The sequence below is a fragment of the Pantoea folii genome (genome assembly GCF_056678875.1).
Window position 1 is genome coordinate 172,403 of the sequence record NZ_JBWXON010000007.1, and the last position, 54,779, is coordinate 227,181.

General features: G+C 54.1%; 49 protein-coding genes. 16 read left to right on the forward strand and 33 right to left on the reverse strand.

Annotation, left to right across the window (positions count from 1 at the left end; all coding sequences use genetic code 11):
- Positions 1-193: 193 nt before the first annotated feature.
- The 4 genes from gyrB to dnaA all read right to left on the reverse strand — a co-directional run bounded on the left by gyrB (position 194) and on the right by dnaA (position 6,391).
- Positions 194-2,602: a DNA topoisomerase (ATP-hydrolyzing) subunit B gene (gene gyrB, locus AC1MDE_RS10795; RefSeq protein ID WP_034830003.1), complete on the reverse strand. Its 2,409-nt coding sequence runs from the start codon at positions 2,600-2,602 to the stop codon at positions 194-196.
- 17 nt (positions 2,603-2,619) lie between these two features.
- Complete coding sequence (recF, locus tag AC1MDE_RS10800; RefSeq protein WP_480344556.1) at positions 2,620-3,705, reverse strand: DNA replication/repair protein RecF; 1,086 nt, start codon at positions 3,703-3,705, stop codon at positions 2,620-2,622.
- Positions 3,706-3,884: 179 nt separating this feature from the next.
- A complete protein-coding gene (gene dnaN / locus AC1MDE_RS10805) occupies positions 3,885-4,985 on the reverse strand; it encodes a DNA polymerase III subunit beta (RefSeq protein ID WP_034830010.1) in 1,101 nt (366 codons plus the stop codon).
- A 5-nt stretch (positions 4,986-4,990) separates the two neighbouring features.
- Positions 4,991-6,391 carry a chromosomal replication initiator protein DnaA gene (gene dnaA, locus AC1MDE_RS10810; protein ID WP_034830012.1) on the reverse strand — a complete coding sequence of 467 codons (1,401 nt, stop codon included), beginning with the start codon at positions 6,389-6,391 and terminating at the stop codon, positions 4,991-4,993.
- Positions 6,392-6,991: 600 nt separating this feature from the next.
- On the opposite strand from dnaA, the gene rpmH reads away from it, so the two are divergent.
- The 6 genes from rpmH to AC1MDE_RS10840 all read left to right on the forward strand — a co-directional run bounded on the left by rpmH (position 6,992) and on the right by AC1MDE_RS10840 (position 11,590).
- A complete protein-coding gene (gene rpmH / locus AC1MDE_RS10815) occupies positions 6,992-7,132 on the forward strand; it encodes a 50S ribosomal protein L34 (protein ID WP_000831330.1) in 141 nt (46 codons plus the stop codon).
- Positions 7,133-7,146: 14 nt separating this feature from the next.
- On the forward strand, positions 7,147-7,506 hold the full coding sequence (gene rnpA / locus AC1MDE_RS10820; protein WP_034830013.1) for a ribonuclease P protein component: 360 nt from the start codon (positions 7,147-7,149) through the stop codon (positions 7,504-7,506).
- The gene (yidD, locus tag AC1MDE_RS10825; RefSeq protein WP_007893564.1) at positions 7,470-7,727 is read left to right on the forward strand and encodes a membrane protein insertion efficiency factor YidD; all 258 of its coding nucleotides are present in this window, start codon (positions 7,470-7,472) and stop codon (positions 7,725-7,727) included. Before rnpA ends, yidD begins: the two co-directional genes overlap by 37 nt.
- A gap of 2 nt (positions 7,728-7,729) precedes the next feature.
- Positions 7,730-9,376, forward strand: coding sequence for a membrane protein insertase YidC (gene yidC, locus AC1MDE_RS10830; protein WP_038643953.1), 1,647 nt, complete (start codon positions 7,730-7,732; stop codon positions 9,374-9,376).
- Positions 9,377-9,459: 83 nt separating this feature from the next.
- A complete protein-coding gene (gene mnmE, locus AC1MDE_RS10835) occupies positions 9,460-10,824 on the forward strand; it encodes a tRNA uridine-5-carboxymethylaminomethyl(34) synthesis GTPase MnmE (protein ID WP_038643954.1) in 1,365 nt (454 codons plus the stop codon).
- 175 nt (positions 10,825-10,999) lie between these two features.
- Complete coding sequence (locus AC1MDE_RS10840) at positions 11,000-11,590, forward strand: malonic semialdehyde reductase (RefSeq protein ID WP_038643955.1); 591 nt, start codon at positions 11,000-11,002, stop codon at positions 11,588-11,590.
- A 44-nt stretch (positions 11,591-11,634) separates the two neighbouring features.
- On the opposite strand, the gene AC1MDE_RS10845 is transcribed toward AC1MDE_RS10840, so the two are convergent.
- Complete coding sequence (locus AC1MDE_RS10845) at positions 11,635-12,144, reverse strand: flavin reductase family protein (protein ID WP_034830017.1); 510 nt, start codon at positions 12,142-12,144, stop codon at positions 11,635-11,637.
- Between the two features lie 291 nt (positions 12,145-12,435).
- Between AC1MDE_RS10845 and AC1MDE_RS10850 the strand changes: the two genes are divergently transcribed.
- Positions 12,436-13,185: a 4'-phosphopantetheinyl transferase family protein gene (locus AC1MDE_RS10850; protein ID WP_479397885.1), complete on the forward strand. Its 750-nt coding sequence runs from the start codon at positions 12,436-12,438 to the stop codon at positions 13,183-13,185.
- 31 nt (positions 13,186-13,216) lie between these two features.
- Here the strand turns inward: AC1MDE_RS10850 and AC1MDE_RS10855 are convergent, their stop codons facing one another.
- Positions 13,217-14,530, reverse strand: a complete 1,314-nt coding sequence (locus AC1MDE_RS10855) for an NCS2 family permease (protein WP_058961700.1) — start codon at positions 14,528-14,530, stop codon at positions 13,217-13,219.
- Between the two features lie 150 nt (positions 14,531-14,680).
- On the opposite strand from AC1MDE_RS10855, the gene yieH reads away from it, so the two are divergent.
- Positions 14,681-15,340 carry a 6-phosphogluconate phosphatase gene (yieH, locus tag AC1MDE_RS10860; RefSeq protein WP_479401332.1) on the forward strand — a complete coding sequence of 220 codons (660 nt, stop codon included), beginning with the start codon at positions 14,681-14,683 and terminating at the stop codon, positions 15,338-15,340.
- Between the two features lie 229 nt (positions 15,341-15,569).
- Here the strand turns inward: yieH and AC1MDE_RS10865 are convergent, their stop codons facing one another.
- The 24 genes from AC1MDE_RS10865 to ravA all read right to left on the reverse strand — a co-directional run bounded on the left by AC1MDE_RS10865 (position 15,570) and on the right by ravA (position 42,386).
- Positions 15,570-16,808, reverse strand: a complete 1,239-nt coding sequence (locus AC1MDE_RS10865) for an MFS transporter (RefSeq protein WP_045815084.1) — start codon at positions 16,806-16,808, stop codon at positions 15,570-15,572.
- Positions 16,809-16,927: 119 nt separating this feature from the next.
- Positions 16,928-17,662 (reverse strand): phosphate signaling complex protein PhoU, encoded by a 735-nt coding sequence (gene phoU, locus AC1MDE_RS10870; protein ID WP_034830028.1) that lies wholly within the window; start codon positions 17,660-17,662, stop codon positions 16,928-16,930.
- 14 nt (positions 17,663-17,676) lie between these two features.
- Entirely contained in the window at positions 17,677-18,450 is a 774-nt protein-coding gene (gene pstB / locus AC1MDE_RS10875) for a phosphate ABC transporter ATP-binding protein PstB (RefSeq protein ID WP_034830029.1), read from the reverse strand.
- A 44-nt stretch (positions 18,451-18,494) separates the two neighbouring features.
- Complete coding sequence (gene pstA / locus AC1MDE_RS10880; protein ID WP_058961698.1) at positions 18,495-19,382, reverse strand: phosphate ABC transporter permease PstA; 888 nt, start codon at positions 19,380-19,382, stop codon at positions 18,495-18,497.
- The gene (gene pstC / locus AC1MDE_RS10885) at positions 19,379-20,341 is read right to left on the reverse strand and encodes a phosphate ABC transporter permease PstC (RefSeq protein ID WP_034830032.1); all 963 of its coding nucleotides are present in this window, start codon (positions 20,339-20,341) and stop codon (positions 19,379-19,381) included. The genes pstA and pstC overlap by 4 nt, the downstream gene beginning before the upstream one ends.
- Positions 20,342-20,431: 90 nt before the next feature.
- Positions 20,432-21,475 carry a phosphate ABC transporter substrate-binding protein PstS gene (pstS, locus tag AC1MDE_RS10890; protein ID WP_045815086.1) on the reverse strand — a complete coding sequence of 348 codons (1,044 nt, stop codon included), beginning with the start codon at positions 21,473-21,475 and terminating at the stop codon, positions 20,432-20,434.
- Between the two features lie 177 nt (positions 21,476-21,652).
- A complete protein-coding gene (gene glmS / locus AC1MDE_RS10895; RefSeq protein WP_058961697.1) occupies positions 21,653-23,482 on the reverse strand; it encodes a glutamine--fructose-6-phosphate transaminase (isomerizing) in 1,830 nt (609 codons plus the stop codon).
- A 244-nt stretch (positions 23,483-23,726) separates the two neighbouring features.
- Positions 23,727-25,097 (reverse strand): bifunctional UDP-N-acetylglucosamine diphosphorylase/glucosamine-1-phosphate N-acetyltransferase GlmU, encoded by a 1,371-nt coding sequence (glmU, locus tag AC1MDE_RS10900; protein WP_058961696.1) that lies wholly within the window; start codon positions 25,095-25,097, stop codon positions 23,727-23,729.
- A gap of 264 nt (positions 25,098-25,361) precedes the next feature.
- Complete coding sequence (locus tag AC1MDE_RS10905) at positions 25,362-25,781, reverse strand: F0F1 ATP synthase subunit epsilon (RefSeq protein WP_034830038.1); 420 nt, start codon at positions 25,779-25,781, stop codon at positions 25,362-25,364.
- Positions 25,782-25,805: 24 nt separating this feature from the next.
- Positions 25,806-27,203 carry a F0F1 ATP synthase subunit beta gene (gene atpD / locus AC1MDE_RS10910; protein ID WP_034830039.1) on the reverse strand — a complete coding sequence of 466 codons (1,398 nt, stop codon included), beginning with the start codon at positions 27,201-27,203 and terminating at the stop codon, positions 25,806-25,808.
- A gap of 63 nt (positions 27,204-27,266) precedes the next feature.
- Entirely contained in the window at positions 27,267-28,133 is an 867-nt protein-coding gene (atpG, locus tag AC1MDE_RS10915) for a F0F1 ATP synthase subunit gamma (protein ID WP_034830040.1), read from the reverse strand.
- 52 nt (positions 28,134-28,185) lie between these two features.
- A complete protein-coding gene (gene atpA / locus AC1MDE_RS10920; protein WP_058961695.1) occupies positions 28,186-29,727 on the reverse strand; it encodes a F0F1 ATP synthase subunit alpha in 1,542 nt (513 codons plus the stop codon).
- A gap of 14 nt (positions 29,728-29,741) precedes the next feature.
- Complete coding sequence (atpH, locus tag AC1MDE_RS10925) at positions 29,742-30,275, reverse strand: F0F1 ATP synthase subunit delta (protein ID WP_034830043.1); 534 nt, start codon at positions 30,273-30,275, stop codon at positions 29,742-29,744.
- Between the two features lie 14 nt (positions 30,276-30,289).
- Positions 30,290-30,760 (reverse strand): F0F1 ATP synthase subunit B, encoded by a 471-nt coding sequence (gene atpF / locus AC1MDE_RS10930; RefSeq protein WP_480344557.1) that lies wholly within the window; start codon positions 30,758-30,760, stop codon positions 30,290-30,292.
- A gap of 107 nt (positions 30,761-30,867) precedes the next feature.
- Complete coding sequence (gene atpE, locus AC1MDE_RS10935) at positions 30,868-31,107, reverse strand: F0F1 ATP synthase subunit C (protein WP_003849523.1); 240 nt, start codon at positions 31,105-31,107, stop codon at positions 30,868-30,870.
- Between the two features lie 50 nt (positions 31,108-31,157).
- Positions 31,158-31,976 (reverse strand): F0F1 ATP synthase subunit A, encoded by an 819-nt coding sequence (gene atpB / locus AC1MDE_RS10940; protein WP_034830046.1) that lies wholly within the window; start codon positions 31,974-31,976, stop codon positions 31,158-31,160.
- Positions 31,977-31,984: 8 nt separating this feature from the next.
- The gene (atpI, locus tag AC1MDE_RS10945) at positions 31,985-32,365 is read right to left on the reverse strand and encodes a F0F1 ATP synthase subunit I (protein ID WP_034830047.1); all 381 of its coding nucleotides are present in this window, start codon (positions 32,363-32,365) and stop codon (positions 31,985-31,987) included.
- A 713-nt stretch (positions 32,366-33,078) separates the two neighbouring features.
- Positions 33,079-33,696 carry a 16S rRNA (guanine(527)-N(7))-methyltransferase RsmG gene (rsmG, locus tag AC1MDE_RS10950; RefSeq protein WP_038643976.1) on the reverse strand — a complete coding sequence of 206 codons (618 nt, stop codon included), beginning with the start codon at positions 33,694-33,696 and terminating at the stop codon, positions 33,079-33,081.
- A 47-nt stretch (positions 33,697-33,743) separates the two neighbouring features.
- Positions 33,744-35,633: a tRNA uridine-5-carboxymethylaminomethyl(34) synthesis enzyme MnmG gene (gene mnmG / locus AC1MDE_RS10955; RefSeq protein ID WP_058961694.1), complete on the reverse strand. Its 1,890-nt coding sequence runs from the start codon at positions 35,631-35,633 to the stop codon at positions 33,744-33,746.
- A gap of 441 nt (positions 35,634-36,074) precedes the next feature.
- On the reverse strand, positions 36,075-36,515 hold the full coding sequence (gene mioC / locus AC1MDE_RS10960; protein WP_058961693.1) for an FMN-binding protein MioC: 441 nt from the start codon (positions 36,513-36,515) through the stop codon (positions 36,075-36,077).
- A gap of 155 nt (positions 36,516-36,670) precedes the next feature.
- The gene (asnC, locus tag AC1MDE_RS10965) at positions 36,671-37,132 is read right to left on the reverse strand and encodes a transcriptional regulator AsnC (protein ID WP_034830053.1); all 462 of its coding nucleotides are present in this window, start codon (positions 37,130-37,132) and stop codon (positions 36,671-36,673) included.
- A gap of 107 nt (positions 37,133-37,239) precedes the next feature.
- Positions 37,240-39,366, reverse strand: a complete 2,127-nt coding sequence (gene ovoA, locus AC1MDE_RS10970) for a 5-histidylcysteine sulfoxide synthase (protein ID WP_480344558.1) — start codon at positions 39,364-39,366, stop codon at positions 37,240-37,242.
- A 66-nt stretch (positions 39,367-39,432) separates the two neighbouring features.
- Positions 39,433-40,893 (reverse strand): ATPase RavA stimulator ViaA, encoded by a 1,461-nt coding sequence (gene viaA / locus AC1MDE_RS10975; RefSeq protein WP_058961691.1) that lies wholly within the window; start codon positions 40,891-40,893, stop codon positions 39,433-39,435.
- Positions 40,890-42,386, reverse strand: coding sequence for an ATPase RavA (ravA, locus tag AC1MDE_RS10980; protein WP_034830059.1), 1,497 nt, complete (start codon positions 42,384-42,386; stop codon positions 40,890-40,892). Before ravA ends, viaA begins: the two co-directional genes overlap by 4 nt.
- A gap of 299 nt (positions 42,387-42,685) precedes the next feature.
- Here ravA and kup point away from each other — a divergent pair, with 299 nt between their 5' ends.
- Entirely contained in the window at positions 42,686-44,554 is a 1,869-nt protein-coding gene (kup, locus tag AC1MDE_RS10985; RefSeq protein WP_034830061.1) for a low affinity potassium transporter Kup, read from the forward strand.
- Positions 44,555-44,566: 12 nt separating this feature from the next.
- On the opposite strand, the gene qseC is transcribed toward kup, so the two are convergent.
- Together qseC and qseB are read right to left on the reverse strand one after the other, a co-directional pair.
- Positions 44,567-45,898, reverse strand: coding sequence for a quorum sensing histidine kinase QseC (gene qseC, locus AC1MDE_RS10990; protein ID WP_058961690.1), 1,332 nt, complete (start codon positions 45,896-45,898; stop codon positions 44,567-44,569).
- Complete coding sequence (gene qseB / locus AC1MDE_RS10995) at positions 45,895-46,557, reverse strand: quorum sensing response regulator transcription factor QseB (RefSeq protein ID WP_058961689.1); 663 nt, start codon at positions 46,555-46,557, stop codon at positions 45,895-45,897. The genes qseC and qseB overlap by 4 nt, the downstream gene beginning before the upstream one ends.
- Before the next feature lie 171 nt (positions 46,558-46,728).
- Here qseB and AC1MDE_RS11000 point away from each other — a divergent pair, with 171 nt between their 5' ends.
- From AC1MDE_RS11000 to rbsR, 7 genes are all read left to right on the forward strand, one after another.
- Positions 46,729-47,124 carry a YgiW/YdeI family stress tolerance OB fold protein gene (locus AC1MDE_RS11000; RefSeq protein WP_034830066.1) on the forward strand — a complete coding sequence of 132 codons (396 nt, stop codon included), beginning with the start codon at positions 46,729-46,731 and terminating at the stop codon, positions 47,122-47,124.
- Positions 47,125-47,294: 170 nt separating this feature from the next.
- On the forward strand, positions 47,295-47,714 hold the full coding sequence (gene rbsD / locus AC1MDE_RS11005) for a D-ribose pyranase (RefSeq protein ID WP_034830068.1): 420 nt from the start codon (positions 47,295-47,297) through the stop codon (positions 47,712-47,714).
- A 7-nt stretch (positions 47,715-47,721) separates the two neighbouring features.
- Complete coding sequence (gene rbsA / locus AC1MDE_RS11010) at positions 47,722-49,230, forward strand: ribose ABC transporter ATP-binding protein RbsA (protein WP_034830070.1); 1,509 nt, start codon at positions 47,722-47,724, stop codon at positions 49,228-49,230.
- The gene (rbsC, locus tag AC1MDE_RS11015) at positions 49,227-50,198 is read left to right on the forward strand and encodes a ribose ABC transporter permease (protein ID WP_034830072.1); all 972 of its coding nucleotides are present in this window, start codon (positions 49,227-49,229) and stop codon (positions 50,196-50,198) included. The genes rbsA and rbsC overlap by 4 nt, the downstream gene beginning before the upstream one ends.
- 27 nt (positions 50,199-50,225) lie before the next feature.
- Positions 50,226-51,101, forward strand: a complete 876-nt coding sequence (gene rbsB, locus AC1MDE_RS11020; protein ID WP_034830075.1) for a ribose ABC transporter substrate-binding protein RbsB — start codon at positions 50,226-50,228, stop codon at positions 51,099-51,101.
- Positions 51,102-51,165: 64 nt separating this feature from the next.
- Entirely contained in the window at positions 51,166-52,095 is a 930-nt protein-coding gene (gene rbsK, locus AC1MDE_RS11025; protein ID WP_479414852.1) for a ribokinase, read from the forward strand.
- A gap of 13 nt (positions 52,096-52,108) precedes the next feature.
- Positions 52,109-53,092: a ribose operon transcriptional repressor RbsR gene (gene rbsR / locus AC1MDE_RS11030; protein ID WP_097118537.1), complete on the forward strand. Its 984-nt coding sequence runs from the start codon at positions 52,109-52,111 to the stop codon at positions 53,090-53,092.
- On the opposite strand, the gene mdtD is transcribed toward rbsR, so the two are convergent.
- Positions 53,089-54,492 carry a multidrug transporter subunit MdtD gene (mdtD, locus tag AC1MDE_RS11035; RefSeq protein WP_034830079.1) on the reverse strand — a complete coding sequence of 468 codons (1,404 nt, stop codon included), beginning with the start codon at positions 54,490-54,492 and terminating at the stop codon, positions 53,089-53,091. The genes rbsR and mdtD overlap by 4 nt on opposite strands.
- Between the last annotated feature and the right edge of the window lie 287 nt (positions 54,493-54,779).

Below are 54,779 nucleotides of genomic sequence, written 5' to 3' on the forward strand. Positions count from 1 at the left end.
CTCCGTTTCGCTCGCAAGCGTAAGGGAGACGACTGTTTATGAAAGTGATGCGGATCTCAGCACTCGGGAAAAAACGGAAGCAAACAAAAGCGAATGCAGAAGTTTTTCAAGGAAAAAGAAGATTGTCAGGCGGATAACAAAATAGGGGGGGAATAAAAAACCCTTCCCGATAGGGAAGGGTTGATGTGACAAATCAGATATCGATGTTAGCGGCTTTCAGCGCGTTCTCTTCGATGAAGGCGCGGCGCGGTTCAACCGCATCGCCCATCAGCGTGGTGAACAGCTGGTCAGCCGCGATGGCGTCTTTGATGGTGACGCGCAGCATGCGGCGGCTGTCTGGATCCATGGTAGTTTCCCACAGCTGCTCTGGGTTCATCTCGCCCAGACCTTTATAGCGCTGGACTGACAGACCACGGCGCGACTCTTTCACCAGCCACTCAATTGCCTGCTCGAAGCTGGTCACTGGCTGACGGCGATCGCCACGTTCGATAAACGCATCTTCTTCAATCAGGCCACGCAGCTGCTCGCCCAGACCACAGATTTTACGGTATTCCGGTCCATCAATGAATTCGCTGTCCATCGGATAGTCGGTATCAACGCCGTGCGTACGCACACGTAATACCGGTTCGAACACGTTCAGTTCGCTGTTGGTGCGTACGTGCGCCATATAGCTGCTGCCGTGCGCTTCGCGCTCGCTCAGGTATGCGACTAAACCTTCAATCCAGCCTTTAACTGCGGCTTCATTGCTGAGATCGCTGAGGGTCGGATGGTAGATCAGGCCACGCAGCATTGCCGTTGGGAAGCGACGTTCCATACGCTTGATCATGCGCTGGGTGCTGTTGAAATCACCCACAAGATTTTCCAGCGGCTGGCCGCCGAGCGCCGGTGCGCTGGCGTTGGTGTGCAGTGTTGCGCCATCCAGTGCGATAGCGATCTGGTACTGATCCATCGCTTCGTCATCTTTAATGTATTGTTCCTGCTTGCCTTTCTTCACTTTGTACAGTGGCGGCTGAGCAATATACACATGACCACGCTCGACGATTTCCGGCATCTGACGATAGAAGAAGGTCAACAGCAGCGTACGGATGTGCGAGCCATCGACGTCGGCATCGGTCATGATGATGATGCTGTGATAACGCAGTTTGTCCGGGTTGTATTCGTCGCGTCCGATACCACAGCCGAGTGCGGTGATCAGCGTCGCCACTTCCTGAGAGGAGAGCATCTTGTCGAAACGCGCTTTCTCCACGTTGAGGATTTTACCTTTCAGCGGCAGGATCGCCTGGTTCTTACGGTTACGTCCCTGCTTGGCAGAGCCGCCCGCTGAGTCCCCTTCCACAAGGTAAATTTCAGACAGCGCAGGGTCACGTTCCTGGCAATCAGCCAGCTTGCCCGGCAGACCAGCCAAGTCCAGCGCGCCTTTACGACGGGTCATTTCACGGGCGCGGCGCGCCGCTTCACGTGCACGCGCGGCATCGATAATTTTGCCAACCACGATTTTCGCGTCTGACGGGTTTTCCAGCAGGTATTCGCTCAGCAGTTCGTTCATCTGCTGCTCAACCGCGGATTTCACCTCAGAAGAGACCAGTTTGTCTTTGGTCTGTGAGGAGAACTTTGGATCCGGCACTTTCACCGAGACCACAGCAATCAGGCCTTCACGCGCATCATCACCGGTGGCGCTGACTTTGGCTTTTTTGCTGTAGCCTTCTTTGTCCATATAAGCGTTCAGCGTACGCGTCATTGCCGCACGGAAGCCCGCAAGGTGCGTACCGCCATCGCGCTGTGGAATGTTGTTGGTGAAGCAGTAGATGTTTTCCTGGAAACCATCGTTCCACTGCAGCGCGACTTCCACACCAATACCGTCTTTCTCGTTAGAGAAATAAAACACGGTTGGGTGAATCGGGGTTTTGTTCTTGTTGAGGTACTCAACAAACGCCTTGATGCCGCCTTCGTAGTGGAAGTGATCACTCTTGCCGTCACGCTTGTCTTCCAGACGGATAGAAACACCCGAGTTCAGGAAGGAGAGTTCACGCAGGCGTTTCGCCAAAATGTCGTACTCGAACTCCACCACATTGGTGAAGGTTTCGTAGCTCGGCCAGAAACGGACGCGTGTACCGGTGGTTTCAGTATCACCGGATACCGCCAGCGGTGCCTGCGGCACACCATGCTGATAAATCTGCTGATGCACTTTACCTTCGCGGCGAATGGTCAGTTCCAGCTTCTGCGACAGGGCGTTAACCACTGACACGCCCACGCCGTGCAGACCACCGGACACTTTATACGAGTTATCGTCGAATTTACCGCCGGCGTGTAACACGGTCATGATCACTTCTGCCGCAGACACACCCTCTTCCGGGTGAATGCCGGTCGGAATACCACGGCCATCATCCTGAACAGACACAGAATTGTCCGCATGGATGGTGACGACGATGTCACTACAGTGACCCGCGAGCGCTTCGTCGATTGCGTTATCCACGACCTCGAATACCATGTGATGCAGACCGGTGCCGTCATCGGTATCACCGATATACATACCCGGGCGTTTGCGTACCGCATCAAGCCCTTTAAGGACTTTGATACTTGAGGAGTCATAAGAATTCGACATCAACGTTTCTCGCTCATTTAATCTTCAGGTTGAACCGCTATTTTACCCTGTTCCACGCGGAACATCTTGCCCTTTTCGTCACTCATGTCGATTACATGTTCGACACCAATGGCGCTGACAAATACCTGAGCCTGCGTGGCTTTCAGGCGCTCGGCCAGCAACCGACGACGCGAATCGTCCAGCTCCGAGGCAAAGTCATCAATCAGGTACAAACAGCGACGTCCGCTGCTGCGCGTCAGATATTCGCCCTGCGCTAAACGCAGTGCACACATCAGCAGCTTTAATTGACCGCGTGAGAGTAAATCTTCCACCGGCGTGCCTTTTGCACGAATGCGAAAATCCGCTTTGTGCGGGCCGCTGGCGGTGTAGGTGAGCGCGCGATCGCGCTCAAAATTGCGTTCCAGCAGTTCTGCGTAGTCACTCTCTTTATCCCAGCCGCGCTGGAAGGAAAACGACAACTCAAACTCTGGTAAAAATTGACCACAGGTGGCGATGATCTCTTTGGAGATCGCCGCACTGTACTCGGCTCGCCACTGGCTAATCTGTTCGGCCAGCGGCACCAGTTCCTGATCCCACGGGCGGATCTGGCTGTAGCGTGAAACTTGTCGCAGCGCGGCATTACGCTGTTTCATCAATCGCCGCAAATTGTTCCACGCGTTGAAGAAGCCGGGCGCCGAGTGAAAACAGCCCCAATCCACATAGGCTCTACGGTATTTGGGGCCGCCGTTGAGTAAAGTAAACCCTTCAGGGGTGATCAGCTGCATCGGCAGCAATTGCGCCAGCTCCGCCACTTTATGACCGTCGCTGCCGTCGATGCGCACTTTGCTATCACCGGCGCGATTTTTGGTCAGCCCCACGGCCAATTCGCGCTCACTGCCTTCAATTCGTCCGTGCAGGACAAACGCATCCTGATCGTGACGAATGACGCGTCCAGCCTGCAAACTGCGAAATGCGCGGCCATGTCCGAGGGTATAAATAGCTTCGAGCACGCTGGTTTTACCGCTGCCGTTAGCACCCACGAGGAAATTAAAGCCTGGTGCCAGCGTGAGATCGGCCTGTTCGATGTTGCGGAAATCTTTAATCAGGAGGCGGGTTAAAGCCATGAACGAATCCAGCTGCGCATTAAGAAGTGGTTTTCACCTAACCCTGCTATCGAGGGCGTTAACGGCAAAGCTAGTTTGCTCACGGCCAGCGCGCAGACCCTGGGAGCATACTGAAGTATGTGACCAGGGACGAGCACTGCCCGGGGGCAAAATAGCGAGTAAGTTAGCCCGCTATAAGATCACAAGCGCATTGGCATGACGACGTATGCCGCCGCTGGGCTGGCGACATCTTCAATCTGCACACTCGAAACCGAATCGGTCAGCAGCAAACGCACGTTCTCGCACTTCAGCGCATTCAGCACATCTAACACGTAACTCACGTTAAAACCAATCTCCAGCTCGGTGCCGCTGTACGACACATCCAGCATCTCTTCCGCTTCTTCCTGTTCTGGGTTATTAGCGGTGATCTTGAGCTGATTTTCGGTGATATAGATACGAACACCGCGGAACTTCTCATTCGAGAGAATCGCTGCACGGGCAAACGCCTGTTTCAGCAGATCGCATCCCGCTTCCAGCGCTTTGTCCGGGTTTTTCGGCAATACGCGGCGATAATCCGGGAAACGGCCATCAACCAGCTTAGAGGTAAAGATAAAGTCACCAACGTGGGCGCGAATGTTGCTGCTGCCGATCTGTACCTGCAGCGGAGTCTCGCCGCCATCAAGCAAACGAACTAATTCAATCACACCTTTACGTGGCACGATCACCGAATGGTTAGGCAACGCCTGGCCAATCGGCATGGAGCATACCGCCAGACGGTGACCATCGGTGGCGACGGTGCGCAACTCTTCACCTTCGGTCTCAAACAGCATGCCGTTGAGGTAGTAACGCACATCCTGATGCGCCATCGAGAACTGGGTTGCTTCAATCAGACGTTTCAGCGTGGCCTGTGGCAAGGTGAACTCCACCTCGCTCTGCCAGTCATCCAGATTAGGGAAGTCAGTGGCGGGCAGCGTCGATAAGGAAAAACGGCTGCGGCCAGAACGCACCAGCATTCTGTCACCTTCAAGCGTCAGGCTAATTTCCGCCCCCTCTGGCAAACCGCGACAGATATCGAGGAATTTACGCGCGGGCACGGTGGTCGCACCGGGCTCGTGGGGCTGCGTTAATGCAACGCGGGCCACCATCTCCATTTCCAAATCGGTGCCGGTCAGACGCAGTACGCCTTCACTCACCTGCAACAGTAAATTTCCGAGGATCGGTAAGGTCGGGCGTCCACCAAGCGGGCCGCTAACCTGTTGCAGTGGTTTCAGCAACTGCTCACGTTCTACAATAAATTTCATATGCGTCAGGAAGATAATGTTCGAATGAGGTTAGAGAAATCTTCTTTGATGTCGTGGCTCTCTTCACGCAACTGCTCAATTTTACGGCAGGCATGGAGCACGGTGGTATGATCGCGGCCACCAAACGCATCGCCAATTTCCGGCAGGCTATGGTTGGTCAACTCTTTCGCCATTGCCATTGCCATCTGACGCGGACGTGCCACCGAGCGCGAACGGCGCTTCGACAGTAAATCCGCGACTTTGATCTTGTAGTATTCGGCCACCGTTTTCTGGATGTTATCGATGGTGACCAGCTTTTCCTGCAGCGCCAGTAAATCTCGCAGCGCTTCGCGCACGAAATCGATGGTGATCGCGCGGCCGGTAAAGTTGGCATTGGCGATGACGCGGTTCAGTGCCCCTTCCAGCTCACGCACATTGGAGCGCAGACGCTTGGCAATAAAGAAGGCGACTTCTCCCGGCAGGCGAATATCGTTTTCATCCGCTTTCTTCATCAGGATCGCCACACGCGTTTCCAGCTCAGGCGGCTCGATCGCGACGGTTAATCCCCAGCCAAAGCGCGACTTCAGGCGATCTTCAACACCATTGATCTCTTTTGGATAGCGATCCGAGGTCAAAATGATCTGCTGATTGCCTTCCAGCAGGGCGTTAAAGGTATGGAAAAACTCTTCCTGCGAGCGCTCTTTATTGGCAAAGAACTGAATGTCATCGATCAACAGTGCATCGACGGAGCGGTAATAACGCTTAAATTCTTCAATGGCGTTGTTCTGCAGCGCTTTTACCATGTCCTGCACAAAACGTTCTGAGTGCATGTAAACCACTTTGGCATTCGGCTTGCGCGCAATAATGCCATTTCCCACTGCATGTAACAGGTGAGTTTTACCTAAACCGGTTCCGCCATAAAGGAAGAGCGGGTTGTAAGCCCCACCAGGATTATCCGCCACCTGACGTGCCGCCGCGCGCGCCAGCTGGTTAGATTTACCTTCAACGAAGTTATCGAAGTTGTGGCGGTTATTCACATTTGAGCGGTAGGTAACATCCGCCGGGGCGGGCACTGAGTCCCAGCTTGGACGCAAGATTTGCGCCGGAGCAGGACGGTTTTCAACAGGAGCAGGGGTGCTGTAAGCCGCCATGGCTGGCTGGCTGGCTGCAACCTGCGCAGCCGGGCGCGTGCCCACTTCAAAACGCAGCAAAGGCACATTCGGACCGCAGAATTCATTCAGCAGCCCATTAATACTATTGAGATATTTATCCCGAACCCAGTCGAGTACAAACCGATTTGGTGCATACAAGGTCAGCGTATTGTCGTTTAATTCAGCTTGCAGCGGACGAATCCACATGCTGAATTCGGTGGCAGGAAGCTCATCCTGCAAACGGGCAAGACACTGTTGCCAAAGCGTAAGTGACACGGCGGACTCCACTCGTACAAAATCGATAAGAATTTCAGGCGCTAATAATAGAAACTGTCTTTTTTGACACAGGCGATCAGAAAGCGCCTGCGACCGCTATCCGCGGTAGTCATCCCTGGCGATCGCAGTGAGGATCGTCAGCGGAAGGGCGGATCATAGCGCAAAGCGGCACAGAGATCTTCCCTTTCTACACAGTTTTGATCCAATTTATCCACAGGCTAGTGAAGCGCTAATGAGTTTACGCTTTCTGTGGAAAAAGCGAGCGGTGATCTTGCTGAAAGAGGCAATTTTTCTGGTCGCCTCTCGTTTCCGCGCAATAAATCTGCAAATTGATCGCAAGAAGATCCGGCGCGATCCTTGCGCTTTACCCTATAGCCCGTATAATTCCCCACCCGGCATTATTGCGTGAAGCCTTGATGCCCGGAATCAGCGGGCTGTATCTGGTTTCCAGGTGCCGCGAACTGCGAAGTAAATTGACTCTGGACTGTACAATTATTACAATCCCGCCTCTTTATTAAAGACACATTGAGGCGTCGGTCGATTTACTGGCCCGAAAACGCGTCACCCAGTGAAAATTTTCAAGTTTAGGTAGAAATCGCCATGAAACGCACTTTTCAACCGTCCGTACTGAAGCGCAACCGTTCACACGGTTTCCGTGCTCGTATGGCAACAAAAAATGGTCGTCAGGTTCTGGCACGTCGTCGTGCTAAAGGCCGTGCTCGTTTGACCGTTTCTAAGTAATAAAGCTAACCCTCGTGGTTAAGCTCGCATTTCCCAGGGAGTTACGTTTGTTAACTCCCACTCATTTCACTTTCGTCTTCCAGCAGCCACAAAGAGCCGGTACGCCGCAAATCACCATCCTCGGCCGCCTTAACTCGCTGGGGCATCCCCGCATCGGTCTTACCGTCGCCAAAAAGCATGTGAAACGCGCCCATGAACGCAACCGGATCAAGCGATTGACCCGCGAAAGCTTTCGTCTGCGCCAACATGAGCTGCCTGCGATGGATTTTGTCATCGTGGCGAAAAAGGGGATTGCTGACCTCGATAACCGTGCGTTAACGGAAGCGTTGGAGAAACTATGGCGTCGTCACTGTCGCCTGGCTCGCGGCTCCTGATCGCCCTGATACGCGTTTATCAACGCGCCATCAGCCCACTACTTGGACCTCATTGTCGGTTCCATCCCACCTGCTCGCAGTATGGGATTGAGGCATTACGTCGTTTCGGCGTCGTAAAAGGTAGTTGGTTGACGATAAAACGCGTATTAAAATGCCACCCTTTGAACCCGGGTGGTGACGATCCTGTGCCGCCAAAAACCTTTGATACCAGAGAACATTAACGATGGATTCGCAACGCAATCTCTTTCTCATCGCTTTTCTGTTCGTGTCTTTTATGATCTGGCAAGCCTGGCAGACGGACCACGCTCCGCAGCCACAGCAGACTCAGACCACGCAGAACACAAGCAGCGCAGCGGGTGATGCCGCCTCTTCCGGCGTGCCGGCTAGCGGTCAGGGCCAAACGATCACCGTTAAGACTGATGTCCTGTCACTCAGCATCAATACTCGCGGTGGCGATATTGAGCAGGCACAGCTGCTGACTTACCCGGACAAACTGGGTTCAGACGCACCGTTCCAGCTGCTGGAAACCACCCCTGCCTTCGTTTATCAGGCGCAGAGTGGCTTAACCGGTCGTAATGGTCCGGATAACCCGAACAATGGCGCTCGTCCGCTGTTCACCACCACTCAGGATCACTTCGAGATGGCCGATGGCCAGACCGAGCTGCGCGTACCACTGACCTGGACCGATGAAAAAGGTGTGGTTTACACCAAAACCTTCGTGTTCAAGCGTGGCGACTTCGCGGTTAACGTTGACTACAACATCAATAACGCCTCGCAGCAGCCGCTGGAAGTGTCGATGTTTGGTCAGCTGAAGCAGACCATTGATCTGCCGAAGCATCGTGATACCGGCAGCAACAACTTTGCCCTGCACACCTTCCGTGGCGCAGCGTACTCGACCAGCGAAGCGAAATACGAAAAATACAAATTCGATACCATCGCGGATAACGAGAACCTGAACGCGACCACCAGCAATGGTTGGGTGGCGATGCTGCAGCAGTACTTTGCAACGGCTTGGGTGCCACGTACTCAGGGTAACAACACCCTGTACACCAGCAACCTCGGTAACGGCGTTGCGGCAATCGGTTATAAATCTTCACCGGTGACCGTGGCAGCAGGCGCACAGCAAGACCTGGGCGCGACCCTGTGGTTGGGGCCAGAAATCCAGGACAAGATGGCCGCTATCGCGCCTCACCTGGATCTGACTGTAGATTACGGTTGGTTGTGGTTCATCTCTCAGCCACTGTTTAAGCTGCTGAAGTTCCTGCACAGCTTTATCGGTAACTGGGGCTTCTCGATTATCGTTATCACCTTCATCGTTCGTGGCATCATGTACCCGCTGACCAAAGCGCAGTACACCTCCATGGCGAAGATGCGCATGCTGCAGCCGAAGATTCAGGCAATGCGTGAGCGTCTGGGCGATGACAAGCAGAAGCAGAGCCAGGAAATGATGGCGCTGTACAAAGCAGAGAAAGTGAACCCGCTGGGTGGCTGCTTGCCGCTGGTTATCCAGATGCCTATCTTCCTGGCCTTGTACTACATGCTGTCAGGTTCGATTGAACTGCGTCATGCACCGTTCATTCTGTGGATTCATGACCTCTCCGCGCAGGATCCGTACTACATTCTGCCGGTTATCATGGGTATCACCATGTTCTTCATCCAGAAGATGTCACCGACCACCGTGACCGATCCGATGCAGCAGAAGATCATGACCTACATGCCGGTTATCTTTACCGTGTTCTTCCTGTGGTTCCCTGCGGGTCTGGTGCTGTACTACATCGTCAGTAACCTGGTGACCATCCTCCAGCAGCAGCTGATTTATCGCGGGCTGGAAAAACGTGGTCTGCACAGCCGCGACAAGAAGAAAGCGTAACGTCTGACTGCAACAGCAGCAGCGTATACTCAAGGGGCGGCATTTATGTCGCCCTGTTTTTTTATGTGAAAAGAGAGAAAGACATGAGCCACAGCGACACCATTGTTGCCCAGGCGACGCCTCCTGGCCGTGGCGGCGTCGGTATTCTGCGTATTTCCGGTGCCAAAGCCGCTGACGTCGCGCAAGCCGTACTCGGCAAATTGCCGAAGCCGCGCTATGCCGACTACTTGCCGTTCAACGATGCGGATGGCAGCGTGCTGGATCAGGGGATTGCGCTGTGGTTTCCTGGCCCCAACTCTTTCACCGGCGAAGATGTGCTGGAGCTGCAGGGGCACGGCGGCCCGGTCATTCTGGATCTGTTGCTGAAACGCATTGTGGCGCTGTCGGGTGTACGCATTGCCCAGCCAGGTGAATTTTCCGAGCGAGCCTTCCTAAACGACAAACTCGATCTGGCGCAGGCGGAAGCGATCGCCGACCTGATCGACGCCAGTTCAGAGCAGGCCGCGCGTTCCGCCGTGAATTCACTGCAAGGCGCATTTTCCCTGCGCATCAATACACTCGTGGAAGCACTCACTCACCTGCGCATCTACGTGGAGGCCGCTATCGACTTCCCGGATGAGGAGATCGATTTTCTGTCTGACGGCAAAATCGAAGGTCAGCTTAATGCGGTGATCGGCGATCTTGATAACGTGCGCGCCGAAGCGCGTCAAGGCAGCCTGCTGCGCGAAGGAATGAAAGTGGTGATTGCTGGTCGTCCTAATGCCGGTAAATCCAGCTTGCTGAATGCCCTCGCCGGTCGTGAAGCCGCGATTGTCACCGATATCGCTGGCACCACGCGTGACGTGCTGCGTGAGCATATTCATATCGACGGCATGCCGCTGCACATCATCGATACTGCGGGGCTGCGTGAAGCCAGTGATGAAGTTGAGCGAATTGGAATTGAGCGCGCCTGGCAGGAAATCGAGCAAGCCGATCGCGTGCTGTTTATGGTCGATGGCACCACCACCGACGCCACCGAAGCGGCCGCAATCTGGCCTGATTTTGTCGCACGTTTACCGGCACAACTGCCGATTACTGTGGTGCGTAACAAAGCCGATATGACCGGCGAAGTGCTGGGTCTGACAGAAGTGAATGATCACTCACTGATTCGTCTTTCTGCGCGGACGGGGGAAGGCGTGGATGCACTGCGCGACCATCTAAAACAGAGCATGGGCTTCTCTGGCAATATGGAAGGTGGCTTCCTGGCACGCCGACGCCATCTGCAGGCATTAGAGTTAGCAGCCACTCACTTACAGCAGGGTAAAGACCAGCTGCTGGGTGCATGGGCCGGTGAACTGCTGGCGGAAGAGCTGCGTCTGGCTCAGCAGGCGCTGAGCGAGATCACCGGTGAATTCACCTCCGACGACCTGCTCGGCAGGATTTTCTCAAGTTTCTGTATTGGTAAGTAGTCTTTACCCTGTTTCCCCCATCACTGTTTGGTTGGGGGAAACATGCGTCTTTGTTATTTGGCACCCCCTCTCCTTTGCAGTATAACGATCGCTGGCCCGTGCTAAAGCGTATCGGCCTCACCCACGATTCATGCTAAACATTAGGCGCAAGTTGCTGCCTGAACAGGAGAGAAACATGAGTACACCGCTCGACAGCGTGGCGCTGAACGCGCTGTTCAATGACGCTCGCACCCACAGCTACTGGCAGGACAAACCGATTTCTCACGATGTGCTGCAGCAACTCTATAGCCTGACCGCGCTCGGCCCGACTTCAGCCAACTGTTCACCAGGACGGTTCGTGTTTGTCACTTCGCAGGAAGGCAAAGAGAAGCTGAAACCTGCGCTCTCCTCCGGCAACGTGGACAAAACCATGGCAGCACCGGCAACGGTGATCGTGGCGTGGGATCCTGAGTTCTATGAAGCGCTGCCCAAACTCTTCCCGCACGGTGATGCGCGTAGCTGGTTCACCAGCAGCCCGGATTTGGCTAAAGAGACGGCTTTCCGCAATAGCAGCCTGCAAGCGGGTTATCTGATTCTGGCGGCACGTTCGCTGGGCCTGGATGCCGGCCCGATGTCCGGTTTTGACCCATCAAAAGTCAATGAAGCCTTCTTCAGCGAAAGCAAATGGCAGGTGAACTTACTGATTAATCTGGGCTATGGCGAGGCCAGCAAACTGCATGCGCGTTTACCGCGTCTGGGCTTTGATGAAGCCAGCAAATTTGCCTGATTGAGCATAGGCGTCGCAAGCCATGCGACGCCCACTTTGCACCGTTAGCCCAGCGAGTGAAAACCGCTGTTGAAATAGACCATCGGCTCCGCCGCTTCACCTGGCAGTGAAATGCCAACGATGCGCGCCAGCAGCACGCTGTGCGTATTCCACTCCACCACTTTCTCCAGCTGGCAGTCAAAACTCACCAATGCATCAGCCAGCACCGGTGCACCGGTGTTCAGCGTTTGCCACTCACCGCTCTGGAAGCGTTCTGCGCGACGTGCAGACTGACTGAACTGCGCGCATAAATCGTCATGCTGTTCACGCAAGACGTTCACAGCGAAATGGCCAGCATTCACAAATGCGTCGTGGCTGGATGCACTACGATTAACACACACCAGCAGGCTTGGCGGCTCGGCAGCCAGTGAGCTAACGGAGGTCGCAATCAGACCCAGCTTTTCGCCCTGAAACTCAGTGGTCACTAAAGAAACGCCTGCGGTCAGGCGGCGCATACCATGACGAAATTCATCAAGTGAGATTGATTCCTGGCGAGTAAGTGAAGTTACTGACATAAAAAAACTCCGACGTGCATGCTGCTGCGATGGGCACGATTATCTTGAGGTGGATTGTTCACGCACTTAGATGTGCTTTTGGTTGCCCAAATCCTACACTACCTCAGACTTTACGGCACCCTATCCGCGCAAAATCAGCAAAAGCGTTATATGCAAATTCAACTGATGGGATTAGCCGCCGCTTCGGTCTTATCTGATTTTTGGTCATTGCATGTTATGCCGGATGCAAACCTCTGAGAAAATTCCTACAATAGCGCCGATGATTATCTGACCATTTTCACGGAGCGACAGATGGCTAGTCATTTTGTACGTTGGATGGGTAACTCGCCGCTCTCTTCAGAGCTGTTTCGGGTTCCACAGGATGTGATTAACAGCGCCGAGCGCTTCCCTGACAAGCGCCGTAGCCGTTTTCTCGCCGCACGCGAATTGCTGGCTCAGCTGATGCTGCGTGTCTATGGCATTCGTGAACTCCCGCCGCTTGTGACCACCAGCAGCGGACGACCTTGCTTTGCCGATCCTAACCTCCCTGACTTTAGTATTGCGTACGCCGGTAATATGGTCGGTGTGCTGCTGGCGGAAGAAGGCGGACGTGCGGGGTTGGATATGGAGATTGTCCGCGCCCACAGCCGTCAGACGCAGGACACGCTCACGCAGGATCTCTCATCGGGTGAGAAAGCGTGGATCAACGCGCAGCAGGATTTTATGGAAGCGGTGACGCAAATCTGGACACTGCGCCAGAGCATCCTCAAATTGACCGGTGAAAGTGAGAACGGTGCCGGTTCGCTGCAGTTGCACCCTGCTGCCGGCCGTCTGCGCTCCAGCGTGTTTCCGGATATTCAGGCGGTCTGTGATGCCGAGCCGATGCTGGTGTGGTCGTGCGCGCTCTCTCCGGGCACTGAGCGCTTATGCCTGTGGGAGATTGATGCACAACAGCAATGGCACCCATTGCGCGACGTTGAAATGAGCAAACCGAATATTGGCCCGCGCTCACTGCGTCTGACCAGCCTCACTCCCACACCCCAGGAAATCGGACATCTCTAACAAAACAGGCCGCAATCGCGGCCTGTTGTTTTTAGTGCGCGTCGATAAACGCGATTTTTAGCACAAACAGCAGGGCAACAATCACCACGCACGGGCTGATTTCACGCCAGCGTCCTGTGCCAAGCTTCATCACACAGTACGAGATGAAGCCCAGCGCGATACCTTCGGTGATCGAGAAGCTGAATGGCATCATCGCCGCCGTGACAAACGCCGGGACCGCTTCGGTGAGATCGTCCCAGCGCACGCGTGACAGTGACGCCGTCATCAAGACTCCCACATAGATAAGCGCACCTGCCGCCGCATAAGAAGGCACCATCGCGGCCAGCGGTGACAGGAACATCACCAGCAGGAACAGAATCCCGGTGATGACCGCCATCAAGCCGGTACGGCCACCAATCGCCACGCCGGAAGAGCTTTCGATATACGCCGTCACTGAAGAGGTGCCGATGAGCGAACCGGTCACCGAGCTGATGCTATCAACATACAGCGCCTGCTTCATACGCGGGAAAGTGCCCTTTTCATCGGTCAGTCCGGCCTTATCGGTGACACCGATCAGCGTGCCGGAAGAGTCGAACAGGTTGACCAGCATAAAGGAGAAGATCACTCCCGCCATGCCGATGTTGAACGCCCCTTTAATATCGACCTGACCCACTACTGCGGTCACGGCCGGCGGCGCGGCAAACACACCGCTGAATTTCACATCGCCAATGGCTAAGCCAATCGCCGTAGTGACCACAATCGATACCAGCACCGCCGCGTGGATATTGCGTGAGGCCAGAATCGCGATAATGAAGAAGCCCAGCGCCCCCAGCAGTACGCTATGCGAGGTCAGGTTCCCGACCGTCACAATGGTGTCGGCATTCGGCACGATGATACCGGCGTTTTTCAGGCCCATCATGGCGATAAACAGGCCGATACCGGCGGTGATGCCGACGCGCAGACTCATCGGGATATTAGCAATCATCCAGTAGCGCACACGCAACAGCGTGAGGATCAGCAGACCCAGTGCGCCCCAGAAGATCGCCCCCATACCAACCTGCCATGAGTAACCCATCGCGCCGACCACCACAAACGCGAAGAAGGCGTTCAGCCCCATCGCCGGTGCCAGCGCGACCGGCAAGTTCGCCACCAGCCCCATCAGGATGCTACCAAAGGCCGCTATCAAACAGGTGGTGACAAACACCGCCTGAGTATCCATGCCTGCGGCGCCCAGAATTTGCGGGTTTACAAAGACGATATACACCATCGTCAGGAAAGTCGTGAAACCGGCGATCACTTCGGTGCGCGCGGTTGTGCCGTGTTCCTGCAGCTTAAAGATGCGCTGCAACAAGCCCTGATTGTTCATTCAACTGTCCCGGAAAAAAATTTATCGCCGCGTATCCTATAGATTTTAGCGCAGCAAAACACTGATTATTCGCAAACGGTTGCCGGGGTCGCTTTCTACGCTCAGTGCGCTAGAGTGTCAGCTGGCTGTTTAATAAAAGGATGATGTGCGATGTCAGTTGAATGTGTGTTTTTCGATTGCGACGGTACGCTGGTCGACAGTGAAGTGATCTGTACGCAATCCTACGTCAACACCTTTGCCCAATACGGTATTGAGCTCTCTTTGCAGCAGATGTTTGAGCAGTACAAAGGGGTAAAGCTCTATGACATCGTGCGGGATGTACTGGCGCAGCATCAGAAAGAGGTGCCGTTAGACGAGTTCGAAGCGGCGTATCGCGCGGATGTCGCCCGCCTGTTTGACCTCGACCTGAAGCCGATTGCCGGTGCCAAAGCGCTGGTGGAAAGCGTGAAAGTGCCGATGTGCGTGGTCTCCAACGGGACAGTGAAGAAGATGCAGCACTCGCTGGGTTTAACCGGCATGCTGCCATACCTCGAAGGTCGGCTGTACAGCGGTTATGACATTAACCACTGGAAGCCCGATCCCGAGTTGATGTATCACGCGGCGGAGCAAATGCAGGTGCCGATTGAGAAGTGCATTCTGGTGGATGATTCAGAAGCCGGTGCGCGTGCGGGGATCGCGGCGGGCATTCCGGTATTTTACTACTGCGCTGATGCGCACAATCCGGAGTTGGATCATCCGCTGGTGACGCGCTTTGATGATATGACGCAACTGCCCGCACTGTGGCGCGCACGGGGTTGGGATTTGGTGTAAACCCAGGGCGTCATGAATGTCGCCCCTGCAGAAACCGGCGCACGATGTCCGGGCAATGCAGGATGCAAATCGACTGACCCCAAAAGTGTTACCTCTGTGGTCGGTCTGATCTGTTACCTCTGTGCCCGGTGGAACCTGGTGCTGCCTCTACAGAGGCCGATGTGCGATTTTGATCTGTTCGCAGATCTAATAGGGTGCGCATTTATGCGCACCAGGTAACCTAAACGCCTTAGCCAATCGCGCCCAGTGAATCCTCGTTGCTCTGCTTCTTCGGCAGCAGGAACAGGGTGGCAACAATATCCAGCAGGTAAATCAGCGCCAGCAGCGTGATCGCCGCGGTAAACGAGATTTGCGCCGCCAGCAGACCAATCACCAGTGGACCAAAACCGCCGACACCGCGTCCAAGGTTGAACAACACGTTCTGCGCAGTGGCGCGCGCCTGCGGTGGGAAGGTGTCCGAGATCAGCGCGCCGTAACCGCCAATCATGCCATTCACAAACATCCCCATGATCGCGCCGGTAAACAGCATGACGGTAGGATCGCGCAACTGCGCATACACCACCACCATGGCGACCGCGCCAAACTGGTACAGCAGAAAGATTTTCCAGCGCGCGAAGCGATCGGCCAATACGCCAAACAGCCAGATACCAAAGGTCATGCCCACCACGGTCACCGCCGTCCACAAGCCGGATTTCGTCAGGCTAAAACCAAAGCTGGATGAGAGGTAACTTGGCATCCAGATCATCAGACCGTAATAACCGAAGTTCTGCACTGAGCAGAGGATGAAAATCCCGAGACTGGCTTTGCTGGTGGCGCGATCGGCAAACAGCAATTTGATGCGCGCGGCGAATGACAGCTGTGGCGTCTTCTCAACATGGCGTGTGAAACCCTCCGGCTCCCCCATACTGCGACGAATCACGAAGGACACTAGCGCGGGCAGTAAACCCACCAGGAACATGCCGCGCCAGCCGATCACACTCAGTAGCGGCGGAGTAATAAACGCCGCCAGCAGCACACCGAGCTGCCAGCCGATGCCGACCCATGCCGAGGCGCGATTACGCTTCTCCTTCGGCCAGGCTTCCGCAATCAGTGCCATGCCAATACCAAACTCACCGCCTAAGCCCACGCCCGCCAGCGTGCGATAGGCCAACAGATCCCAGTAGCCCTGCGCCACCGCGCACAGCCCGGTGAAGATTGAGAACATCAGGATCGTCACGGTAAGAATACGGATACGACCATAGCGATCGCTGAGATGACCAAACACAATGCCACCGATCACCGCGCCGATCAGCGTCCAGGTGACCAGCGAACCGGCCTGAGAGGGATCGAGCGCCAGCGAGACGCTGATCGCCGGTAACATAAAGCCCAGAATTAACAGATCGAAGCCGTCCATCGCATAGCCACTAATGGCAGCAACCATCGCTTTTGCCGGCGTCACGGCGTTTTTTTTCGTTATTGGGGAAGACATTTAACAGCACCTGGCAGAAAAAAGTGCGCCAAGTATAAAGAGAGGGAATCGCGGAGACCAATCAGAAATGAAGATGGCTGCCTGTTTGCCACAGTGGCAACAGGCAGCCGAAACGGCAATTAAGAGGGTTTATTGCTGCCGTCGTCACCTGACAGCAGTTCATCCAGCTTGTCGCCGCCAACGTGACGGAAATCCTGACCTTTAACGAAATAGAAGATAATTTCGCAGATGTTCTGGCAACGGTCACCGATACGCTCGATAGCGCGGGCACAGAACAGCGCCGTCAATACACTTGGGATGGTGCGGGGATCTTCCATCATGTAGGTCATCAGCTGACGCACAATGCCTTCGTACTCTTTGTCGACCTTCTTATCTTCACGATAGATCTTAATGGCTTCATTCAGATCCATACGCGCGAAGGCATCCAGCACGTCGTGCAGCATCTGCACGGTGTGGCGACCCAGAGACTCCAGGCTCACCAGCAGAGGCAAGTGCTGCTGGCTGAACTTCTCCAGCGCGGTGCGGCTGATTTTCTCCGCAACGTCACCGATACGTTCCAGCTCAGAGATAGTCTTGATGATCGCCATGACCAGACGCAAATCGATCGCGGTTGGCTGACGTTTGGCGATGATGCGCACGCAGGCTTCATCAATCTCCACTTCCATCATGTTGACCTTCTGGTCACCGTCGATGACGCGACGTGCCAGCTCGCCATCCTGGTTGTGCATCGCGGTAATGGCGTCAGTGAGTTGCTGCTCCACCATGCCACCCATGATCATCACCTGAGTGCGAATGTGCTCCAGCTCCGCGTTGAACTGACCGGAGATGTGTTTGTTCAGATTTAAATTATCCATGTGCGTCTCCTGAATCAGCCGTAACGACCGGTGATGTAATCTTCGGTCTGCTTCTGCGCGGGCTTGGTAAACAGTGTATCGGTGTCGCTGAATTCGATCAGCTCGCCCAGATACATGAAAGCGGTATGGTCAGAACAACGCGCGGCCTGCTGCATGTTGTGCGTCACGATCACCACGGTGTAATCCTGCTTCAGCTCGGTGATCAGCTCTTCAATACGACCGGTAGAGATCGGGTCGAGGGCTGAGCATGGCTCATCCAGTAACAGGACTTCCGGGCGAATCGCGATACCGCGTGCGATACACAGACGCTGCTGCTGTCCGCCTGAGAGACTGTAACCGCTCTGATGCAGCTTGTCTTTGGTTTCATTCCACAGCGCGGCTTTGGTCAGCGCCCACTGCACACGCTCGTCCATATCGGCACGTGACAGCTTTTCAAACAGACGCACGCCAAACGCGATGTTGTCATAAATCGACATCGGGAACGGCGTTGGCTTCTGGAACACCATGCCAACGCGTGCGCGCAGCAGGGCAATATCCTGATGGGAAGCCAGAATATTGTCGCCATCCAGCAGAATGTCACCTTCAGCACGCTGCTCAGGGTAGAGCGAGTACATTTTGTTGAAGGTGCGCAGCAGGGTGGATTTACCACAGCCTGATGGTCCGATGAAGGCGGTGACCTGGTTCTTTGCGATATCCAGGTTAATGTTCTTCAGAGCGTGAAACTTTCCGTAATAGAAGTTCAGATTGCGAACCTGAATTTTACCGGCAGAAGTCGTTGCCATACTCATTGCTCATCTCTCATGTGCAGCGCCGCCGAAGCCGCGCCGGGAAATTAATGTTTGCCCTTGGCGAAAACCACTCGCGCGACAATGTTCAGCAGCAGCACGCACAGGGTAATGATCAACACACCCGCCCATGCCAGGCTTTGCCACTCGGCAAATGGGCTCATGGCGAATTTGAAAATCGTCACCGGCAGGTTGGCGATCGGCTGCATCATGTCGGTACTCCAGAACTGGTTCGACAGCGCAGTAAACAGCAGCGGTGCAGTTTCGCCCGCGATACGTGCCACGGCCAGCAGGACACCGGTAATGATGCCGGAGACTGAAGCTTTCAGCGTAATGGCCGAAATCATCTTCCACTTCGGCGTACCCAGTGCATAAGCCGCTTCACGCATGCTGTCAGGTACCAGACGCAGCATGTTTTCAGAAGTACGGATCACGATAGGAATCTGCAACAGCGCCAAGGCAACCACGCCCGCCCAGCCCGAGAAGTGCTGCATCTGCGCGACCACAATGGTGTAGACAAACAGACCGACCACAATGGAGGGGGCAGAAAGCAGGATGTCGTTGATGAAACGAATCACTTCTGCCAGCCAGTGCTTACGACCATACTCGGCAAGATAGATACCAGCCATGATACCCAGCGGTGTACCAATCACCGTTGACCACAGAATAAGTAACCCACTGCCCGCCAGGGCGTTGGCTAAACCACCGCCTGCGGTGTTCGGTGGCGGGGTTGATTCAGTGAACAGTGACCAGCTCAGACCATCAATGCCTTTGGTGACGGTAGTGAACAGAATCCACACCAGCCAGAACAGGCCAAAGGCCATGGTCAGCATCGACAGCGTCAGTGCCACTTTATTTTTAGCGCTGCGACGTGCCTGCATTTTACGGCGCGAGGCTTCCAGCTCAGCACGAGCATGCATTTCGATAGCGGTCATGAACGGGCTCCTTCACTCTTCGCCAGGCGCAGGATCATCAGTTTGGAGATGGCCAGTACGATAAAGGTAATCACGAACAGAATCAGACCCAGTTCCATCAATGCCGCCACATGCACACCGGATTCAGCTTCAGCGAATTCGTTCGCCAGCGCGGAGGTGATACTGTTGCCCGGCATAAACAGCGAGGCGCTGTCGAGCTGGTAGGTGTTACCGATGATGAAGGTCACCGCCATGGTTTCACCCAGTGCACGACCCAGGCCCAGCATCACACCACCGATTACACCGTTTTTGGTGAACGGCAGCACGATACGCCAGATCACTTCCCACGTGGTGCAACCAATACCGTAGGCGGACTCTTTCATCATCACTGGCGTCTGCTCAAACACATCACGCATGACCGATGCAATGTACGGAATGATCATGATGGCGAGGATCACGCCAGCGGCCAGAATACCGATACCGAATGCCGGGCCTGAGAACAGGGCACCCACAATGGGAATGTTCGACATGATGTTGCCGACCGGTGTCTGGAAGTACTCAGCGAACAGCGGGGCGAAGATAAACAGGCCCCACATGCCGTAAACGATACTCGGGATCGCTGCCAGCAACTCAATTGCGGTACCCAGCGGGCGACGCAACCAGTTAGGTGCCAGTTCCGTCAGGAATAGCGCAATGCCAAAGCTCACCGGCACAGCGATGATTAAGGCAATGATGGAGGTGACGAGGGTGCCGTAGATCGGTACCAGCGCACCAAATTGTTCGTTTGGCGCATCCCAGGTTTTGGTCCATAAGAAGGAAAAACCAAATTTTTGGATGCTTGGCCAGGAGGAGAAAATCAGGGAGACGATAATGCCACCCATCAACAACAACACGATAAGCGCGGAAAGTTTCACCAGCGCGCCGAAAATCATGTCACCTTGTTTACCTGGGGCTTTGAACGTCGGCTTAGTGGCAGCCATAAGTTTCTCGGTTCTCAGAGGAAGTTCAGGGCGGCATACCATGCCGCCCATCGGGTTGGTCAGTCAGGGGAGACTGACCGGGTCATTCGCTTACTTGTAAATCGCTTTGCCTGAGCTGTCTTTGATGTTCGCTTTCCAGGCAGTACGAATCTGGTTAGCGACGCTTTCTGGCAGCGCGGCGTAATCCAGTGAGGTTGCAGTTTTGCTGCCGCCTTTGTAAGCCCAGTCGAAGAACTTCAGCACTTCAGCACCTTTCTCAGCATTCGCCTGGTCTTTGTAGATCAGGATGAAAGTGGTTGAGGTGATCGGCCATGCATCGTTGCCTTTCTGGAAGGTCAGGTCTTGAGCGAAAGACTCGCTCCAGTTTGCGCCTTTGGCAGCGTTAGCAAAGCTGGCTTCGCTTGGTGCAACAGATTTACCGTCAGCATCAACCAGTTTGGTGTAGGTCAGGTTGTTCTGCTTAGCGTACGCATATTCAACGTAGCCGATTGAACCCGGCAGACGCTGTACGAAGGCTGCGACACCGTCGTTACCTTTACCACCCAGACCGGTTGGCCAGTTAACGGTGTTGCCTTTACCAATTTTGCTGTTCCAGTCTGCGTTGACTTTAGACAAGTAGCTGGTGAACACGAAAGAGGTACCTGAACCATCTGCGCGGCGAACCACGTTGATGTTGGTGTCTGGCAGTTTCACGCCTGGGTTCAGCTTAGTGATCGCCGGGTCGTTCCACTTTTTGATGTTGCCCAGGTAGATATCGCCAACGGTTTTTCCGTCCAGCGTCAGTTCACCTGATTTAACACCTGGGATGTTAACGGCCAGAACCACGCCACCGATAACGGTAGGGAACTGGAACAGACCATTTTTTTCCAAATCGGCATCCGCCATCGGCGCATCTGACGCACCGAAATCAACGGTTTTAGCGATGATCTGCTTAACGCCGCCTGAAGAACCAATACCCTGATAGTTGATTTTGCTACCGGTGGCTTGCTGGTATTCTGCTGCCCACTTGGCATAAACCGGTGCCGGGAATGTACCGCCAGCGCCAGTCAGGTCGGTGGCTGCAAAAGCAGATACCGCGCTTACTGCGAAGGTGGCGGCGAGGATTCGGGCTACGGATGTACGCATCAGTGTCATGTTCCCTCCAGGGGATTTAAAAAAAATCAGGCTCAATGCCATTTTAGTTGGAGTCAGTGATTGCTGCTGGAGGGAAAATAGGACAGTTTGATGACAGTGAAATGTACGAAATATGACAGTTATATGACACCGTTTAAAAAGCAAGCGGACCCGTTGCAGGCCCGCCCTTTTTATAGATTATTCAACAGTAACCGATTTTGCCAGGTTACGGGGCTGGTCAACGTCGGTGCCTTTAATCAGCGCAACATGATACGAAAGCAGCTGCAACGGCACGGTATAGAAGATCGGTGCTATCACCTCTTCGACGTGTGGCAGTGAGATAATTTTCATGCCTTCGCTGTCGGTGAAACCCGCATCCTGATCGGCAAATACATATAGCAAACCGCCGCGCGCACGCACCTCTTCAATATTCGATTTCAGCTTCTCCAGTAGCTCGTTATTCGGCGCAACGACGATCACCGGCATATCGGCATCAATTAGCGCCAGCGGGCCGTGCTTGAGCTCTCCGGCGGCGTAGGCTTCTGCGTGAATATAGGAGATCTCTTTCAGCTTCAGCGCGCCTTCCATCGCGATCGGATACTGATCGCCACGGCCCAGGAACAAGGCATGATGCTTGTCAGAGAAACCTTCAGCCAGGCTTTCAATCACTTTATCCTGCGCCAACATCTGCTCAATGCGGCTTGGCAATGCCTGCAGCGCATGCACAATTTCGTGCTCGGTTTCTGGCTTCATGCCATGCAGACGACCCAGTTTTGCCACCAGCATCAGCAACACCGCCAACTGCGTGGTGAAGGCTTTCGTTGAGGCCACACCAATTTCGGTGCCGGCTTTGGTCATCAGCGCCAGATCGGATTCACGCACCAGCGAAGAGCCGGCAACGTTACAGATGGCCAGCGAACCGAGATAACCCAGCTCTTTAGACAAGCGAAGCGCGGCCAGCGTATCGGCGGTTTCACCCGATTGCGACAAGGTGATCAGCAGACTGTTTTTACGCACAGCGGATTTGCGATAGCGGAATTCGGAGGCGATTTCCACATCGCAAGGAATGTTGGCCAGCGACTCAAACCAGTAGCGCGACACCATCCCGGAGTTATACGAGGTACCGCAGGCGATAATCTGGATGTGCTCAACCTTGCTCAGCAAGGCTTCGGCATTGGCACCCAGTTCGCTGAGATCGATCTGCCCATGATTAAAACGACCAGTGATGGTGTTTTTAATCGCGTTCGGCTGCTCATAGATCTCTTTCTGCATGTAGTGACGATAGGCACCTTTATCACCAGCATCGTACTGCGCCGTGGATTCGATTTCCGCGCGTTTGGCTGGCTTGCCATCACGATCGATGATGGTGACTTCACGGCGCGTAATCTCGGCGATATCACCCTCTTCCAGGTACATAAAGCGGCGGGTCACCGGCAGCAGCGCCAGTTGGTCAGAAGCAATGAAGTTTTCACCCACGCCACGGCCAATCACCAGCGGGCTACCTGAACGCGCAGCCACCAGCACGGATGGATCGCGGCTGTCCATGATCACCATGCCATAAGCTCCGCGCAGTTGCGGGATCACGCGCAGTACCACTTCACGCAATGTGCCGCCCTGCTTCTGCTCCCAGTGCACCAGATGCGCCACCACTTCGGTGTCCGTTTCTGAGGCAAACTGGTAACCGCGTTCGATCATCTGCGCACGCAATGGCTCATGGTTCTCAATGATGCCGTTATGCACAATGATAATGTGCTCAGAGACATGCGGATGCGCATTGGCTTCTGATGGCTCACCGTGGGTTGCCCAACGCGTATGAGCAATACCAGTGCCACCAATCAGTGGCTGCTGCTCTGCGGCTTCAGCCAGATTAGCCACTTTACCAAGACGACGCAGACGCGTCATATGTCCCTGGCGATCGACAACGGCCAGACCCGCAGAGTCATAACCGCGATACTCAAGACGACGCAGACCTTCCAGCAGAATTTCTGCGATGTCACGCTGCGCTACTGCACCAACAATTCCACACATAATAGTTTCCTGACTTCATGGCTTTCGGCCATTACGTTGTCTTCTGACCTGATTATTCCCCGAGCCTTGTAGAGAGTGGGGGATCTACCCTTCATACATCAAATTTCAGGTGCGTTGGCTACGCGCATTCACCTCAGTCACTGACTTCAGTCAGCTCCTGAGGACTCGCGCTTGCCGCCTTTCAGAAACTCGAATGATTTCGGGTAGTTTTTTTCACGGGTCGATCTTTGCCGACCCTTAAAATTTATTTTTTCTTAACCGGACGCTGCCAGCCAGACTTCTGATTCTGTTCTTTGCGGTTGTAGACCAAATCGGCGGCGGTGACATCGTTCATTACCGTGGTACCTGCAGCGATGGTCGCGCCAGCCGCGACGGTGACCGGAGCCACCAACTGGGTATCGGAGCCGACAAACACGTTGTCGCCGATAATGGTTTTCGATTTATTCGCGCCATCGTAGTTACAGGTAATGGTGCCAGCCCCGATGTTTACGCCCGCGCCAATTTCTGCGTCGCCAAGATACGAAAGATGACCCGCTTTGGAACCTTTGCCCAAGATGGCCTTTTTCATCTCAACGAAATTGCCGACATGTGCCTCTTCCGCCAACTCGCTGCCAGGACGCAGACGCGCGAACGGGCCAACGGTGCAGGCAGCGGCTAAGGTGGCATCTTCGAGGACTGAATAAGGGCTGATTTCACAATCATCACCAATCACGCTGTTTTTGATGATGCACCCAGCGCCAATTTTGACGCGGTCGCCCAATGTCACGGTGCCTTCAATGATAACGTTGGTATCGATCTCGACATCACGCCCATGTTGCAGCGAACCGCGCAGGTCGAAACGCGCAGGATCGCGCAGCATGACGCCCGCCAGCAGCAGTTGTTCTGCCTGCTCGCTCTGATAGGCACGCTCCAGCGTGGCCAGTTGCAGGCGGTTATTCACACCATCGGTCTCACTGATACGCGCAGGATGTACCGCGTTGATCACGCGACCTTCGTGATGCGCCATGGCGATGATATCGGTGATATAAAACTCGCCTTGAGCATTGTTATTGTTGAGCTGCGCCAGCCAGCGTTTGAGGTCGCCGCCGTTGGCAATCAGGATGCCGGTGTTAATTTCCTGAATCTTAAGTTGTTCTGCTGAGGCATCTTTCTGCTCAATGATGCCGGTCACCGTGCCGTTTTTACGCACGATGCGACCATAGCCGGTAGGGTTGTCTAACACCACGGTGAGCAAACCGATTCCACCTTCAGGTTTCGCTTCACGCAAACGCTGTAAAGTGGCTTGCGAGATCAGTGGCACATCGCCGTACAGCATCAGGATGTCTTCGTCATCGGCAAAGAAAGGTGCCGCCTGCTGCATCGCATGGCCGGTACCCAGCTGTTCAGCCTGCAATACCCAGTTCAGGGTGTTGTGGGCTAGTTTCTCTTGCAGCAGATCGCCGCCGTGACCGTACACCAGATGCACCTGCTGGGCTCCAAGGCCGGTCGCCGCATCAATCACATGCTGAACCATCGGTTTGCCTGCCAGGGTGTGCAGTACTTTGGGCAGATCGGAATACATACGGGTGCCTTTGCCAGCGGCTAAAATCACCACACTCATTGCGCTTGTAGACATAACTATCCAGACTCAATTTAACTTTCGAAAGTGTAAGGTTTACCTCTGAGATTACTACATTTTTCTCGGACCGAAATTAGCGGATAAAGATGAAAGGGTGATCGGGGATAAAACCAGTGCCGGCCTGGGCATCACGCGATGCACTTTGCCGATGAAATCGGGCAGAGCAAGACAACATCTCCCTCCCCCAAAGCAGGATGATTTATCGCGCGCAAAAAAAATGCCAACCCAATGGGCTGGCATTTCGTGACGCATAAAGCCTGATTACATCGCTTTCTTGGTCAGCTCGATTACACGCAGTTTCGCGATAGCTTTCGCCAGTTCCGCAGAGGCCTGAGCATAGTCCACATCACCGTGGCTGCTGTTCATGTGCTCTTCTGCTTTACGTTTCGCTTCCAGCGCGCGCGCTTCGTCGAGGTCTTCACCGCGAATCGCGGTGTCGGCCAGAACGGTCGTGCTGCCCGGCTGTACTTCCAGCACGCCGCCAGAGAGGTAGATATACTCCTCTTCGCCGTGCTGTTTCACGATGCGAATCATACCAGGCTTGATGGCTGTCAGCAGCGGGGCGTGGCCAGGGTAAATACCCAGCTCACCTTCGCTACCTGACACCTGGATGCGCTCAACCAGACCGGAGAACATTTGTTGCTCCGCGCTGACAACGTCCAGATGATAAGTCATAGCCATACTATTCCTCCTGGGAAACCGTTATTACAGTTTCTTCGCTTTTTCTACAGCTTCTTCGATAGCGCCGACCATGTAGAACGCCTGCTCTGGCAGGTGGTCGAATTCGCCTTCCATGATGCCTTTGAAGCCACGGATAGTGTCTTTCAGGGTCACGTACTTACCTGGAGAACCGGTGAAGACTTCAGCAACGAAGAACGGCTGAGACAGGAAGCGCTGAATCTTACGCGCACGTGCCACCAACAGTTTGTCTTCTTCAGACAGCTCGTCCATACCGAGGATGGCGATGATGTCTTTCAGTTCCTGGTAACGCTGCAGCAGAGACTGCACGCCACGCGCAACGTCGTAGTGCTCCTGACCCACGATCAGTGGATCCAGCTGACGGCTGGTTGAATCCAGCGGGTCAACAGCTGGGTAGATACCCAGAGAGGCGATCTGACGGCTCAGCGTAACGGTTGAGTCTAAGTGAGCAAAGGTGGTTGCTGGTGATGGGTCGGTCAAGTCATCCGCAGGAACGTAAACGGCCTGTACAGAGGTGATTGAACCCGTCTTAGTGGAGGTAATACGCTCCTGCAACACACCCATCTCTTCTGCCAGCGTTGGCTGGTAGCCTACCGCAGATGGCATACGACCCAGCAGTGCTGATACTTCAGTACCGGCCAGGGTGTAACGGTAGATGTTATCGATGAACAGCAGAACGTCACGGCCTTCATCACGGAATTTCTCCGCCATGGTCAGACCGGTCAGTGCTACGCGCAGACGGTTACCCGGCGGCTCGTTCATCTGGCCATACACCAGCGCTACTTTATCGATAACGTTGGAGTCAGTCATTTCGTGGTAGAAGTCGTTACCCTCACGAGTACGTTCACCCACACCAGCAAATACCGAGTAACCTGAGTGCTCAGCCGCGATGTTACGGATCAGCTCCATCATGTTTACGGTTTTACCTACACCCGCACCACCGAACAGACCGACTTTACCGCCCTTAGCGAACGGACACATCAGGTCGATAACCTTGATGCCGGTTTCCAGCAGCTCTTGCGAGTTAGACTGATCTTCATAAGAAGGCGCAGCACGGTGAATAGAGGAAACCTCTACAGTGGTGCCGTCGTCATTCTGCAGGTCGCCTTTCATGTCGATTGGTTCGCCCAATACGTTCATGATACGGCCGAGGGTTGCTTTACCAACCGGTACCTGGATCGGTTTTTTCAGGTCGGTAACTTGCAGACCGCGCTTCAGGCCGTCAGAAGTACCCATGGCGATGGTACGAACCACGCCACCACCCAGCTGCTGCTGAACTTCCAGCACCAGACGAGCATCACCATTTTGAACCTCAAGCGCGCTATATACCTGCGGTACCGCGTCCTGAGGGAATTCGACGTCAACTACGGCGCCGATAATCTGGACAATCTTTCCAGCTGCCATCTTGAATCCTCTACCTAATACGAGAATATCCGGCCGCGCTCGCGCGACAGGATATATGCCTGGTTAAACCGCGGAGGCTCCCGAGACGATCTCGGTAAGTTCCTGGGTGATGCTGGCCTGACGAGCTTTGTTGTAAACCAACTGCAGCTCTTTGATCAGGTTTCCGCCGTTATCGGTTGCAGCTTTCATTGCCACCATACGTGCAGCCTGCTCACTGGCCAGGTTTTCCACCACACCCTGATAAACCTGCGATTCGACATAACGGCGCAGCAGGGTATCCAGCAGCGCTTTCGGATCGGGTTCGTACAGGTAATCCCAGGTCTTCGCCTTCATCTCTTCTTCACCTTCCGCTGGCGGTAACGGCAGCAGTTGGGTAATGGTCGGAGTCTGAGACATGGTGTTATTAAACTTGTTGCTGACGATATACAGCTTGTCGATGCGGCCTTCATCATAGGCCTGCAACATCACTTTTACCGGGCCGATAAGATCAGACAGTGCAGGCTTGTCGCCCATACCAGTGACCTGTGCCACGATGTTGCCACCGACAGAGCCGAAGAATGAATTGCCTTTAGAACCGATAACGGCCAGATCGCTCTGTACACCTTTATCAGCCCAGCCTTTCATATCTGCCAGCAATTTTTTGAACAGGTTAATGTTCAAACCACCACAAAGCCCGCGGTCAGTCGAAACGACCAGGTAGCCGACGCGCTTAACGTCACGCTCATCCAGGTAAGGGTGCTTGTATTCCAGATTACCGAGAGCAAGGTGACCAATCACTTTGCGCATGGTATCTGCATACGGACGGCTGGCCGCCATGCGTTCCTGCGTTTTACGCATTTTGGAGGCGGCGACCATTTCCATCGCTTTGGTGATCTTCTGCGTATTTTTTACGCTTCCAATCTTGGTACGTATTTCTTTTGCACCGGCCATTAGCTTCTCCTCAAAGCCTTGCGGCCTGCCTTTTCAGACAAGCCGCCAGACATTACCAGGACTGGGTTGCTTTAAACGTTTCGAGGAGGCCTTTCAGCTTCTCTTCGATTTCGTTATTAAAGTTGCCCGCTTGGTTGATTTCAGCCATCAGCTCGGCGTGATCGCGGTCTGCGAACGCCAGCAGAGCGGCTTCGAAGCTGCCGATTTTCGCCAGTTCAACGTCGTTCAGGAAGCCGCGCTCAGCAGCAAACAGCACCAGACCCTGTTGCGCGACAGACATCGGCGCATACTGTTTCTGTTTCAGCAGCTCGGTCACTTTCTGACCGTGGCTCAGCTGTTTACGCGTTGCATCGTCCAGATCGGATGCGAACTGAGAGAACGCAGCCAGTTCACGATACTGTGCCAGAGCGGTACGGATACCACCGGACAGTTTCTTGATGATCTTGGTCTGTGCAGCACCACCAACACGGGATACAGAGATACCCGGGTTAACGGCTGGACGAATACCGGAGTTGAACAGGTTCGATTCCAGGAAGATCTGACCATCAGTAATCGAGATTACGTTGGTCGGAACGAACGCAGAAACGTCACCCGCCTGAGTTTCGATGATTGGCAGCGCGGTCAGAGAACCGGTCTGGCCTTTCACAGCACCGTTAGTGAAACGCTCAACGTAGTCAGCGCTTACGCGTGATGCACGCTCCAGCAGACGAGAGTGGAGATAGAACACGTCGCCTGGGAATGCTTCACGACCTGGTGGACGGCGCAGCAGCAGTGAAATCTGACGGTAAGCAACAGCCTGCTTAGACAGGTCATCGTATACGATCAGGGCATCTTCACCGCGGTCACGGAAGTACTCACCCATTGCGCAACCGGCGTATGGCGCCAGGTATTGCAGTGCAGCGGATTCAGAAGCAGAAGCCACAACGACGATGGTGTTAGCCAACGCGCCGTGTTCTTCCAGCTTACGTACCACGTTAGAAATGGTTGACGCTTTCTGGCCAATCGCAACGTAGACACACTTGATGCCTGAATCGCGCTGGTTGATGATGGCGTCGATTGCCATTGCGGTTTTACCGGTCTGACGGTCACCGATGATCAGCTCACGCTGGCCACGGCCGATTGGAATCATCGCATCGACAGATTTGTAACCGGTCTGAACAGGCTGGTCTACAGACTGACGGTCGATAACGCCCGGTGCAATCACTTCAACCGGCGAGAAGCCGTCGTTGTCGATTGCGCCTTTACCGTCGATCGGTGCACCCAGGGTGTTCACCACACGGCCCAGCAGGCCACGGCCAACTGGAACTTCAAGAATACGGCCAGTACATTTAACCTTCATGCCTTCGGCGAGGTCAGCGTACGGGCCCATCACTACTGCACCAACCGAGTCACGCTCGAGGTTCAGTGCGATAGCGTAACGGTTACCCGGCAGGGCAATCATCTCACCCTGCATCACATCGGCCAGGCCGTGTACGCGGATGATACCGTCACTTACAGAAACAATAGTACCTTCGTTGTGAGCTTCGCTCACCACATTGAACTGAGCAATGCGCTGCTTGATCAGTTCGCTGATTTCGGTGGAATTCAGTTGCATATGCTCCAGTCCCCTTAAGACTGCAAGACGTCTGCCAGACGATCAAGACGGCCGCGTACGCTACCATCAATGACCAGGTCACCCGCACGGATAACCACACCTGCCATTACAGACTTGTCAATTTTGCAATTCAGCTTAACTTTGCGTGACAGACGTTTTTCCATCGCGGCGCTGATTTTACTCAGCTGGCTGTCACTCAGGGTACTGGCAGAAATCACATCCACTTCGGCGGTCGCTTCATAAGCGTCACGCAGTTGGATGTACTGTTCCAGTACCGCTGGAAGTGCTGTCAAACGTCCGTTTTCCGCCATTACCTTAATCAGGTTCTGAGCGGGTTCATCAAGTTGATCGCCACATACCGCGTTGAAAGAAGCAGACAAAGCTTCCGGCGCGAGCGCACCGGAAAGAAGATCTGCCATCTGTTCGTTGCGAGCCACTTCAGCGGCAAACGCCAGCATGGTCTGCCAACGATCGATACTTTGATGCTCAACAGCAAAGTCAAAAGCTGCTTTGGCGTAGGGGCGAGCTACAGTAATCAGATCAGACATCAGCCCCTCCCTCCTTACAGTTCAGCGACCAGTTTATCAACGATGTCGCTGTTAGCAGCTTCATCCACGGAACGTTCGATGATTTTCTCGGCGCCAGCTAATGCCAGCAACGCGACTTGCTTACGCAGCTCTTCACGGGCACGTGAACGCTCGGCTTCGATTTCTGCCTGCGCTTGTGCCACGATGCGGTTACGTTCAGTCTCAGCTTCGGTTTTCGCTTCGTCCAGAATCTGTGCACGGCGTTTGTTCGCCTGCTCGATAATGACCTGAGCGTCTTCTTTCGCTTTTTTCAGCTGGTCGGTCGCATTGGCCTGCGCGAGATCTAAATCTTTCTTCGCGCGCTCAGCAGAAGCAAGGCCATCAGAAATTTCTTTCTGGCGCTTCTCGATGGCAGCCATGATCGGCGGCCATACGTACTTCATGCAGAACGCGACAAACAGAATGAACGCGATGGCCTGGCCGAGGATTGTTGCATTAATGTTCACAGCACAATGCCTCTTATTAAGTTAACTTGCTCTGCCGCTATCAGCGATAAACGGCAGAATCCGTTCCTCATCACACCGGGTGCCATGAGTGAACAAGGCTACCAGGTTTAGGCGACCGCAAACATCACGTAGAGACCCAGACCTACAGCGATCATTGGGATTGCATCCACCAGACCCATTACAACAAAGAACTGCGTACGCAGCAGAGGAATCAGATCCGGTTGACGCGCAGCGCCTTCCAGGAATTTGCCTCCGAGGATGCCGATACCGATCGCAGCACCGATTGCCGCCAGGCCCATCATCACAGCGGCAGCCATGTACAGCAGATCCATATTCAGGTTTTCCATGACAGTCTCCAGTTTGTTTCAGTTAAAAGCTTAGTGTTGAGATAAAAAAATCAATGTTCTTCAGATGCCATCGACAGATAGACGATCGTGAGGACCATGAAAATGAAAGCCTGCAGCGAAATGATCAGGATGTGGAAAATGGCCCATGGCACATTCAACACCCACTGCGACCACCACGGCAGCAAGCCGGCAATCAGGATAAAGATCAGTTCACCCGCATACATGTTGCCGAACAGTCGCAGACCGAGTGAAACCGGTTTAGACAGCAGGCTAACACCTTCAAGAATCAGGTTGATTGGGATGAAGATCGGGTGATTAAAAGGCTGCAGCGTCAGTTCTTTGGTGAAGCCGCCAATGCCTTTCATTTTGATGCTGTAGAACAGAATCAAAATAAAGACGCCCAACGCCATAGACAGCGTGATGTTCACATCTGCAGACGGCACAACGCGCAGCGCTGGCAGGCCAAGATAGTGCTCACCGATAAACGGCAGCAAATCGATAGGCAGCAGATCCATGAAGTTCATCAGGAAGACCCAGACAAAAATTGTCAGAGCCAGCGGGGCGATAAGTTTGCTTTTACCGTGGTACATGTCGCGAACGTTGTTATCAACGAAACCGACAACCAGTTCGATAGCCGCTTGAAGTTTCCCTGGCACACCGCTGGTGGCGCTTTTTGCCACTTTACGGAACAACACCAGGAAAAGCAGTCCCAGTACCACAGAGAAAAACATGGAATCGATATTTAATACCCAGAACGTCGCAGGAGCGTCGTGCGGATTCACCAACTCGAAAGTACGCAGGTCCAGCTGAAGGTTATTCAGGTGGTGACCTATGTATTCTTGCGGAGTAGAGATTTCTCCAGCAGCCATGATGCCTCTTACCCTTTGTTGTTAATTACAGCCGGCGCGACGATCTGCACCACCAGCACCGATAACCAAGTGATTGCGAGAGGCCAGAAGACCGCTCCAAACACACCTAACGCCACCATGAGAAGAATGACTGTCGTGAAGACCTTCAACACTTCACCGAGGGCGAAGCTCCAGGCCACACGACCTTTGGCAGGCGTTTGATCCTGCAGGCGCCAGGCTAAAAACATAAACAACACATTCGGCAGCCAGGCTGCCGCTCCACCCGCGATGGCGGAGGCGCCCCAGATAACATCTTTCAGAGTAAAGAGTGCACCGATGATGACAAACGTCACCAGCTGGATCACCAGCACGGTCCGGGCTAATTTCACACTGTAAAGAGACACTGACATGGCGTTGAACTCTCCTGCCCCGAACGGGGTATGTCGCGTGTCGTATAAGACTGCCTTTACTCATTTGAGTCAAGCAGCAAAAGCCGTGCAAATTATACGGGCGCCACCTGCGATTTCAATCGGTAAGTAGCGAAAAGGTGAACAATTATTTAAATTTCTTTCTGGAGGGCTATTTTTCAAAACATCACCTTCCACTATGACTCAGCTAAATCGCTGAAATTGCCTTGTTGGCTTGCTTTTAAAGCGTGCTTCAGATCACATTATAGGCAATAGCCTGGCGAATGAATTTGTTTTAAGCATGAATTTTAAGATTTCAAAAGTGATGAAAGCTGTTTTTTATCATGACGATAGAATTATCCATCCGGTATCATGTCATGATTTTCGATAAAAACACTCTATTGACATCGTACATCGCAATAAAAACGTAAAACTGATATTACGCACGCCGATTTATTGCAGAGTTATATTTTCTGACGTGACTATTTGCGCAGGTAAATACAGCCAATAAAGTGATCTAACTGATAATGAAATGTGAAATGTTCGTTAAATGTAACAGAGCTTTTCGGATAATTTCCGTGGCGCTTGTTAACTGTCTCACCCTGCCCTGCCGAATAAAAGCTTTTGACTAAAAGTGTTCAACTGCTGTTTTTTTATTCAGGACGTTTTCACTGACTAAAGGTGCGGTTGGTGTTAAATCCGCACCTTCTTTATGGCTATTGGCGAGACAGCACCACTAAATGACGTTCACCATCCAGTTCTGGCACATGCAGTGATTCAATCTTCTCCACCACAAAGCCCGCAGGCAAGGCTGAAATTTCATCATCCGGACGCACCCCCTTCAATGCGTAGAAGCGGCCTGAGGTGCCCGGTAAATGATGACACCAGTTCAGCATGTCTTCCAGCGAAGCAAAGGCACGGCTGATAACGCCATCAAACGGTGGTTCTGCGGGGAACTCTTCCACACGACTTTGTACCGGGGTGATGTTAGTGAGCCCTAACTCATGTTGTACCTGACGCAGGAAACGGATGCGTTTTCCCAGGCTATCCAGCAGCGTAAAATGCGCCTGCGGACGGACAATGGCTAACGGAATCCCTGGCAGACCCGGCCCGGTGCCCACATCAATAAAGCGCTCGCCTTGTAAATGCGGTTCGACGACCACGCTGTCGAGAATATGGCGCACCAGCATCTGCTGCGGATCGCGCACCGATGTCAGGTTGTACGCCTTGTTCCACTTATGCAGCAATTCTACATAGCCGACGAGCTGCTGTTTTTGTTGATCGGTAAGTGAAATATTTGCCGCATCGAGCAGCTGGGAGAGTTTGTTAATCACAAGGAACGTTCCATAAACGGGGGCGAGTGACCTCGCCCCAGGGTCGATCAGGCACTTTTACGCAGCAGGCCCTGTTTTTTCAGGTAAATCAGCAAAATGGAGATAGCTGCTGGTGTAATGCCTGAAATACGCGAGGCCTGCCCAATGGAGGTAGGTTTGTGATCGTTGAGTTTGGCGATCACTTCATTCGACAAGCCATTAACCTGACGATAGTCGAGATCGCCAGGCAGTAAGGTGTTTTCGTTGCGTTGCTGGCGGTCAATTTCTTCCTGCTGGCGTGCAATGTACCCTTCATACTTCACCTGAATCTCAACCTGCTCTGCAGATTGCTCGTCAGATAATGCCGGGCCATAACTCGGTAACGTCATCAGCAGTTCGTAGGTCATTTCCGGGCGACGCAACAGATCTTCACCGCTGGCTTCTTTCGTCAGTGGCGCACTGATGACGCTATTCACTTCGCCCACATTGTCTGATTTCGGATGTACCCACAGATCGCGCAGGCGCTGGCGCTCCTGCTCAATCGCTTCCAGCTTCTGGTTATAACGCGCCCAACGCGCATCATCGACCAGACCCAACTCGCGACCTTTTTCTGTCAAACGCAGATCGGCGTTGTCTTCACGCAGCATCAAACGATATTCCGCGCGCGAGGTAAACATGCGGTACGGCTCTTTGGTGCCGAGCGTGCAGAGATCGTCAACCAGCACACCGAGATAAGCCTGGTCGCGACGCGGCGCCCAGCCCTCTTTGTCTGCTGAGGCACGTGCAGCGTTCAAACCGGCCAGCAAGCCCTGCGCCGCAGCTTCTTCATAACCGGTGGTGCCGTTAATCTGACCGGCAAAGAACAGGCCGTGGATAAATTTGCTTTCCAGCGTCGGCTTCAGATCACGCGGATCGAAGAAATCGTACTCGATGGCATAGCCTGGGCGCACAATCTTCGCGTTCTCCAGACCTTTCATCGAACGGACGATCTGCATCTGTACGTCAAACGGCAAGCTGGTGGAGATACCGTTCGGGTAGATCTCGTTGCTGGTCAGCCCTTCCGGTTCAAGAAAGATCTGATGCGCATTACGATCGGCAAAGCGCATCACTTTGTCTTCGATCGATGGGCAGTAACGTGGTCCGATCCCTTCAATGATCCCGGCATACATCGGGCTGCGATCGAGGTTATTGCGGATCACATCGTGCGTTTGTTCGTTGGTATGGGTGATCCAGCATGGAACTTGTTGCGGATGCTGAGAAACATTACCCATAAACGAGAACACCGGCATTGGCGTATCGCCATGCTGCGGTGTCAGCACCGAAAAATCTATGGTGCGTGCATCAATACGGGGCGGCGTACCAGTTTTCAGACGATTTACGCGCAGCGGCAAAGCACGCAGGCGTTTCGCCAGTGGAATGGATGGCGGATCGCCAGCACGGCCACCGCTGTAGTTATCCAGACCAATATGAATTTTGCCGTCAAGGAATGTCCCGACTGTCAGCACCACAGTTTTGGCACGGAATTTCAGGCCCATCTGCGTGACAGCACCGACGACGCGATCGTTCTCCACAATCAGATCTTCAACGGCCTGCTGGAAGATCATCAGGTTCGGCTGGTTCTCCAACGCCGTACGTACTGCCTGGCGATAGAGCACGCGGTCGGCTTGCGCACGCGTTGCCCGCACAGCAGGGCCTTTGCTCGCGTTTAGTATCCTAAACTGAATACCGGCCTGGTCAATTGCTGTCGCCATCAAACCGCCTAAGGCATCCACTTCCTTCACCAGGTGTCCTTTCCCAATGCCACCAATCGCCGGGTTGCAGGACATTTGTCCAAGCGTATCAATGTTATGGGTGAGTAACAGCGTTTGCTGACCCATTCGGGCAGCGGCCATCGCGGCTTCTGTGCCCGCATGACCACCACCGATTACGATGACGTCAAAAGGATCTGGATAAAACATGAAGTGGGTCCTCGTTAATGTTCGGACAGGGATCGTTGCCCTGGGCGGTGGATTCTACTGAAATTCTGTCGACTGCGAAAGCCGCGGGATCCTGCGGTTTAAAAGAAAGGATCTTTATTCTTTTATATGATCTCTCTGTTAGATCTCTTATTAGGATCGTCAGGGTCTGTTGATAACCCCGAAAAGCAAAGCATTAACAGAGGATTAGAGAGGATCGCTTGCTGTGAATGATCGGTGATCCTGATCCGTATAAGCTGGGATCTAAATGGCGACTTATACACAGCCGAAAAAAGCACCACGGGTTGTTATTGGGATAACTACCGGTTATACGCAAGATTAAGGCTGTGTTATCCACAGACAATGGCATAAAAAAAACAATAAAACAGCGAAATAAACTGGGGATCGTTCACTTTTCCCGATCCCCAACCGGCAAAGATCGTCTTAAATCTGCGTTTTCCAGGTCTCGACCCACACTTCAGCCGGATCTTCAGGAATCTCATGTTCGAGAACGTCGATCTCCAGGCGATCGCCAATGCGTTTGGCGCCTAACTGGTTGAGTTGATCTTCCAGCAGCTTAATGGCACCGCAGAAAAGGTCATATTCATGGTTGCCGATACCCACTGCGCCATAACGTACCGCGGTAAGATCCGGCTGCGTCTCCTGCAAGGCTTCATATAAAGGAAGCAGATTGTCTGGCAGTTCGCCCGCACCGTGCGTGGAAGTCACAATCAGCCAGATCCCTTCCTGTGGCAGCTCGTCCAGCTCTGGCCCGTGCAGCACCTCGGTTGAAAAGCCCGCTTCCTGCAGTTTTGCTTCCAGATGTTCGGCGACGTATTCGGCGCTGCCAAGGGTACTGCCACTGATTAAGGTAATATCGGCCATGATCTTCTCCCGCACTAAAGGCGAGCATTGTACGCTGTGATCAAGCCGTGATCCACCTGTGGAAAACAGGGTTAATAACAGAAAGCATCAGGCGACAAGGCGCATCACACAAGTGATCCGCCTGGGAAAAGGTTGTGCACAGGAAAGAGAGGGAATTACGGCTTGATGGTACGCATGATCGGGTTTTGCAACGAGATCAGGGTTTCGGTGGACTGGATTTCGTCTATGGTCTGGATCTTGTTGATCAACACCTGCTGAAGTGCATCGATGGATCGGCACATCACCTTAATAAAGATGCTGTAGTGGCCGGTGGTGTACCAGGCTTCTACCACTTCATCCAGCGCCTCCAGCTTGCTGAGTGCTGCGGGATAATCGCGGGCGCTTTTCAGAATGATGCCGATAAAGCAGCAGACATCAAAACCCAACTGACGAGGATCGATTTCAACACGAGTGCCCAGGATAATGCCTGCCTGGCGCATTTTTTCTACGCGTACGTGAATGGTGCCGGGGCTGACATTAAACTGTTTGGCCAGCTCGGCATATGCGGTGCGCGCGTTTTCCAACAGCGCATTGAGAATGCCGCGATCAAGGTTATCCAGTTGCAGTTGTTCTGCCATCATCCATCCTCTTTAAGTTCTTCTTCTATGAACAGTGGAGAATGTGCAGCAAATTAGCAGTGCAGGCAAGGTGCAGACCGCGTGGTAGCCGCAGTCTGCACGCTTTTTTATCGCTTACGCCAGATTGTGAGCTGCGCTTCGGTATGTTGATACTTGCGCGCCGTCTCGCGGATCACAAACGGCACATCCTGCGGCGGCACCACTTCTTCAAAGGCATCACGCAGCAAACGCTGCAATGCCTGATAGGTCGTCAAAGCTTCACCGTTCTCACGCACGCCGCCCAGCCAGTTCTCCTTCGGCGTGAATTCCTCCAGCCAGGTATAAGGCGACGAAAGCACCAAAAGCCCGCCAGAGCGGATCATCGGGATGACGTCCTGCAGGAAACGTTTTGGCTGACGCAGACGATCGATCAGGTTTGAAGCCAATACCAGATCGTAACGATCCGGCTGCGGTTTAAGATTACAGGCGTCGCCCTGCACAAACTGAATGCGTGCCGCTTGCTCGTCACTAACATTAAAGTCCTTCAGACGCACCTGGCGATATTCCACCAGCTCGCCCTCTTCCGGCACCACATAGCGGAAGTCCTCACCGGAGGTCAGCTGCAGCGCCACATCAATAAAGCGCGCGGAATAATCCATGCCAGTAACCGTCGCGAAATGGCGTGCCAATTCAAAACTGGCACGGCCGGTCGCGCAGCCGAGGTCCAGAGCCACACCGCGTTGCTTGCAGTGCGGCAGCAGTTTTTCCACCAGCGCCACGGCGTAATTCGGCACGTTGTAGTAGCCCGGTCCGTACTGGAAATCGAGATATTGTGACACCATGCTGTCCGTTTCATACGGATTGAGTGCCATGGTCTCTTCATGTGAGGAGACCACATAGCGGAAACCGGCGTGCTGGAAGAAATGACGACGGAAGGCATAACGAGCCGATTTTAACGCCTCGTTGCCGGTGGAAATCCAACTGCCACCTTTAATCAGCGCGTGTTTGCCATCAAAGGTCGGCGTTGAGAAATCGTCATACAGCGGATGAACTTTGAAACCTTCGAAACCGTTAGTTGGCGTTGTGGTCCACTGCCAGACGTTGCCAACAATGTCGAAAAACTCGCCCTGCGCAAAGCGATCCACAGGACTGGATGAAGCCCAATAGGCCAGATTGATATTGCCGGGCGCCTCGATCCAGTCGGGCTGATCGCCGCTCACCTGTTCGCGTAGCTGCATCCATTCGGCTTCACAAGGGAGTTGAATAGATTTACCCGTCTCTTCCGCCAGCCAGCGACAAAACGCGGCGGCTTCAAGCTGATTCACTTCCGCTGGCCAGTCCCACGGCAGAGCGACTTCTTCAGCCATTAAGCGCAGTTTCAGCTGATCGGGTTGCGATATGTCACCCACCCAGAAGGTGGGCATCTGCGCGCCAGAGAATTCACGCCAGCCCCAGCCTTCCTCATCCCACCAGCGTTGATCCTGATAGCCATTAGCGGCGATAAAGCGATAGAACTCGGCGTTGCTGACCAGCATTTTACTGGCCTTAAATGGTTTGAGTTCAGTTACCTGATTGCCGTATTCGTTATCCCAGCCGTAAGTGTCATCCGTTTTGCCTTGTTGCAGGCGACCGCCAGGCATCGCAATCAGCGAGTTATCCGGAACCGATGCGCGATCGTGGCGCGCCTGCGGACAAACCGGCCAATGCGCCTGCGGTTTTACCCATTCGATCGGAAGCTGGCGGATCAGCACGCTGGAGGTTTCCAGGTGGATACGCTCATGTTCAATGCCCATCAATATCACCCACGCCGGGCTTTCCCAGGTGATCGGCAGTTCCAGCGGCATGGTGCGAATAAACTCGCTCACCAGGTTTTTGACTTTTCCACGGTAGTCACGCACCTCTTCGACCGTCGGCCAGGCGTAATGGCTGTCGTTGAGATCGTCCCAGCTCATCTCGTCCACGCCGATTGCCATCATGGCTTCGATGCGATCGTCCACGCGGTTGTCCAGATAGCGACCCGCCATCAGCTTATTCATATAGAACGTAGCGGTGTGGCCAAAGTAGAAGATCAGCGGATGGCGTAATGAGATCGCTTTGTTGAAATACGCGCGTTCGTCGGCAAGGCAATCAAACAGGCTTTCGTACAGCTCCCAGGTTTGGGTGAAATACGCCAGCAGCTCGCTCCGTTTTTGTTCGGCGTTTTGGCCGGAGAGCTGCAAAGTGCGGGTCGGTGCAGGAAGTTGGGCGGTGTTCACAAGATGCTCCAGATGCTCAGTGTGCGAACTATTCACTATAGCAAATAAGCATTTCTGCCAGATGAATTAGCGTTTCCAGCGGCGCAGCAGGCGGCTTTTCAGTCCGGTATCGAAGCGCCAGATATGATCGAAGATACGCAGAATGCCCGGTTTACCGTGAAGCGACATCGCCACCGCGTGGAAACGTTGTTGATGATGGCGCTGGCGTTGCTTGATAGCGTTGATGGTGTCATCCGGTAAACGTTGGGCGATAAAATCCGACACGATCACCGCATCGGCCTCATCCCAGACGCTGCCCTCCATACGTTTAACCACCGCAGCAAGGCAAGCCGCCAGATCGGTGCCACCACGAAAACGTTGGCTAAGAAAACGGATAGCCTGCTCAATGCCGCTATCGGCAGTGAGTTCGTAGCCAATCACTTCGTGAGCGAACAGCATGATGTAGCAGCGGCGCTTATCGGCTAATGCCACCTTTAACAGCGCAAGGCAGAAGGCTTTGGCGCAGCGCTCGTTAAATCCGCCCATCGAGCCTGATGTATCGACACAAACAATAAAAGGGCCGCGCGGCTGCGCTTCATGTTGCTGGTGGCTGACCGGGCGCAGTGTGACTTTCTCGTGCCAGGCATCACCTTGTAACTGGTAAGTCAGCAGGCGTTTTTCCACCAGGCGACGATAAAATTCCAGCTCCAGCTCGCTAATACTCAAGGCAGCCAGTTCGGGCGGCAGCAAGCGCAACACATCGTCGCTCTGATGAATGCCGCTGACCTCTTCCGGCACATGATCGGGCTCGCGCACCAGTTGGTGAAATTCTTCCAGCGGTGCATCCTGCGACGGCACCGATTTGGCTTCGCGGCTGCGGCCCAACTGCTGCGCCAGTTTCATTAATTCCGGCTGTTGTGCGAGGAAATCGCCATATTGCACAATCAGCTCATAATCACCGTGCTGAAGTGACGCTTTGCTCATATCCCACAAACGTCCGGCTGCGGCTTCATCATCGTCGGTAAGGATTGGCGCCAGCTGGCCACTGATTGCCATCCGTTGCTGCAGCTCGGCCATCAGACGTTCGCGCTGCTCCTCAAGAAGGGTTTCGTTGAGCGTGAGCGTTTGCAGCGTCAGGCTGAGTCGCCAGCGTTGCAAAAACAGCGTGTGCTGAGCATTGCTCAGTTGTTCAGCTTCGTTGTGCAGCAGCAGTTTGCTGGCTTCTTCGAGAAATGGCGACGGCAGGTTTTTTAGCTGCGACATGATGTGGGGAAGCTGGTGGCTGAAATCCTGCGTGCTGATCAATTGCATTTGCTGAAACAGCTGAAACTCCTGCGCCAGCGCTTCCGGCACCGGTGTGGTTTTCATCTGTTCCGCGATTTCAGTGCGCCAGCGGGGTAAATCGCGCATTAAGGCTTGTTTCATGCGCGGAAATTTTTCAAAGAACAGCGCCAGCTGTGGCGACGCGAGCAGGGCCAGAATCAACTCTTCGATTAACTCCGTTTCGCCAATCGATAACAGCGTGCTCAGCGTCTCCAGTGAGATCATTTACGCGCCTGTTTCAGCTGTTCTGCCACATCCTGCAGGCTGGTTTCAATACGTGCCAGCCAGTCATCGCTGATAAACAAGCAGCGCTGGTGCTGGCTAAACAGCGTGCGCTGGGCGCGGAGCTGGGTATCCAGCGCTTCGTATTCATCCTGGATTTCCTGCGGCATGTCGCTACTGTTGCTGGCTCCGGGCAACGTTAAGCGTGTGGATTGCAGGCTGACATCGCGTAGCGTCAGGCAGTGATGCGCGTCCACCAGCAGATCCAGCGTCTGGCCAAAACCAATGCCATTCAGTTTGCCGCGAATTTCACCGCCTTTAATCAGCCACTGGGTTAAGGCTTCACGGGCAATCAGCACATGCGTCACTTGCATGTCGTGCAGCGTTAACGGCTGTTGCAGCATGAGCGTCAGTTGTTCATCGCTGATGGCAGCAGGCAATTCGTAATGGGGTTTGCGGCTAAACATACCGCTGTGTTTCTCCAGCGTCAGCGCTTGTGCCACGCTCTGCTGCTGTTGCAAGGCGAGACGACGTGCTTTGATCTGCTGCAGTTTGTGCAGCAACGCCTGCTGTTGCCAGGCGTGCTGGGTCATCAAAGCATCAATTTCGCGATCCAATAGCTGCATCGATGCGACGTCATGCCACAGGCAATCCTTGAGCAGAATCAGATCGATCGGCGCAATGGTCACGCGGCCACTGTAAAACGCACTGGCCTGCAGCAGATGAATCGCTTTTTTCCAGCGGCGATCGGAAATGTAAGGTGCGCTGGGCAAATTCTCCAGTTGCTGACGCAGTTGGTAAATCAGCTCAAACACATGATCAGGTAAGGAGACCTGGCTGATGCCTTTCTGCCACTGGTGATACTCTTCATCACTGATGCGCAGCGCTTCCGTCACCGGATTATCATTTTCGTCCTGCTGGTGGGTGAGCATGCTGCGGAAGTTCTGCTTCTCATGCACGTTATCCAGCCATAGGCGAATCAACATGCGATCATACAAGGCTTCCAGCCCGCTATCGGCCTCCGGCAATTCGTTGGAAGCGGTCACCAGCAGGCGCATCGGAATCTTTTCTTCGCTGTCGCCATTGCGAAAGCGGCGTTCGTTGATGGCGGTGAGTAAGGTGTTCAATATCGCCGGGCCGGCTTTCCAGATTTCATCAAGGAAGACGATTTCGGCATCCGGCAGATAGCCTTTGGTTAATCGCTGATAACGACCTTCATCTTTTAACGCCTGAATCGACAGCGGGCCAAACACTTCTTCAGGGGTAGAAAAACGGGTCATCAGGTATTCAAAGGCGCGGGCGTGTTGGAAGGCGTATTTCAGGCGGCGGGCAATCAAGCTCTTGGCAATGCCGGGCGGCCCCAGCAAAAATACGCTCTCGCCACTGAGTGCAGCTAATAAGCAAAGGCGGATCGCATGATGCCGTTCATACAGCCCTTTCTCCAGGGCGTTACTCAGGCGAGAAATTCTTTCTGCCAAAAGATGGGGTTGAGCCATAATCACATCATTGTCCTTCTGATCCTGGAGCCGTCATATTCTGGCGAGCGCAATACTCTACTGGTTATCATGCTTGATTGCGTTGATAGCCGTCAGCTTTTTTGTTTCAGAAGGTTGAGGCGAGAGAACTCGCTGCTTCAGACGGTTTTTGGCGCCTAATTTCGGCGAAAAACCGCCTCGCTGACGTCATGATGACATGTTGTAAGAGTAGGTTTTTTTGGGAATATGTGCATACTGTGCGCTTTTTGATGGCCTGAGCGGTAGGCAAGTGCCTCATCGGCTCCAACAAAAGACAACTTATGAGCTCGGATAAGAAGCAGTCCCTTGGCGCAGTCACACTCGCCGCGATTGGCGTGGTGTATGGCGATATCGGTACCAGCCCGCTCTATACTTTGCGTGAATGTCTCTCCGGTCAGTTCGGCTTTGGCGTAGAACGCGAAGCGGTATTTGGCTTTCTCTCGCTGATCTTCTGGTTGCTGATTTTAGTGGTGTCACTGAAGTACATCAGTTACGTGATGCGTGCCGATAACGCCGGTGAAGGCGGGATCCTGACCTTGATGTCACTGGCCGGGCGCAATACCGGTGCACGTGCGACGGCGATTCTTGTCATCATGGGGCTGATTGGTGGCAGCTTCTTCTATGGTGAAGTGGTAATCACGCCCGCCGTCTCGGTGTTGTCGGCGATTGAAGGGCTGGAGATTGCGGCACCGAGCCTGGATGCATATATCGTTCCGCTTGCGATTGCAGTGCTGACGCTGCTGTTTGTGATTCAGAAGCACGGTACCGGCATCGTGGGTAAGCTGTTTGCGCCGGTGATGCTGGTGTGGTTTATCATTCTGGCCGTGCTGGGCGCGCGTAGCATCATCAGTAACCCTGATGTGCTGCATGCCATGAACCCGTATTGGGCGATGCACTTCTTTATCCAGTACAAAACGGTGTCGTTCTTTGCGCTCGGCGCGGTGGTATTGGCCATTACCGGTGTGGAAGCGCTGTATGCGGATATGGGTCACTTCGGCAAATTCCCGATTCGTCTTGCCTGGTTTATCGTGGTGCTGCCCTCGCTGGTGCTGAACTACTTTGGTCAGGGCGCGCTGCTACTTAAACATCCCGAAGCGATCAAAAACCCCTTCTTCCTGCTGGCGCCAGACTGGATGCTGATTCCCATGCTGATTCTTGCTACGCTGGCCACGGTTATCGCCTCGCAGGCGGTGATCTCTGGTGTGTTCTCCTTAACACGTCAGGCGGTGCGTTTAGGCTATCTCCCGCCGATGCGTATCGTGCACACCTCGGAAGAAGAATCGGGTCAGATTTACATTCCGGTGATCAACTGGCTGCTCTACTTCTCCGTGGTGATCGTGATTGTTGGCTTTGAGCACTCCAGTAACCTGGCGGCGGCTTACGGCATCGCGGTAACCGGCACCATGGTGCTGACTGCGATTCTCTGCTCCACGGTGGCAATTCAGAACTGGCACTGGAACCGTTATCTGGTGGTGCTGATTCTGATTGGCATGCTATGTATTGACGTGTCCTTGTTCTCGGCAAACCTGGTCAAAGTGTTCTCCGGCGGTTGGCTGCCGCTGACCCTGGCACTGATGATGTTTATCGTTATGACCACCTGGAAAAGCGAGCGCTTCCGCCTGTTGCGTCGTATGCATGAGCACGGCAATTCGCTTGAAGCGATGATCGCTTCGCTGGAGAAATCTCCGCCGGTACGCGTGCCGGGCACCGCAGTCTATATGTCGCGTGCCCTGAACGTGATCCCTTTTGCCATGCTGCATAATCTCAAGCACAACAAAGTGCTGCATGAGCGTGTGGTACTGCTGACGCTACGTACTGAGGATGCGCCTTACGTGCATAACGTGCGTCGCGTTACCATCGAACAGTTATCGCCCACCTTCTGGCGCGTGGTGGCGAGTTACGGCTGGCGTGAAACCCCGAACGTGGAAGAAATTTTCCACCGCTGCGGGCTGGAAGGTCTCAACTGCCGCATGATGGAAACCTCATTCTTCATGTCCCATGAATCGCTGATTATTGGCGATCGCCCGTGGTATCTGCGTCTGCGCGGCAAACTGTTCCTTGCACTGCAACGCAATGCGCTGCGTGCGCCGGATCAGTTTGAAATCCCGCCTAATCGCGTGATCGAGCTGGGCACGCAAGTCGAGATTTAAGGATTAAGCGCGTCACCAGCTCAAGGTGACGCGCAAGCCTTGAGGCTGCACATGGCTGAATGCAATGCGAATACCGTGCAGTTGCGCAATGTTTTTCACAATCGATATTCCTAAACCGCTGCCCGTTTGCGTTTGCCCCGGCGGTCGCCAGAAACGCTCACCAAGGCGCGCAAGTTGCTCATCGCTAACGCCTGATCCGTTATCTTCAATAATTATCGCCCGCGCGTTTAACGTGAACTGAATCTGGCTGCCCGGCGGCGCATAGCGCAGCGCGTTATCCAGCAGGTTACGCATCAGCAAATTCAACAGCAGAGGATGACCGTTCATCACCGGTTCGGCCTGTGCATGCAATTGCAGATCCATCTGCTGCGCCTCGGCCTGTGGAAAATGTTCTATCAGAAGCTTTTGCAGCAGCGGTGCCAGTGGCACCGGCTGAAATTCGCTGCGCAGATCGTCCGCTTCCACTCTTGATAGCGTTAAGAGTTGATCCACCAGCCGTGTGGCGCGCTGGATGCCGCTATCAAGCTGCTGCAATGCCCGTTTGCGCATTGCTTCGTCATCATCCGCCAGCTGAATCACCTCACTCTGCACACGCAGTGCAGCTAACGGACTGCGCAGTTCGTGCGCCGCATCGGAGGTAAAACGGCGCTCGCGCTGCACGAGTTGCGCCATACGGTGAAACAGCCCGTTCAATGCCGCCACCAACGGCTGCACCTCTTTGGGCAAGCGTGCTTCGTCGAGCGGTGTGGCGTCATCAGGTGCTCGCAACTGGAGTGATGCCGTCAGGCGCTTTAGCGGGCGCAATTCGAACCACACCAATGCCAGCAGCATCAGCAGCATAAAGGGCATGGCGTAAAGCCACGGCATCAAACTCGCCAGTGCCAGATCGCGCGTCATATCGTCGCGGTATTCCCACTCCTGGCCCACTACCACGCGATATTGTTTATCAGCAGAAGTCAGCCAAAGCAGTCGCCAACTCTCATCGTCGCCGCGCAGACGACCCTCGCGAAAACCGTCACGCTTATCATCAAACTGCATATCGCGCCCGTTCTCGCCATCGTTAAGCAACGGCTGGCCGTCCGCACGGAAAATGGCAAACGCCAGTGCATCATCATCCTGATCGCCGCGGTGATGGCGCAAAATGGATTTGGTTTTTGGCAGTGAGGCGGCGTGCAAGCTGGTGGGATCGAGTGACAGCAGGCGTTTGGCAAACAGCATTTGCTGGGTATCGAATAGCTCATTAACGGTGTCGCGGGTCTGATGCCAGGCACTGTAACTGGCCACTCCACCGCACAGCGCAATCAGCAGCACAAAGCCGATGGCGAGTCGTAGAAACAGACTCATTCTGCCGCACCGAGTGTATAACCCACGCCGTGAACGGTACGAATAAACGCTGTGCCGAGCTTTTTGCGCAGATGATGAATATGCACTTCTACTGCGTTGCTGGAGACATCGTCATCCCAGCTATAGAGTTTTTCCTCCAGCTGGCTGCGGGTTAGCACGCGACCTGGATTGCGCATAAACAGCTCCAGCAGCGCCAGTTCACGGCTCTTCAGGCTGATGGTTTCGCCGTCAATCCAGACGCTGTGGCTGCTGGGCGACATCACCACCTTGCCGTGTTTCAACTCGGGCTGTAGTTGTCCATGACGGCGGCGAATCAGCGCCTGTAAACGCGCGGCGACTTCAGCGAGCGCGAAGGGCTTACACAAATAGTCGTCAGCGCCTGACTGTAATCCTTGTATGCGCTGATCGAGCGCATCGCGTGCGGTGAGGATCAGCACGGGTACATCTGCGCCCTGCTCACGCCATTGACGCAGGATCTCCAGCCCATCGCGCCCGGGCAGCGAAAGATCCAGTACCACGGCATCCCAGGGTGCGGCCGATAAAGCCTGAAATCCTGCTTCGCCTGACACGAACCAGTCAACGCTGAAGCCGAGTTTCGTTAGCCCGACTTTCAGGCCATCGCCAATCAGCGTGTCGTCCTCGATCAATAATATGCGCATGTGTTTCTCCTTGAGTGCAAGAGTCGTTATACGAAGCAAAAATCCGCTTGTACAGCGTCAATCGCCGCAGATTGGCTATTTTTCGTGTTTTTTTACCCCTTAAGATCCTGTTAAGAACCCTATGCTGTAATAGCCTCCGTATCCCACACATTCATGGAACAGAGGTTAAAAATGAAAAAGAGTGCAGCGTTAATCGCGATTATTATGTTGGCTTCCACGCCGGTTCTGGCCGCACAACAGGGGGGATTTGTTGACCCGAGTGCGCCAAAGGCTCAGGTTCACGCAGGTGGCTTCCAGGCGGATAACACCAGTGTAGTGACCGTTAAGCAGGCTGAAGAGATGAAAGACGACAGCTGGATCACCGTGCGCGGTTATCTCGATAAGCAAATCGGCGATGAGGATTATCTGTTTCGTGACGGTAGCGGCAACATGAAAGTGGAAATCGACCATAAGCGTTGGCACGGACAGACCATCACTCCGAAGGATCAGGTTGAACTGACCGGCGAGTTGGATAAGGACTTTAATTCCATTGAGCTGGACGTTAAGCAGGTCCGCAAGCTGCCATAACACCCTTCAGAGCCGCTCAGGCGGCTCGCATCCACCACCAAACTCAAATTATTCCCGGCACAAGCGAAACGTTTCGATGGCGATCACATTTCCGTGATGACGTCATTGAGTTGCCGCGCGCATTTAATACACTCCCGCTCAGCGAAACGTTTCGCTGTGGAGTGGAAGAAATGAAAAAAGGTCGCTTGTTAAACGCTGAACTCTCTCATGTGATTGCCCGCCTGGGGCACACCGATACGCTGACGATTGCGGATGCGGGCTTGCCGATTCCGGCCGGACCACAGCGAATCGACCTGGCGTTGACGCCGGGAACGCCCGAATTTTTACAGGTGGTTGATGTTGTCACTCAGGAGATGCAAGTCGAAAGCGCCCTGATGGCGGAGGAGATCAAGCAACACAATCCGCAACTCCACAGCGCACTGCTCGCCGTGCTCGATGCCTTGCAACGGCACCAGGGGAATGTCATCACCATCCGTTACACCAGCCATGAACAGTTCAAACAAGAAACGCAGTGTAGTCAGGCCGTCATTCGCAGCGGAGAGTGTTCTCCGTATGCGAATGTCATCCTGAGCGCTGGCGTAACCTTCTGAGGTCGTTATGCAACCGTTATTGCAACTCAAAGGGATTGAAAAGTCGTTTCCAGGCGTGAAAGCGCTGAATGGCGCTTCGCTGGCTGTTTATCCGGGGCGCGTGATGGCGCTGGTGGGTGAAAACGGCGCGGGGAAATCCACCATGATGAAAGTGCTGACCGGCATTTACAGCATGGATGCGGGCTCTCTGCAGTGGCTGGGCAAGGATGTGGCTTTTTCTGGACCGAAAGCGTCGCAGGAAGCGGGCATTGGCATTATTCATCAGGAACTCAACCTGATTCCGCAATTGACCGTTGCAGAGAATATTTTCCTCGGTCGCGAATTTGTTAACCGCTTTGGCCGCATCGAATGGAACCGGATGTACGCCGAGGCGGATGCCTTATTACATCGTCTGAACCTGCGCTTCAACAGCCATAAGCTGGTGGGCGATTTATCGATTGGCGATCAGCAGATGGTTGAGATCGCCAAAGTGCTTAGCTTCGAGTCGAAGGTCATCATTATGGATGAACCGACCGATGCGCTGACCGATACCGAAACCCTGTCGCTGTTCCGCGTCATCAATGAACTGAAAGCGCAGGGCTGCGGCATTGTTTATATCTCGCACCGTATGAAAGAGATCTTCGAGATTTGCGATGATGTCACCGTGTTTCGTGACGGGCAATTTATTGCCGAGCGCGCGGTGAGCGATCTCAGCGAAGAGAGTCTGATCGAGATGATGGTGGGCCGTAAGCTGGAAGATCAATATCCGCATATTGATCAGGCACCGGGCGATATTCGTTTAACTGTTAAAAATCTCAGCGGGCCGGGCGTGGATAACGTCAGTTTTAACCTGCGCAAAGGGGAAATCCTTGGCATTTCCGGTTTAATGGGCGCGGGACGGACGGAACTGATGAAAGTGCTGTACGGCGCACTGCCTCGCAGCAACGGCACCGTTACGCTCAACGGTCGCGAAATTATTACCCGATCACCTCAGGACGGTCTGGCCAACGGCATCGTCTACATCTCAGAAGACCGCAAGCGCGATGGCCTGGTGCTCGGCATGTCGGTGAAAGAGAACATGTCATTGACCGCGCTGCGCTATTTCAGCCATGCCACCGGTAATCTGAAACACAGTGAAGAACAACTGGCAGTAGGCGACTTCATCCGTTTGTTCAACGTTAAAACCCCGTCAATGGAGCAGCCGATTGGCCTGCTGTCGGGGGGTAATCAGCAGAAAGTGGCGATTGCGCGCGGATTAATGACGCGCCCGAACGTACTGATTCTGGATGAGCCGACGCGTGGCGTGGACGTGGGTGCGAAAAAAGAGATTTATCAGTTAATTAACCAGTTTAAAGCCGAAGGGCTGAGCATCATTTTGGTGTCATCGGAAATGCCGGAAGTGCTGGGCATGAGCGATCGCATCCTGGTGATGCATGAAGGCCATCTGAGTGGCGAATTTTCCCGTGAGCAGGCTACCCAGGAATCCCTGATGGCGGCGGCAGTCGGTAAGCAACACAGCGAGGAGTTAGTTGTATGAGCACCCAAACCTTACCCGCCAGCCGTCGCTGGTTTAGCAAAGCCTGGCTGCTGGAGCAGAAATCGCTGATTGCGCTGATCGTGCTGATTGCCGTGGTGGCGAGCCAAAGCCCGAACTTCTTCACCGTTGCCAACATGTTCAACATCCTGCAGCAGACCTCGGTTAACGCCATTATGGCCGTCGGCATGACGCTGGTGATTCTGACTTCGGGTATTGATCTGTCGGTGGGATCGCTGCTGGCACTCACCGGTGCGGTCGCCGCCTCGATTGTCGGTTTGGAAGTGAATGCGCTGGTGGCAGTAGCGGCTTCGCTGGCGCTGGGTGCGGCGATTGGTGGTATTACCGGCGTGATTGTGGCGCGCGGCAAGGTGCAGGCGTTTATCGCCACGCTGGTCATGATGCTGCTGCTGCGCGGCGTGACCATGGTGTACACCAACGGTAGCCCGATCAACACCGGTTTCAGTGATAACGCCGATCTGTTCGGCTGGTTCGGTATTGGCCGTCCGCTGGGTATCCCAACGCCGGTGTGGCTGATGGCAGTGGTGTTCGCGCTGGCGTGGTACATGCTGCATCACACGCGCCTCGGTCGTTACATCTATGCGTTAGGCGGCAATGAAGCGGCGACACGTCTGTCAGGCATCAATGTTAACCGCGTCAAAATCATCGTCTATTCGCTGTGTGGTCTGTTGGCGGCGCTGGCGGGCACCATCGAAGTCGCGCGGCTTTCCTCTGCGCAACCGACGGCAGGTACCGGTTATGAACTGGATGCGATTGCGGCGGTGGTCTTAGGCGGAACCAGCCTGGCGGGCGGCAAAGGTCGCATTATGGGCACGCTGATTGGCGCGCTGATCCTGGGTTTCCTGAACAACGGCCTGAATCTGATGGGCGTATCTTCTTACTACCAAATGATTGTTAAAGCCGTTGTCATTCTGCTGGCGGTGCTGGTGGATAACAAAAGCAGCAAATAACTCTGACCTTCACACAGGACTCTATAAATGAAAAAGTTAACTGCATTGGCCGTCATCCTTGGCGCCACCCTCAGTGCTGGCGCGATGGCTAAGGACACCATTGCGCTGGTTGTATCAACGCTGAATAATCCGTTCTTTGTGTCTCTGAAAGATGGCGCACAGAAAGAAGCCGACAAACTGGGTTATAACCTGGTGGTGCTGGATTCGCAGAATAACCCGGCGAAAGAGCTGGCGAACGTACAGGATCTGACTGTGCGTGGCACCAAGCTGATGCTGATTAACCCAACGGATTCTGATGCCGTGGGTAACGCCGTGAAGATGGCCAACCAGGCCAACATTCCGGTGATCACCCTGGACCGCGTGGCGGCACAAGGCACCGTGGTGAGCCACGTGGCTTCTGACAACCGCTTCGGCGGCAAAATGGCCGGTGACTTCATCGCGAAGAAACTGGGCGATGGCGCAAAAATCATCGAGCTGCAGGGTATTGCCGGGACTTCCGCAGCGCGCGAGCGTGGCGAAGGCTTCAAGCAGGCTGCTGATGCGCACAAATTTAATATCCTGGCGAGCCAGCCAGCAGATTTCGACCGTACTAAAGGTCTGAACGTGATGCAGAACCTGCTGCAGGCGCATCCGGATGTACAGGCTGTATTTGCTCAGAACGACGAAATGGCGCTGGGCGCACTGCGTGCGCTGCAGACTGCCGGTAAAACCGATGTACTGGTGGTGGGCTTTGACGGTACCGCTGACGGTGTGAAAGCGGTAGAAGCCGGTAAACTGACCGCCACAGTGGCGCAGATGCCTGATAAAATTGGCGTGATTGGTGTGGACACTGCAGATAAAGTGCTGAAAGGCGAAAAAGTACAGTCGGTTAATCCAGTTGACCTGAAGCTGGTCACCAAATAAAAAACAAAGAAAAGCATGGCAACGCGCCACCGTCCTGGTGGCGCAACTTTCTGGATCACTCCCTATGAACACAAGTGCAAAACTGGCGGTACTTGGCAGCATCAATGCCGACCACATTCTGAACCTCACCCATTTTCCGCGTCCGGGCGAAACGGTGATCGGCAAACAGTATCAGATTGCCTTTGGTGGCAAAGGGGCTAACCAGGCCGTGGCGGCCGGTCGTGCTGGCGCGGATATCGCTTTTATTGCCTGTGTAGGTGCAGATGACATTGGCGAACGTATTCGCCAGCAGCTGCAGCAGGACCGTATTGATACTGCTCCGGTAGAAATCGTGGCAGACGAAGCCACCGGCGTGGCGATGATCTTCGTGAATGGCGAAGGTGAAAATAATATCGGCATCTATTCCGGTGCTAACGCGGCGCTGACGCCAGCCTGTGTCGATCGCCATCAGCAAGTGATTGCTGATGCTGAGGCCTTGCTGATGCAGTTGGAATCGCCGCTGGAAAGCGTGTTGGCGGCAGCGAAGATTGCGCGTGCCAATGCCACGCAAGTGATTCTGAATCCAGCGCCTGCCACACATTTGTCTGATGAGCTGCTGGCCTTAATCGATATCATCACACCGAACGAAACCGAAGCCGAAATTATGACCGGCATCGCGGTGAAAAGTGATGAAGATGCAGCACGTGCGGCGCAGGCGTTGCATGATAAAGGCATCTCTACCGTTTTGATTACCTTAGGTCGTCGTGGTGTGTGGTTGAGCGAGCAGGGCGCAGGCGTGCGTATTCCGGGCTTCACCGTGCAGGCTATCGACACCATCGCAGCGGGCGATACCTTTAACGGCGCCTTTATTACCGCGCGTCTGGAAGGTGTGGCAATGCATGATGCCGTGCGTTTTGCCCATGCCGCCGCCGCAATTGCGGTGACGCGTCCGGGTGCGCAGCCCTCAGTGCCGTGGCGCACTGAGATCGATAACTTCCTGCAGCAACAGGGTTAAGCCTTTGGCGACCATGAAAGATGTCGCCCGCCTGGCGGGCGTCTCCACTTCCACTGTTTCCCACGTCATCAATAACAATCGTTTTGTGAGCGAACAGGTGCGGGAAAAAGTGGATCAGGCAATCCGTGAGCTGAATTACGCGCCCTCCGCGCTGGCACGCAGCCTGAAAATCAACCAAACCCGCACTATTGGCATGTTACTGACGGCCAGCAGTAACCCGTTTTATTCAGAAGTGGTACGCGGCGTAGAAAATAGCTGCTACGAGCGCGGATACAGTCTGATTCTGTGCAATACCGAAGGCGATGAAGAGCGCATGAATCGCAGCCTCGAAACGCTGATGCAAAAGCGTGTCGATGGCTTATTAATGATGTGCACCGAGACGCACCTTCCCTCTGCGGAGATCCTCAATCGTTATCCGTCCGTACCCATGGTGATGATGGACTGGGCGCCGTTTGAAGGGCGTGGCGACATCATTCAGGATAATGCGCTGCTGGGCGGTGAATTGGCAACGCAGCATCTGATCGATCGCGGATACACGCGTATTGCCTGTATTGCCGGTCCGCAGGATAAAACTCCGGCGCGTTTGCGTCTGGAAGGTTTCCATAAAGCGATGACCAACAGTGGATTACCGGTGTTGCCCGGCTATGTGGTCGACGGTGATTTCGAATTTCAGGGTGGGTTTAATGCGATGAACCAGCTACTGACCCTTGAGTTGCTACCCGAAGCGGTTTTCACCAGTAACGATGCGATGGCAGTGGGCGTATATCACGCGCTATTCCAGGCGGGATTACGCGTGCCGCAAGATATCGCGGTTATGGGTTATGACAATATCGAACTGGCACGTTATCTCACACCACCGCTTAGTACCATCCATCAGCCCAAGGATGAACTGGGCGAACTGGCGATTGATACGCTGATTCATCGTATGAGCGATCCAGACGCCAGCCAGCAAACGCTGGTACTGACGCCGGAGCTGGTGGAACGCGGTTCGGTTTAAGCGGTTTTCTTCTTTTTCTCGCGATTAGCAATCAGATTGCGGCCATCGCCGGGACGCAGCATCAGGAAAGCAAACGCGGACAGCACGGTGATCACGCCCATCGTCAGGAAGGTGGCGTGGAATTGCTGCACGGTTGTGCTCTCGAAATCCTGATAGAAACGCAGTACCGCCGCACTGACGGCCACGCCAAAGCTGATCGATACCTGCTGCGTTACGGCCAGCACGCTGTTACCACCGCTGGCATTCTCATCATTCAAATCGGCCAGTGTGATGGTGTTCATCGCGGTGAATTGTGTCGACATCGCCATACCTAATACAAACAGCGCGGCTAACAGCATTAATACACTTTCACCCGGTGTTTGCAGTGAGAAGCTGGCGACAAGAATGCCGATGATGATGGTAATACCGACCAGCGTTTTACGATAACCGAAGCGACGCAGCACTTGTGTCACGGTGGATTTGGCTAATAGCGAGCCAATCGCCGTCGGGCCCATCATGCATCCGGCAATCAATGCGGGATAGCCAAAGCCCACCTGTAACATCAACGGCATCAGGAACGGAATACAACCCGTGCCCAGACGTGCCGCGATATTACCAATGATGCCGACCGAGAAGGTTCGGGTCTTAAACATCGGTAAGTTGATCAGCGGTGCAGGATGGCGGCGTGCATGCACTATATATAGAAGCAATAGCGCGACACCGGCTAACAGCACCAGCACCGCCTGCCACGGCGACACGATACGCTCTCCGAACAGTTCGATACCGACGGATATCAGCACCAGACCTAAGCCAAACAGAATGAAGCCGCCAAAATCAAAGCGGCGCTTAGGCGTGGTGAAATCCGGCATATATTTACGTGCATAGAAGATGCCCGCGATGCCGATGGGAATGTTGATCAGGAATATCCAGTGCCAGCTGGCGTAGGTGACCAGCAAGCCACCGAGCATCGGCCCCAGAATCGGTCCGACTAATCCCGGCATGGTCACAAAGTTAAGTACCGGCAGCAATTCACTGCGTGGATAAGCACGCAACAATGCCAGGCGCGCGACCGGCATCATCATCGCGCCACCAACACCCTGGATAATGCGTGAGATAACCAGCATGCTCAGCGAGCCCGAGAGTGCACAAGCTAAAGACCCCAACGTAAATAGTGAAACGGCCACGATAAAGACTTTGCGCGTGCCGAAGCGATCGGCCAGCCAGCCGCTGACCGGGATCAGCATGGCGACAGTGAGCGTATAGCTGATCACAGCAGATTGCATGGCAAGAGGGGATCGGTCGAGACTGGTGGCGATAGCAGGAAGCGCAGTATTGAGGATGGTGGCATCGAGGGCTTGCATGAAAAACGCCATTGCGGCGATCCAGGGCAAGCCGGCCATACTGCGCGCGGAGCGAATCATTGAAAGTCCTTCTTTAATAATTGTTCAGTCTGCAACAAAGAAAACGGCGTTGGACTAACAGAATAGCATTGGTGCTTATACGCGTGACGCTGATTTGTGCCGCCAAACGGGCGCTTTTGACTGATTATTGATCGAGAAATGTCTGTTTTTAGCCTGTTCGGTTAAAAAAGTAGCGCTCAGTCAATTTTTTGCAATAAACCCTTGTCAGCCCCGAATAACTCCCTATAATGCGCCACCACTGAGACGGCAAAGCGGCAACGCAGACGGCTCAGCAGGGAGTGAAGAAA

Bases quoted from the DNA above. Each gene is read 5' to 3' on its own strand.
- gyrB (WP_034830003.1), bottom strand. From the start codon at position 2,602: ATGTCGAATTCTTATGACTCCTCAAGTATCAAAGTCCTTAAAGGGCTT.
- recF (WP_480344556.1), bottom strand. From the start codon at position 3,705: ATGGCTTTAACCCGCCTCCTGATTAAAGATTTCCGCAACATCGAACAG.
- dnaN (WP_034830010.1), bottom strand. From the start codon at position 4,985: ATGAAATTTATTGTAGAACGTGAGCAGTTGCTGAAACCACTGCAACAG.
- rpmH (WP_000831330.1), top strand. From the start codon at position 6,992: ATGAAACGCACTTTTCAACCGTCCGTACTGAAGCGCAACCGTTCACAC.
- yidD (WP_007893564.1), top strand. From the start codon at position 7,470: ATGGCGTCGTCACTGTCGCCTGGCTCGCGGCTCCTGATCGCCCTGATA.
- yidC (WP_038643953.1), top strand. From the start codon at position 7,730: ATGGATTCGCAACGCAATCTCTTTCTCATCGCTTTTCTGTTCGTGTCT.
- mnmE (WP_038643954.1), top strand. From the start codon at position 9,460: ATGAGCCACAGCGACACCATTGTTGCCCAGGCGACGCCTCCTGGCCGT.
- AC1MDE_RS10840 (WP_038643955.1), top strand. From the start codon at position 11,000: ATGAGTACACCGCTCGACAGCGTGGCGCTGAACGCGCTGTTCAATGAC.
- AC1MDE_RS10845 (WP_034830017.1), bottom strand. From the start codon at position 12,144: ATGTCAGTAACTTCACTTACTCGCCAGGAATCAATCTCACTTGATGAA.
- AC1MDE_RS10850 (WP_479397885.1), top strand. From the start codon at position 12,436: ATGGCTAGTCATTTTGTACGTTGGATGGGTAACTCGCCGCTCTCTTCA.
- AC1MDE_RS10855 (WP_058961700.1), bottom strand. From the start codon at position 14,530: ATGAACAATCAGGGCTTGTTGCAGCGCATCTTTAAGCTGCAGGAACAC.
- yieH (WP_479401332.1), top strand. From the start codon at position 14,681: ATGTCAGTTGAATGTGTGTTTTTCGATTGCGACGGTACGCTGGTCGAC.
- AC1MDE_RS10865 (WP_045815084.1), bottom strand. From the start codon at position 16,808: ATGTCTTCCCCAATAACGAAAAAAAACGCCGTGACGCCGGCAAAAGCG.
- phoU (WP_034830028.1), bottom strand. From the start codon at position 17,662: ATGGATAATTTAAATCTGAACAAACACATCTCCGGTCAGTTCAACGCG.
- pstB (WP_034830029.1), bottom strand. From the start codon at position 18,450: ATGAGTATGGCAACGACTTCTGCCGGTAAAATTCAGGTTCGCAATCTG.
- pstA (WP_058961698.1), bottom strand. From the start codon at position 19,382: ATGACCGCTATCGAAATGCATGCTCGTGCTGAGCTGGAAGCCTCGCGC.
- pstC (WP_034830032.1), bottom strand. From the start codon at position 20,341: ATGGCTGCCACTAAGCCGACGTTCAAAGCCCCAGGTAAACAAGGTGAC.
- pstS (WP_045815086.1), bottom strand. From the start codon at position 21,475: ATGACACTGATGCGTACATCCGTAGCCCGAATCCTCGCCGCCACCTTC.
- glmS (WP_058961697.1), bottom strand. From the start codon at position 23,482: ATGTGTGGAATTGTTGGTGCAGTAGCGCAGCGTGACATCGCAGAAATT.
- glmU (WP_058961696.1), bottom strand. From the start codon at position 25,097: ATGTCTACAAGCGCAATGAGTGTGGTGATTTTAGCCGCTGGCAAAGGC.
- AC1MDE_RS10905 (WP_034830038.1), bottom strand. From the start codon at position 25,781: ATGGCTATGACTTATCATCTGGACGTTGTCAGCGCGGAGCAACAAATG.
- atpD (WP_034830039.1), bottom strand. From the start codon at position 27,203: ATGGCAGCTGGAAAGATTGTCCAGATTATCGGCGCCGTAGTTGACGTC.
- atpG (WP_034830040.1), bottom strand. From the start codon at position 28,133: ATGGCCGGTGCAAAAGAAATACGTACCAAGATTGGAAGCGTAAAAAAT.
- atpA (WP_058961695.1), bottom strand. From the start codon at position 29,727: ATGCAACTGAATTCCACCGAAATCAGCGAACTGATCAAGCAGCGCATT.
- atpH (WP_034830043.1), bottom strand. From the start codon at position 30,275: ATGTCTGATCTGATTACTGTAGCTCGCCCCTACGCCAAAGCAGCTTTT.
- atpE (WP_003849523.1), bottom strand. From the start codon at position 31,107: ATGGAAAACCTGAATATGGATCTGCTGTACATGGCTGCCGCTGTGATG.
- atpB (WP_034830046.1), bottom strand. From the start codon at position 31,976: ATGGCTGCTGGAGAAATCTCTACTCCGCAAGAATACATAGGTCACCAC.
- atpI (WP_034830047.1), bottom strand. From the start codon at position 32,365: ATGTCAGTGTCTCTTTACAGTGTGAAATTAGCCCGGACCGTGCTGGTG.
- mnmG (WP_058961694.1), bottom strand. From the start codon at position 35,633: ATGTTTTATCCAGATCCTTTTGACGTCATCGTAATCGGTGGTGGTCAT.
- mioC (WP_058961693.1), bottom strand. From the start codon at position 36,515: ATGGCCGATATTACCTTAATCAGTGGCAGTACCCTTGGCAGCGCCGAA.
- asnC (WP_034830053.1), bottom strand. From the start codon at position 37,132: ATGGCAGAACAACTGCAACTGGATAACCTTGATCGCGGCATTCTCAAT.
- viaA (WP_058961691.1), bottom strand. From the start codon at position 40,893: ATGATCTCACTGGAGACGCTGAGCACGCTGTTATCGATTGGCGAAACG.
- ravA (WP_034830059.1), bottom strand. From the start codon at position 42,386: ATGGCTCAACCCCATCTTTTGGCAGAAAGAATTTCTCGCCTGAGTAAC.
- kup (WP_034830061.1), top strand. From the start codon at position 42,686: ATGAGCTCGGATAAGAAGCAGTCCCTTGGCGCAGTCACACTCGCCGCG.
- qseC (WP_058961690.1), bottom strand. From the start codon at position 45,898: ATGAGTCTGTTTCTACGACTCGCCATCGGCTTTGTGCTGCTGATTGCG.
- qseB (WP_058961689.1), bottom strand. From the start codon at position 46,557: ATGCGCATATTATTGATCGAGGACGACACGCTGATTGGCGATGGCCTG.
- AC1MDE_RS11000 (WP_034830066.1), top strand. From the start codon at position 46,729: ATGAAAAAGAGTGCAGCGTTAATCGCGATTATTATGTTGGCTTCCACG.
- rbsD (WP_034830068.1), top strand. From the start codon at position 47,295: ATGAAAAAAGGTCGCTTGTTAAACGCTGAACTCTCTCATGTGATTGCC.
- rbsA (WP_034830070.1), top strand. From the start codon at position 47,722: ATGCAACCGTTATTGCAACTCAAAGGGATTGAAAAGTCGTTTCCAGGC.
- rbsC (WP_034830072.1), top strand. From the start codon at position 49,227: ATGAGCACCCAAACCTTACCCGCCAGCCGTCGCTGGTTTAGCAAAGCC.
- rbsB (WP_034830075.1), top strand. From the start codon at position 50,226: ATGAAAAAGTTAACTGCATTGGCCGTCATCCTTGGCGCCACCCTCAGT.
- rbsK (WP_479414852.1), top strand. From the start codon at position 51,166: ATGAACACAAGTGCAAAACTGGCGGTACTTGGCAGCATCAATGCCGAC.
- rbsR (WP_097118537.1), top strand. From the start codon at position 52,109: ATGAAAGATGTCGCCCGCCTGGCGGGCGTCTCCACTTCCACTGTTTCC.
- mdtD (WP_034830079.1), bottom strand. From the start codon at position 54,492: ATGATTCGCTCCGCGCGCAGTATGGCCGGCTTGCCCTGGATCGCCGCA.